This window comes from Sphingomonas sp. Leaf231, from assembly GCF_001421995.1.
Taxonomy (GTDB): domain Bacteria; phylum Pseudomonadota; class Alphaproteobacteria; order Sphingomonadales; family Sphingomonadaceae; genus Sphingomonas.
Map to the genome: position 1 here is coordinate 57,672 of NZ_LMLS01000006.1, position 57,671 is coordinate 115,342.

The 57,671-nt window shown below is 68.9% G+C and carries 37 protein-coding genes (2 of these 37 cut by a window edge); 24 read left to right on the forward strand and 13 right to left on the reverse strand.

Translation table 11 applies throughout. The annotated features are described in order from the left end of the window. From ASE95_RS16625 to ASE95_RS16635, 3 genes are all read left to right on the forward strand, one after another. Positions 1-1,314, forward strand: the 3' portion of a protein-coding gene (locus ASE95_RS16625; protein ID WP_443025473.1) for a TonB-dependent receptor domain-containing protein. It extends 1,791 nt beyond the left edge of the window; 1,314 of the gene's 3,105 nt are visible here — the last part of the coding sequence; its start codon lies beyond the left edge, outside the window; the stop codon is at positions 1,312-1,314. 71 nt (positions 1,315-1,385) lie between these two features. Continuing rightward, positions 1,386-1,985 (forward strand): hypothetical protein, encoded by a 600-nt coding sequence (locus ASE95_RS16630; protein WP_056638937.1) that lies wholly within the window; start codon positions 1,386-1,388, stop codon positions 1,983-1,985. An 11-nt stretch (positions 1,986-1,996) separates the two neighbouring features. Beyond that, positions 1,997-2,551 (forward strand): RES family NAD+ phosphorylase, encoded by a 555-nt coding sequence (locus tag ASE95_RS16635; protein WP_056638940.1) that lies wholly within the window; start codon positions 1,997-1,999, stop codon positions 2,549-2,551. A gap of 2 nt (positions 2,552-2,553) precedes the next feature. Here ASE95_RS16635 and ASE95_RS16640 read toward each other — a convergent pair whose 3' ends face one another. Beyond that, positions 2,554-3,774, reverse strand: coding sequence for a histidine-type phosphatase (locus ASE95_RS16640; protein WP_056638943.1), 1,221 nt, complete (start codon positions 3,772-3,774; stop codon positions 2,554-2,556). 447 nt (positions 3,775-4,221) lie between these two features. Beyond that, positions 4,222-7,026, reverse strand: a complete 2,805-nt coding sequence (locus tag ASE95_RS16645; protein WP_056638946.1) for a TonB-dependent receptor — start codon at positions 7,024-7,026, stop codon at positions 4,222-4,224. A gap of 496 nt (positions 7,027-7,522) precedes the next feature. On the opposite strand from ASE95_RS16645, the gene ASE95_RS16650 reads away from it, so the two are divergent. Further along, positions 7,523-8,809 (forward strand): O-antigen ligase family protein, encoded by a 1,287-nt coding sequence (locus ASE95_RS16650; protein WP_162234724.1) that lies wholly within the window; start codon positions 7,523-7,525, stop codon positions 8,807-8,809. A 4-nt stretch (positions 8,810-8,813) separates the two neighbouring features. On the opposite strand, the gene ASE95_RS16655 is transcribed toward ASE95_RS16650, so the two are convergent. The 3 genes from ASE95_RS16655 to ASE95_RS16665 all read right to left on the reverse strand — a co-directional run bounded on the left by ASE95_RS16655 (position 8,814) and on the right by ASE95_RS16665 (position 17,937). Next, on the reverse strand, positions 8,814-10,349 hold the full coding sequence (locus ASE95_RS16655) for an amidase (protein WP_156348105.1): 1,536 nt from the start codon (positions 10,347-10,349) through the stop codon (positions 8,814-8,816). A 111-nt stretch (positions 10,350-10,460) separates the two neighbouring features. Next, positions 10,461-10,877, reverse strand: a complete 417-nt coding sequence (locus tag ASE95_RS16660) for a cupin domain-containing protein (protein WP_022688117.1) — start codon at positions 10,875-10,877, stop codon at positions 10,461-10,463. 106 nt (positions 10,878-10,983) lie between these two features. After that, positions 10,984-17,937 carry an autotransporter outer membrane beta-barrel domain-containing protein gene (locus ASE95_RS16665; protein WP_162234725.1) on the reverse strand — a complete coding sequence of 2,318 codons (6,954 nt, stop codon included), beginning with the start codon at positions 17,935-17,937 and terminating at the stop codon, positions 10,984-10,986. 268 nt (positions 17,938-18,205) lie between these two features. Between ASE95_RS16665 and ASE95_RS16670 the strand changes: the two genes are divergently transcribed. The 3 genes from ASE95_RS16670 (at position 18,206) to repC (ending at position 23,575) form a co-directional block, all read left to right on the forward strand. Beyond that, positions 18,206-20,350 carry a TonB-dependent siderophore receptor gene (locus ASE95_RS16670; protein WP_056638955.1) on the forward strand — a complete coding sequence of 715 codons (2,145 nt, stop codon included), beginning with the start codon at positions 18,206-18,208 and terminating at the stop codon, positions 20,348-20,350. A 462-nt stretch (positions 20,351-20,812) separates the two neighbouring features. Beyond that, positions 20,813-21,727, forward strand: a complete 915-nt coding sequence (locus ASE95_RS16680; RefSeq protein WP_082450233.1) for a replication initiator protein A — start codon at positions 20,813-20,815, stop codon at positions 21,725-21,727. Between the two features lie 591 nt (positions 21,728-22,318). Further along, positions 22,319-23,575 carry a plasmid replication protein RepC gene (gene repC, locus ASE95_RS16685; RefSeq protein ID WP_056638960.1) on the forward strand — a complete coding sequence of 419 codons (1,257 nt, stop codon included), beginning with the start codon at positions 22,319-22,321 and terminating at the stop codon, positions 23,573-23,575. 211 nt (positions 23,576-23,786) lie between these two features. On the opposite strand, the gene ASE95_RS16690 is transcribed toward repC, so the two are convergent. Beyond that, positions 23,787-24,272 (reverse strand): hypothetical protein, encoded by a 486-nt coding sequence (locus tag ASE95_RS16690; RefSeq protein WP_056638963.1) that lies wholly within the window; start codon positions 24,270-24,272, stop codon positions 23,787-23,789. Between ASE95_RS16690 and ASE95_RS16695 the strand changes: the two genes are divergently transcribed. From ASE95_RS16695 to ASE95_RS16715, 5 genes are all read left to right on the forward strand, one after another. Then, a complete protein-coding gene (locus ASE95_RS16695; RefSeq protein ID WP_156348106.1) occupies positions 24,271-26,232 on the forward strand; it encodes an energy transducer TonB in 1,962 nt (653 codons plus the stop codon). The genes ASE95_RS16690 and ASE95_RS16695 overlap by 2 nt on opposite strands. Before the next feature lie 109 nt (positions 26,233-26,341). Next, entirely contained in the window at positions 26,342-27,928 is a 1,587-nt protein-coding gene (locus ASE95_RS16700) for a cryptochrome/photolyase family protein (RefSeq protein WP_056638969.1), read from the forward strand. A gap of 157 nt (positions 27,929-28,085) precedes the next feature. Next, positions 28,086-28,664, forward strand: a complete 579-nt coding sequence (locus tag ASE95_RS16705) for a hypothetical protein (RefSeq protein WP_056638972.1) — start codon at positions 28,086-28,088, stop codon at positions 28,662-28,664. A gap of 56 nt (positions 28,665-28,720) precedes the next feature. Then, complete coding sequence (locus tag ASE95_RS18530) at positions 28,721-31,111, forward strand: M10 family metallopeptidase C-terminal domain-containing protein (protein ID WP_056638975.1); 2,391 nt, start codon at positions 28,721-28,723, stop codon at positions 31,109-31,111. A 386-nt stretch (positions 31,112-31,497) separates the two neighbouring features. Beyond that, the gene (locus ASE95_RS16715; protein ID WP_235528388.1) at positions 31,498-34,566 is read left to right on the forward strand and encodes a TonB-dependent receptor domain-containing protein; all 3,069 of its coding nucleotides are present in this window, start codon (positions 31,498-31,500) and stop codon (positions 34,564-34,566) included. Between the two features lie 43 nt (positions 34,567-34,609). On the opposite strand, the gene ASE95_RS16720 is transcribed toward ASE95_RS16715, so the two are convergent. After that, positions 34,610-35,176 (reverse strand): septal ring lytic transglycosylase RlpA family protein, encoded by a 567-nt coding sequence (locus ASE95_RS16720; RefSeq protein WP_156348115.1) that lies wholly within the window; start codon positions 35,174-35,176, stop codon positions 34,610-34,612. Positions 35,177-35,327: 151 nt separating this feature from the next. Between ASE95_RS16720 and ASE95_RS16725 the strand changes: the two genes are divergently transcribed. The 7 genes from ASE95_RS16725 to ASE95_RS16755 all read left to right on the forward strand — a co-directional run bounded on the left by ASE95_RS16725 (position 35,328) and on the right by ASE95_RS16755 (position 41,529). After that, positions 35,328-36,842, forward strand: a complete 1,515-nt coding sequence (locus tag ASE95_RS16725) for an HWE histidine kinase domain-containing protein (RefSeq protein ID WP_082450234.1) — start codon at positions 35,328-35,330, stop codon at positions 36,840-36,842. 85 nt (positions 36,843-36,927) lie between these two features. Further along, positions 36,928-37,281, forward strand: a complete 354-nt coding sequence (locus ASE95_RS16730; RefSeq protein WP_056638981.1) for a response regulator — start codon at positions 36,928-36,930, stop codon at positions 37,279-37,281. A 14-nt stretch (positions 37,282-37,295) separates the two neighbouring features. Continuing rightward, a complete protein-coding gene (locus ASE95_RS16735) occupies positions 37,296-38,216 on the forward strand; it encodes a DNA/RNA non-specific endonuclease (protein WP_082450235.1) in 921 nt (306 codons plus the stop codon). 112 nt (positions 38,217-38,328) lie between these two features. After that, positions 38,329-39,336, forward strand: coding sequence for a hypothetical protein (locus ASE95_RS16740; RefSeq protein WP_056638984.1), 1,008 nt, complete (start codon positions 38,329-38,331; stop codon positions 39,334-39,336). Next, complete coding sequence (locus ASE95_RS16745) at positions 39,333-40,112, forward strand: hypothetical protein (protein ID WP_056638987.1); 780 nt, start codon at positions 39,333-39,335, stop codon at positions 40,110-40,112. The genes ASE95_RS16740 and ASE95_RS16745 overlap by 4 nt, the downstream gene beginning before the upstream one ends. Before the next feature lie 14 nt (positions 40,113-40,126). Then, positions 40,127-41,212 carry a M4 family metallopeptidase gene (locus tag ASE95_RS16750; RefSeq protein WP_056639152.1) on the forward strand — a complete coding sequence of 362 codons (1,086 nt, stop codon included), beginning with the start codon at positions 40,127-40,129 and terminating at the stop codon, positions 41,210-41,212. Next, positions 41,209-41,529 (forward strand): protealysin inhibitor emfourin, encoded by a 321-nt coding sequence (locus tag ASE95_RS16755; RefSeq protein WP_056638990.1) that lies wholly within the window; start codon positions 41,209-41,211, stop codon positions 41,527-41,529. The genes ASE95_RS16750 and ASE95_RS16755 overlap by 4 nt, the downstream gene beginning before the upstream one ends. Positions 41,530-41,653: 124 nt before the next feature. Here the strand turns inward: ASE95_RS16755 and ASE95_RS18400 are convergent, their stop codons facing one another. Continuing rightward, positions 41,654-41,914, reverse strand: a complete 261-nt coding sequence (locus ASE95_RS18400; RefSeq protein ID WP_235528389.1) for a hypothetical protein — start codon at positions 41,912-41,914, stop codon at positions 41,654-41,656. Here ASE95_RS18400 and ASE95_RS16760 point away from each other — a divergent pair. Further along, positions 41,902-43,410, forward strand: a complete 1,509-nt coding sequence (locus ASE95_RS16760; RefSeq protein ID WP_056638993.1) for a vWA domain-containing protein — start codon at positions 41,902-41,904, stop codon at positions 43,408-43,410. The two genes, ASE95_RS18400 and ASE95_RS16760, sit on opposite strands and share 13 nt — an antisense overlap. Positions 43,411-43,531: 121 nt before the next feature. Here ASE95_RS16760 and ASE95_RS16765 read toward each other — a convergent pair whose 3' ends face one another. Together ASE95_RS16765 and ASE95_RS16770 are read right to left on the reverse strand one after the other, a co-directional pair. Next, positions 43,532-46,504: a TonB-dependent receptor domain-containing protein gene (locus tag ASE95_RS16765; protein ID WP_056638997.1), complete on the reverse strand. Its 2,973-nt coding sequence runs from the start codon at positions 46,502-46,504 to the stop codon at positions 43,532-43,534. 226 nt (positions 46,505-46,730) lie between these two features. Continuing rightward, a complete protein-coding gene (locus ASE95_RS16770) occupies positions 46,731-47,234 on the reverse strand; it encodes a hypothetical protein (protein ID WP_056639000.1) in 504 nt (167 codons plus the stop codon). Between the two features lie 204 nt (positions 47,235-47,438). On the opposite strand from ASE95_RS16770, the gene ASE95_RS16775 reads away from it, so the two are divergent. From ASE95_RS16775 to ASE95_RS16785, 3 genes are all read left to right on the forward strand, one after another. After that, on the forward strand, positions 47,439-50,624 hold the full coding sequence (locus ASE95_RS16775; protein ID WP_056639003.1) for a TonB-dependent receptor domain-containing protein: 3,186 nt from the start codon (positions 47,439-47,441) through the stop codon (positions 50,622-50,624). Between the two features lie 89 nt (positions 50,625-50,713). Beyond that, entirely contained in the window at positions 50,714-52,207 is a 1,494-nt protein-coding gene (locus ASE95_RS16780) for a putative 2OG-Fe(II) oxygenase (protein ID WP_082450238.1), read from the forward strand. Positions 52,208-52,217: 10 nt separating this feature from the next. Continuing rightward, a complete protein-coding gene (locus tag ASE95_RS16785; RefSeq protein WP_056639009.1) occupies positions 52,218-54,083 on the forward strand; it encodes a tetratricopeptide repeat-containing sulfotransferase family protein in 1,866 nt (621 codons plus the stop codon). Between the two features lie 3 nt (positions 54,084-54,086). On the opposite strand, the gene ASE95_RS16790 is transcribed toward ASE95_RS16785, so the two are convergent. Continuing rightward, positions 54,087-54,332: a hypothetical protein gene (locus ASE95_RS16790; protein WP_156348107.1), complete on the reverse strand. Its 246-nt coding sequence runs from the start codon at positions 54,330-54,332 to the stop codon at positions 54,087-54,089. Between the two features lie 61 nt (positions 54,333-54,393). Next, positions 54,394-54,648, reverse strand: coding sequence for a hypothetical protein (locus tag ASE95_RS17875; protein WP_156348108.1), 255 nt, complete (start codon positions 54,646-54,648; stop codon positions 54,394-54,396). 100 nt (positions 54,649-54,748) lie between these two features. On the opposite strand from ASE95_RS17875, the gene ASE95_RS16795 reads away from it, so the two are divergent. Continuing rightward, complete coding sequence (locus tag ASE95_RS16795) at positions 54,749-57,151, forward strand: TonB-dependent receptor domain-containing protein (protein WP_056639015.1); 2,403 nt, start codon at positions 54,749-54,751, stop codon at positions 57,149-57,151. Positions 57,152-57,270: 119 nt separating this feature from the next. On the opposite strand, the gene ASE95_RS16800 is transcribed toward ASE95_RS16795, so the two are convergent. After that, positions 57,271-57,671 carry the 3' end of a TonB-dependent receptor plug domain-containing protein gene (locus ASE95_RS16800; RefSeq protein WP_235528390.1) on the reverse strand. 2,755 nt of this gene lie beyond the right edge of the window, so 401 of the gene's 3,156 nt are visible here — the last part of the coding sequence; the start codon falls outside the window, past its right edge; the stop codon is at positions 57,271-57,273.

A 57,671-nucleotide genomic window follows, 5' to 3' on the forward strand; every position in this document is an offset into this window, starting at 1 on the left:
CTGGCGCAATTGCCGGGTGGTCCGCTCCAGCTCGGGCTGGGGCTCGCCTATCGCTACGAATCGATCAACGCGCCCAGCGCCAACCCCGATTTCAACGGGCCGACCGATCGTTACTTCGTGCTCAACGGCTTCGGCGTGAACGGCAATCGCTCGGTCTATTCGGCGTTCGGCGAGCTGAACGCGCCGGTCTTTGACCAGCTCGTGCTCAACGCCTCGGGCCGCTACGACAAATATTCGAGCGGGCAGCAGGCGTTCTCGCCGAAGTTCGGCGCGAAGTTCACGCCGTTCCGGCAGTTCGCGGTGCGCGGCACCTATTCGCGCGGCTTCCGCATCCCCAGCTTCGGCGAGGCCAATTCGTTGCCGACCAGCGGGTTCGTCAACGCCGCGCCGGCCACCTATTCGGACGGCTTCCTCGCGCAATACGGCTGTACGCAGGAGACGTTCACGTCGTGCCCGGCCTATATCCGCAACTCGTCCTACGGGCAGACGACGCGTGCCACCCCGAACCTCGATCCCGAGAAGTCGCGCAGCTTCACCGCCGGCGTCATCTTCGAGCCGACGCGCGCCTTCACCTTCACGGTCGACTATTTCAACATCAAGAAGACCAACGCGATCGCCGCGGCGGACAACCAGGCCGCGATCGACGCCTATAATGCCGGCGATGCGATCCCGGCGGGCTTCGCGGTGATCCCGGATGCGATCGACCCCAGCTTCGCCGGCGCGCGCCCGCGCATCGCGTTCGTCGAGGCCAGCTACGTCAACGCCAACACGATCCGTTCGCAGGGCATCGATTTCAGCGCGACCGGCACCTTCGACGTCGCCGAGAACGTCAGCTTCACCTCCTCGGCGCAGGCCAGCCTGATCCTGGAGCTGTCGACCGAATTCGCTGACGGATCGAAGCAGGAATATCAGGGCACGATCGGCAATTATAACCTGACCGCCGGGTCGGGCACGCCGCGCTGGCGTGGTACGTGGCAGAACACCCTGAACCTGCGCGACCTCTCGCTGACCGCGACCGCGCAATATTTCGACGGCTACAATCTTTCGGCGGAAGACCAGGGCGGCGTGCGCGGCGATTGCAAGATGAACCCCGGCTACGTGCCGTGCGACGTCGACAGCTACATCACGCTCGACCTGACCGGCAGCGTGAAGGTCACCGATCGCGCCAGCTTCTACGTCAACGTCCTGAACCTGTTCGACAGCATGCCGCCGATCGACCCGGTGACGTACGGCGCCAACCTGTACAACCCGGTGCAGGGCGGCAGCGGCATCTACGGCCGCATGTTCCGCGCCGGCTTCAAGCTGGGGCTGTAAGACCCTGGGCGCCCTCCGCATCTTGTCCTTCCTGTCCGTGTAATCTATATCGCGGACAGGAAGGACAGTTCATGACCGCGCTCGCCCGGCATATCGCCACCCCCGACACGCTGCGCCGCCGTGCGATGCAGGCGTTGACCGAGGCGGTGGCGCGCGCGCTGGACAGCGCCAGCGAGGAGACGCTGGCCGCGATCGTCGGGGCGCAGGACGCGCGCGAGGCGCTGGCGATCGCGCCGCGCGATCTCGCGCCGGTGCCGCCCGAGCGGCTGGCGGCCGAGCGGGCGGCGCGGGCGCGGACCGCGGGGTTCCGGGCCGAACTGGCCGAGCGCGCGGGCGGCATGTACGGGCGCGCGGAAGTCGCCGAACTGCTGGGGGTGACCGCGGCGGCGATCGACAAGCAGCGGCAACGGCGGCAGATTCTGGGTGTGCCGTACGGCAATGAGATCCGCTATCCCGCGGCGCAGTTCCGCGACGGGGCGGCGGTGCCGGGGCTGAAGCCGATCCTTGACGCGCTGGACGACATGAACCCGTGGGGGCAGCTGCAATTGCTCGCCGCGCCGCTCGACGGGTTCGGGGACGCGCCGGCCTCGGTGTTCGAGCTGCTGGGGCGGGGTGTGGACGCCGACACGCGCGCGCGGCTGGCGGCGCTGGCGGCGGGCTGGGCGGCCTGACGCGCGCACCGATGTTGCGGCTGCGACGCTTGCGCGAGGGGACGGTGTTTCACCGCATCCACCGCGCATCGCTGTCGCCGTCGTTCTTCGGGCCGACCGGCGCGGTGCCGCTGCAGCGCTACGACGATCCGGCGGGCGGGTATAAGTTGTTGTATCTGGCGCTCGATCTGGAAACCGCCTTCGGCGAGACGCTGGTGCGGGTGCCGACCGTCACCGACGTGCTGGCCAGCGACGTCGCGGTGCGCGTGCGCAGCGAGCTGGTCGCGACGCGCGCGCTGCGCGTCTATCCGCTGGTCGATGCCGGCGTGTCGGCGCACGGGCTGTCGTTCACCGAATTGCACGGCAGCGATTACCGGCGGACACAGGCGATCGGCGCGGAGATCCATGCGGCGACCGGCGCGGACGGCATCCTCTATACCTCGCGGTTCAACGACCGGCGGTGCGTCGCGCTGTTCGACCGGGCGCGCGACGCGGTCGCGGTGGGTGCGACCGAAGGCGCGGCGCTGCTGCCCGAGGAAGCGCTGGCGCTAGCGGCGCGGTTCGGGAAAAACTACGTCGATCCCTGACGTTAGTGTCGCGGTACCGACGACTGCGACACTGGCGCGAGGTGCGACGACAGCAGCGCCGCGAAGCGATCGAGCGGGCAGAGCCGGGTGCAGCCGGGGACCGTCATCGGCGTGGTCGTCACGCGGCTCCCCAGCTGTCCCAGTTCGGCCGGGGTCTGCGTGCGATAGGACAGCCGCACCGTGCGCGCGTCCGTCCGCCCGTTACGCAGCAATTCCAGTACCAGCGTCCCTGCCGGGGCGGTGTCGTTGCGCGCATAGCCCGGCGAGACGAGGTCGACGCGCAGCGCGGCCGCCAGCGCGGTGACGTTGGTATCATGTCCGACAAGCAGGTCGAACGCGGGGCCGTTCGCATCGGTCAGCGCGGCGATCACGCGGCGGCCCAGCGGCCCGGCCTGATGCGCGGCCATATAGGGCGAGCGGGTGAAGACGTCGAACAGCGCGGCGTGCAGCACGCCCAGCCGTTCGAGCGTCGCCGGCGTCACGCGGCCCCAGCCGACCACCGGCATTCCTTCCGCCTTTTCAAGCAACAGCACCTGCGCGATTCCGGAACTGCGACGGATCGGGCCGGTCAGCTCCACGCCGTGGCCGTCGTCGCTGACCCGCAATCCGGCGGGTGCGCCGGGGCTGCACATCGGCTGCGCGCACCCCAGCACGCGGTCGAGCAGGCGCAATTCGGCGCGGTGTTCGCGTACCAGCCGATCCATCCCCCCCGTGAAGGTTTCGATCGCCGAGATAGCCGCGGCTGGCGAGAAACCGGTGGTGCGCGCGCGCAGCGCCTCGAACAGGGGATCGACTTCGCCCGGCGCGCGGCGGCCGACCGCGATGTCGCAGCCGGGCGCGAAGCCGGCGACGAAGCCGGTGCCGCTGTCGATCGTCCGCTGGCTGACGTTGGTCCAGACGCGGACGCGGTCGGGGCAGCCGGTCGCCGGCACGACGCTGCGCGCGGCCAGCCATGCGCGGTCGGCGCGCCCGCGCACCGCCATCGCGCGCATGCCGTGCGGGGTCATCTGTTCGGCGGCGACCGGCCATGCCGGCCACGGCGCGGCAGTCAGCGTGCCGGCGGGCACCTCGCCGTCGATCGGCGCGCGCACGCCGTGGCGCATGACCATCACCACGCGTTCGACCCTGAGAGCGGGTGTGGGTGCGCGGCGCGGCGCGGCGAACGCGGGGGTGGCGATCGTAGCGGCCGTTGCGATGGCCAGCAGCGTGCGTCGAAGCGTCATGGCATTATCCTTGGTGGGGGCGCGTCGGTGCGGGCGCGGCGAAGCGATCGAGGGCGTTCCGGTCCGGCACTGGATCGCTTCGCTGCGCCCGCAATGACGGTTGCTCCGCGGTTCGCGCCGGGGCTGTACTCCGGAAGGACAAGCCGGCGGCTTCGATCCTGCCGCTTGCTTGCCGCAGCGGAGAAGCGGGACCGCGGGGTCAGGCCCGGGTGAGGGGACCGGGTGTATCGCATCGGGTCGATCCGGATGTTCGTCGTTGCTTCGCTGCGCTCGCGATGACGGATCGACCCGCTGTCATGCCAGTCCGGGGACGCGGCCGTCCGGATCGCAGAAGCGTCACCCCGGGTCGTACCCGGGGTGACGATCTCGGGCGCGATCACGATCACGATCACGGGCGCGGGCGCAGGCACGGGGCCGCCGACCGGTGATCGCGTTCGCAGCAGCCCCTTACCGCGTCATCGTCAGGCTGAGCTGGAAGACGCGGCCGGTTTTCAGATAGCCGCCGCTGCGATCGGGCGCGATGTAGCGTTCCGACGGGCCGACCGTCGTCCAGTTGCTCGCCTGATCGAGCAGGTTGCGCGCCGATACGCCGATTTCCAGATGATCGGTCGCGGCGAAGGCGAGGCCGAAGTTCAGTTCCTTCAGCGGCTGGACGTAGATGTCGGGCTGGCTGTCCTGCACGCTGGCCAGCACGCTGCCGGTGTAATTGTACCACAGGTTCGCGCGCATCGGTCCGGCGGCGTAGAACAATTCGGCATTGTAGATCAGGTTCGGCGCCTGCGGCAGCCGCGAGGTGCGCAGGTCGTCGGCCGCGATCTGGTACGTCGCCTCGGTCTTCTGCCACGTCACGTTGCCGCCGATGCCGACCCCGCTGAGCAGCGAGGAGGACACCATGTCGCCCAGCGTGAAGCGTCCCGACGCCTCGATCCCGGTCGCCTTGCCGCCGCGCCCGTTGGCGGGGCGGACCAGCACGATCGTCTGGTTGCCGACCTGTTGCGGCGTCTGCGCGATCGAGCGCGTGCCGGTGGGCACCAGGATGTTCGACAGATCCTTGTGGTACAAGGCCACCTGCGCATAGCGCCCGGTGCCGCCGTAATATTCGACGCCGAGATCGTAGCTCCATGCCTCCACGGGTTTCAGATCCGGGTTCGGTTCGGTGATCGTCACCTGTGCGCCGTCGTTCTCGCCGCTGCGCCGCGTCGGGCCGGCCAGCTGGTCGAACGCAGGGCGCGCGTAGCTGGAGCGGATCGCGCCGCGCACCACGAAGCGCGCGTCGGGCCGCCACGCCGCCAGCAGGCTGGGATCGAGGTGATCGTATTGCCGCCCGGCATTCACGAAGCGGGCGTCGCCGGCCTGCCCCTGCCAGAAGCGCGCGCGGTAGCGATTGTCCTCGTACCGGATGCCGGGCACCAGTTCGAACGCCCCCGCCGTCAGCGTCGCGGTGGCGTAGATCGCCTTGCGCTGTTCGTCGCCGGTCAGCAGCCCTTCGTTGATCCGCGCCTGCGGCACCGCGCCTTGCTGCACCAGCAACCGCGCCTGGCTGTCGAGTTGCGCGCGCGACAGCACCTTGAGCGGGCGCATCGGATAATAATCGAGGAAGTCCTTCAGCACGTAGCCGAGATATTCGTTGATCGTCGGCCCGGTGACGGTGCCGGCCTGAAGCGGCGTGCGGAACCGGTAGCGGGTGTTGTCGGGCGCGAGCGAGCGGCCGGTGCGATCGGCATCCTCGTACAGCCCGCCGATCTCGATCCGGCGCAGCAAGCCATCGCCGTCATGACCGATGCTGGCGCGCAGCGTCTTCTTCTTTTCCGTCAGGTAATCGTAGCCCTGCTGGACGTAGAGCTGCGTCGGGCGATCGAGCGAGGCGACATAGGCGCTGGCCCCCTGCGAGAGCACCGGGCGCGGCGACACCGGATTGGACAGGTCGACGCTCCACGCCTCGGTCGCGGTGCCGCTTTGCGCGGCGTTGCCATAGGAGACGCCGCGGAACGCCGCCTCGATCCGGCTGGGCTGGTCGAAACGGCCATCGGCATATGCGCCCTCCAGCGCGGCGGTGAAGCCGTTCCAGTGCGCCTTCGCGCCGAGCTGGCCCGAGAACAATTCCTGCTCGACATCCTCGGTGCGGAAATAGCTGGCCGGGTTGACGCCGACGGGCGTGTAGACGCCCGCCGCATTATAGCCGCGGTTGCCGGCGCGGTCCGGATTGGGGCTGGTCTGGCCGGCGGTCAGCTCGTTGCGCAGCCCGGTCTGGTTCATGGTGTTGGTGTTGAGATACGTGGCGTAGTTGACGCGCGCGTACAGATCGACGGGATCGGTGCGCAGGTCGAGCGACCCGCTGGCACCGTAACGCTTGATGCGATTGTTGTAGAAATTCCACTGCACGCCGTCCGCCGACAGCGCGTCGCCATTGGCGCGCGGCGTACCGACGCCGAATTGCGTCGTCTTGTAATCGTTCTGCACCGCGGTCGATTCCGCGGCGTTGGCGCGTTCCTCGTAATAACCGGCGATATAGAAGCCGAACTGCTGTTCCGCGCCGAAACGGCGCGCCGCGTCGATGCCGATCGCACCGCCCCATGCCTCCTGCTCGCGGTCCAGCGCCAGCCCGGCACCCTGCGCCAGCACGCGCCCGCGGGTGAAGTTGGTGCTGAAGTCGAACGCGGTCGGGGTGCGCAGGTCGATGATGCCCGCGATCGCATCCGCGTCGCGCGCCGCGCCCGGCGTCTTGTCGACCACCAGCCCGCCGATCGCGAACGGCGAGAACAGGTTGAGCGAGATCGCGCGGCCGCTGCCCGCGGTCTGCGGCAGGCGCACGCCGTCGAGCGTATAGGCGTTGAACCCGGTATCGAAGCCGCGGATCGTCGCGAATTGCGCCTCGCCGGTCGCGCTCTGGTTGCGGCCCTGATCGCGGGCCACCGACACGCCGGGCAGGCGGCGGGCGAGATCGGTGACGTTGGTCTGCGAATTGATCGCCACGTCGCCGGTGGTGATGATGTCGACCACGCCGGGGGCGTTGCGTTCCTCGGCCAGCGCGCTGCGATCGCGTCGGCCGTTGACGACGATGTCGCCGGTCAGCGCCTCGCTGGTGGTGAGGCCGCTGGTATCGACGGGGGGTGCGTCGACCGCGCGGTCCTGCGCGGTGGCCGGCAGGGCGGCGAGCGTCAGGGCGAGCGCCGAGCCGGCGCACAGGTGACGGATGCGCGACGCGTCGCGGCGACACCGCCGGATGCCCGGCAGCGGATGAAGCGAGAACATATTTCCCCCGGATTTCCATTATGCGCGGTCGAATGCCGCGCCGCCCCCCTAGGGTGGTCAGACGACGTTTTTATGACACCAATCTATAACATTGATTTGTATGGGTCGCTGCGATGCGGCGTGTCGCCCCGCCGCCCCGCCGCCCCGCCGCCCCGGGCATCGGCCGTGCACGGCATTGCTGCGGTCGCCGCTCATGGCCTGCGCCGCATCGACCAGATCACATTCGCCAGCGCCGTCAGGATCGCGGCGACCGCCAGCAGCATGGGCGTGTCGATCATCATGATTCGCCCTCCTTTCCTGCCGCCATACCAGCAGGTTAGGTGCGTGTAGGACAGAACAAAAACGGAACTCGGGTGTGGTGGGGAGGCGAGAGGTTTTCGCTGCACGGGCAGGCGATGGTCTTTGCGGGTGGCTGCGATTAACCATTCCCCAAGCAGCACGCCTTACGATGCGCGGCGACGCGGCCCGAGGGGGGTGGCGCAAAGACGGCGGGTGCATGAACCACGCGGCAACGATCAGGGCGTCCGTAAAACGCTGGGGCCTTTACGACTGGTTGGGGGTGGGGCTGGGCATCGCCATGCCGGTTATCGCTGCGTTGCTATACCCGACCTACATGCACCGTGTCGCCCCGGGCTGGGCGGAATGGACGCGCCTGCTGGAGCTGCCGTTCGTCGCCTGCGAACTGATCGTCATCCAGGTCGCGGTTCGTGCAGGATATCGCGACGCAGCGATCTGGCGGCTGCTGCCCCGTGACGTGATCGCCGCCTTTGCGCTGCTCTGCGTCGGCTTGACGATCGGCAGCGCATTCATCTCCCGAAATCCCTTCGACTCGGTCCTGCTTTCGCTCACCACGCTCATCCACTTGCGGTTCTGCGCGACGATCTACTTCTTCGCGCGAACCCGACCGAAGGGCGAGATCCGCACGCTGTTCCCGTGGCTGACGCTCGGGCTGGTCGCGCTGGCGATGCTGACGATCTGGCGGTTCCAGCTGCCCCCGCCCGCGGCGAGCGTGCCGGGCGGGGTGATCGAATGGGGTTCGGCGTTACCCGGCTTCATCAACGTGCGCCATTTCGGCTCGTGGACCGGTGCGATCGCGGCCGGGCTGATGCTGGCGCTGCTGTACGGCGAAGAGGGAGAAGGGCAGGGGCGCATGCTGACCAGCCTGTCGTACCTGCTGGCGGCGGGGCTGACCTGCTGGTCCGGAACGCGCGCCGCGATCCTGGCGATGGCGGTCGTGGCGCTGGTGGCGCTGGTCAGCCTTAGACGCTGGCCGGAGCGGGCGCGGCTGGTGCATGTCGCCGGGCTGAGTGCGCTGGCTCTGGGATTGGCGCTGCTGCTGCTTCCCGACGATCCCGTCTTCTATCTATATGCGAGCGGCGACGCGCAGGATGCCAACGCCGCGACCGGCGGACGGCTGGCATTGTGGCACGCCACCTTCGCGCGCTGGCAGGATGCGCCGCTGTTCGGCTGGGGCTCGGGGTCGACCTTCTGGGAAGTCTTTGTCGGCTGGACGCACACCCAGCCGCATAACGTGGTGCTGCAATTTCTGATTTCGTGGGGTGTGGTCGGCGCGGCGGGCGGACTGTGGCTACTCGGACGGGCGATCGTCGCGACGCATCGCACCGGGATGGGCGATGCCGCGCTGCGCCCGCTGACGGGGATGCTGTATTCGTTGCTGTTCATGAGCCTGCTGGAAGGCATGCTCCACTACCCACGCTTCATCATGATGATCGCGGTCGGCTTCGCGGTGTTGTTCGCCGCGCGGGAGCAGCGGTCGGTGTAGGGCGTTAACGTTCCGTGCGCCCCTCCGTCCGCGGCAGGTAACGCGGCGCGACGCGGGCGTGGGCGCGCTGTTCGTAGGCGTAGCCGGCGCCTAGCACCGTCGCGTCGGCGCCCTTCGTCGCGATGAACGACAGGCCGACCGGCAACCCGCGCACCAGCCCCATCGGCACGGTCAGGTGCGGATAGCCGGCGACCGCGGGGAGCGTGGCGGCGGAGGGGCCGTCATATTGGTCGCCGTACACCGGATCGCTCAGCCACGCCGCGCCGTAGGTGGGCGCCACCAGCAACCGCGCGCCGGCCTTCGCCAGCATCGCGTCGATGCCCTGCCGGCCGGCCAGCCGCAGCGACGTCGCGCGCGCCGCCTTGTACGCCGGGTCGTCGAGCCCCCTGGTCTTCACCGCCGCCTCGAAGAATTCCTGCGCGAAGTACGGCATCTCCTCGGCCGCGTGCGCGCGGTTGAACGCGATCACCTCCGCCAGCGTGCGCGTGGTCACCGCGGGCGGGGTGGTGGCGAGATAGGCGTCGAGGTCCGCCTTCAGTTCGGTTTCCAGCACCAGCTGCTCGGCCGCGCCGAGCCCGTCGAGGTCGGGCATCACCACCGCGACCGGTACCGCGCCCGCCGCGCGCAGCACGTCGATCGCCGCGTCGAAGCGTGCGGCGAGATCGGGGCGCAGGTCCTTCGGGCGGATCACCCCGACGCGCACGCCGGACAGCGCGCCGGCGGACAGCCCGGCCGCGAAAGCGTGCGTGCCGCCGGTCGTCGCATCGAGCAGCAGCGCGGCGTCGCGCACGCTGCGCGCCATCGGGCCGGGCGTGTCCTGGCTGTGGCTGATCGGCACGATCCGCGCGCCGTCGATCAGCCCGAGCGTCGGCTTCAGCCCGACCAGCCCGTTCACCGACGACGGGCACACCACCGATCCGTCGGTCTCGGTGCCGACCGCCGCGGCTGCGAAGCTGGCCGCGACCGCTGCGCCCGATCCCGACGACGAACCGCAGGCGGTGCGATCGAGCGCATAGGGGTTGCGCACCAGTCCGCCGGTCGCGCTCCACCCGCTCATCGAGTGCGTCGAGCGGATGTTGGCCCATTCGGAGAGGTTGGTCTTGCCGAGGATCACCGCGCCGGCGCGCCGTAGTGCGGCGACCAGCGGGGCGTCGCGCGCGGTGACGTTGCCGGCGAGCGCGAGGCTGCCGGCGGTGGTCGCGGTGCGATCGGCGGTCTCGATATTGTCCTTGATGAGCAATGGCACGCCATGGAGCGGACCACGGACGCGGCCGGCCTTGCGCTCGGTATCCAGCGCCTTGGCCTGCGCCAGCGCATCGGGGTTGAGCGCGATCACGCTGGCGAGCGCCGGGCCCTTGCGGTCCATCGCCGCGATCCGCGCGAGATAGGCGCGGGTGAGCGCGACGCTGCTCGCCCTGTGCGCGGTCATCTGCGCCTGGAGTGCGTCGATCGACGCTTCCTCGACGGTGACGCGGCCGGCGGATGCGGCGGAGGGGATCGCCACGGCGAGCAGCACGGCGGACAGGATCGGATGGCGCATCATTTCCCCTCTGGCATTCAGCGAGTTACGATGCCGCGTCCGATCCGCGCTGCGCAAGCGGCATCGTGCGCCGCCGTGTCGCGCCGTGCCGTGTCGTGTCGTGCCCGTGCGTCAGCCGCCGATGACGTCCTTCACCTTGTCGGCGGCCTTGGCGAGCAGGCCCTTCTCGGCTTCCTCGGCCTCGGCCTTGGTCTTGAACGCGGCGCCTTCGGGCTCGGCGGGCGGGGCGTAGACCGAGAACAGCTTCAGGTCGCCGGTGCCCTTGTTGACGATATTGTGCTCGGCGCCCTTCGGGACGACGACCAGATGGTTGGGGCCGGCGGTGGTGTTGTGGCCGTCGATCGTCACCTTCGCCTCGCCCGCGACGATGAAGGTGGTCTGGTCGGCGCGGTGCGTCTCCAGCCCGATCTCCTCACCGGCGGGGATGCTCATCAGCACGATCTGCACCTTGGCGTCGCGGTACACTTCCTTCTGCCACAGCGCGTTCTTGCCCGCGAGTTCGACCATGTCCTTGTTGAAGATCGCCATGTCCGATCGTCCTTTTTCCGAATGATGTCGGGGGACGAACGGCGATGGGCGCGAAGGGATGCATCGCAAAAGCCGCGGGGAGCGAACGCCGCCCCCCGCAGGCCCGTCAGAAGCGCAGCCGCACGCCGGCGGTGATCGTCTCCTGATGGTCGTCGCGCCCGGTCTGCGCCGAGGCCGAGGCGAACAGGTCGAGCCCGCTCGGCAGGCGATAGGCGACACCGCCGGCCGCGGTGCCGACCAGTTCGCTGCGCTGCGCACCGACCGCGGTCAGCCCGAGGCCGCCCCCGGCATAGCCCGCGAGCGCGTCGGCACGCTGGCCCTCGATCTGGTAGCGCGCGCCCAGCGTCACCGACGGGCGGAAAGCCGCGTCCGAGGCATCGCTGCGCGCGAACGTCAGCCCGGCGTCGGCGAAGCCCGCGACGTGGCGGTCCTGCGCGATCGTCAGCGCGAACGGGCTGCCGCCGCGTTCCGTCATGCCTGCGCGCGCGGTGCGGATGTACGTCACCCCCACGCGTGGGCGCAGCGACCAGCCCTGACCCGTCTCGATCCCGTAGGACGCCGCGACATCGCTGACCCAGCTGTGCAGGTCGTAGCGCCCGGTCGCCGCCGCGACCCTGCCGGGCAGCGCGCGGTCGGTGCGCGCCTTGCCGCCGTCATAGAGCAGCGAGGCGCTGAAGCCCCAGCCGCTGTCGGCGCCGTAGCGGCCGTGCACGCCCGCCACCACGCCGTCGGCGCGGGTGCGTGCGCCCAGCGCGCCGATCTGCTGCCGTCCGTTGAGGTAGCCGCCGAACGCGCCGACCATCCAGCCGCGGTCGCCGTAACCGACGCCGCCGAGGAAGCCGTAGCTCTGCGCGCGCGCGGCGTTGCTGCCCTGCGCCGCATCGCCCTGCAACGTGTGCCACTGGCCGATCGTCTGCGCGAAGGTGAACGCGCCGGCATCGTCGCGATCGGTCGCGAACGCATTGCCGCGCGCGACCTGCGCCAGCGACAGCGCATGGTCGATGCCGAGCTGCGTCGCCGAGGCATAGGCCTCCGGCGTCAGCTGCGCGAAGCCGCGCGCGTTCGAGGCGCCCGACGCCTCGACCAATGCCGGCAGACTGTCGAACAACGTGCTGGTCGCCGGCTGCACCGCCAGCGTCGCATTCGCATAGGCGATGCTGCGCGCCACCTGCGGCGCGAGCCGTGCATCGGTCAGGAACTGGCCGAGCAGCTGGATGCGATCGGCGCGCTGGACGACGACGCCGAACAGCGACGCCGGCTTGGTCACGGTCGTGAACCCGCCGGTGATCCCGCCGCTGGCGGTGATCAGGTCGTAGCTGGTGCCGGCGCGCAGCGTGCCGACCGGCACGATCTCCAGCGTGGTGCCGGTTCCGATCGACAGCGCACCGTTGACGACGAGCTTGTCCGACACGGTCGGGGTCAATTCGAACAGCGCGCGCGATCCGTTGGCGAGCGTGACGTTGCCGTTGACGGTCATCGTCCCCGGCGACGCGCCCGGGCTGAGGATCCCGGCGACGACGACGTTGCCGTTGACGGTTCCCGCCGATCCGAACGTCGCGCCCGTGCCGACGTCGAAGCGACCGGCGGTGAGCGTCGAATTGGCGAGTCCGACCAGCCGCCCGCCGTTGAGGTCCACCGCGCCCAGCGCGGCATTGCCCGCGACGGTCGCATAACCGGCGCTCATCCCGAACGCCTCGACGTTCGCGACGTCGGTGAAGGCGACCGGCGCGCTCGCGCTGCCGCCCGACACCGCGACCGTGTCGGTCCCGGCGCCGCCATCGACCGCGCCGGCGAAGCCGCCCGCGATCGCCAGCCGCTCGTTCCCGCCGGCCATGCGCAACGTCGGCGTCGTCAGCGCTGCCCCGCTCGCGATCGTCAGGTCGGTGCCCGACAGCACCTGTCGGTAGCTCTGCGCACCCGTCAGCGTCAGCGTGCCCGTGCCGGCACTCGCCAGCGTCTCGAACCCGGTCAGCGATGCGGCGTCGAGCGTGCGGGCGCCAGCGAGCGTCACGTTTGCGACATCGTCGCCCGCTCCGCCCGCGACGGTGCCGGCGAGCGTGCCGCCGGGCGCGAGGCTGAAGTCGTCGTTGCCCGTGCCGAGATCGATCGTCCCCGCGATCGTCCCGCCGTTCGCCAGCACCAGCGCCTGCGCGCCGTCGCCAAGCGTCGCGGTTTCGCCGGCGGCCCCCAGCGTGCCGGAGACGGTCAGCGCGTTGCCGGCCAGCGCCAGCGTCTCGAACCCGGACGCGATGCCCGCCAGCGTGACCGGCGCAGCGGCGGCGAAGCGCAGCGTGTCGTTCCCCGCGCCACCCGCGTACGTGCCCGTCGCATCGGCCGTGCCAAGCGCGAGCGTATCGTCGCCCGCACCCAGCGACACCTGCGCCACGTCGCCGTCGACGCCCAGCGTCTCGGCCGCGTCCGTGCCGGTTACCGCACCGACGGTATTGCCGTTCAGCGTCAGCGCAAGGCCGGTGCCGGCGAGCGCGACATTGTCGAAGCTTTGGTCGAGCGTCAGCCCCAGCGTGCCGTTGCCGGTGACCGCCAGTTGCTCGAACCCGTTACGCGCGCCGATCCCGCTGCGGTCGCCCGACAGCGCGACGCGGTACGTGTCGACGCCCGTGCCGCCATCGAGCGTCCCGAGCACGCTGCTGCCGGCGCGCTCGACATAGGTGTCGTTGCCCGCGCCCAGTGCGACCGCGCCGGCGATCGTGCCGGCATTGTCGACGGTCTCCGCCGCATCGCTGCCGGTGATCGTGGCCACGCCGGTGCTGCTCAGCGTCTCGCCCGCGCCGATCGTGGCGGTGCCGCCCGCGACGCCGATCGTGTCGGACTGGAACGCGCCGACATAGTCGACCGCGCCCGCGCCGATCTGGCTGAAGCGTTCGAAGTTGACGAACTGGCTGGCGCGGACCGTGCCGCCCGCGCTGGCGTCGACGATCAGGCCGTCGATGCCGTTGCCCGCATCGACGGTGCCGGTCAGCGTCGCCGAGGCGCGGTGGAGGAACGTGTCGTCGCCGTTGCCCAGGAACACGTCGCCGGTGAGCGTGCCGTAATTCTCGACGCGGTCGTCGCCCGCGCCGGTCGCGATCGAGCCGATGATCGTGCCAGTGTTGACGATGCGGTCGTTGGTGGTGTTGTAGCCCGCATCGATCGCGCCAGCGAGGTATGCGCCATTCGCAAGCGCGCTACCTGCGCCGCCACGGATCATGCCGGCGTTGGTGAGGACCAGTGCGGCGTTCTCTACACTGATGGCGGTCGACGATGCGCCGGTCGCCTCGATCGTACCGGCTGCGGAGTTGGTGACGGTCGCGATCGTATTCGCTGCGCCTGACAGCACCAGCGCACTCGCGAGCCGGTTGTCGAGATAGATCTCTCCGGTGAACGGATTGGTGTAGCTGGTCGACGTACCGCCGCCATTGGAGCGGATCGTGCCGGAATTGTCGACACTCAGCTGTCGTGTGCCGAGTGACGTGCCATCCTGGGTGCGTATACCCAGATACGTCGCTGTCGCACCGAGGTCACTCGCCACGATGGTGCCGGCATTGTCCAGCACCAGCGAGATGTTCGCCCCGCGCTGATCGCTTGCGTAGGCCGTCACCGCATTGTGGCCGCCCTTCGCAGTGATCGTGCCGCGGTTGGTCAGCGATACGCCCAGCGGCGCTACGGCTGCATCGACCGGAAGATCGCCCCATTGTTCCGCACTGGCGTATAAGGCTGCGATGTCGCCGCTGTTGAGCGTCGTGACGGTGCCGCCATTGGACGTCAGCGTTACCGCTGCCCTGTCGACGTTGGTGGCAATACGACCATCGTTCGTAAACGTGAGGTCGCCGGTGTTGGAAACGCTGACTCCCCCCGGCGCGGTGTCGTTCGACGCGATCGTTCCACTGTTGACGAAGCGGCGAACGCTTCCCTGGAAGCCACCAATATCCGCCTGATTGGTGAAGGAGGCGAGGATCGGGGTGTTCGCGTTCCCATTACCGTCATTGTTGGATACCGTGCCGACGATCGTGGCGGTGTTGATGATGGCACCATCGCCCGACAAGCGCAGGTCGGAGGCGATTTGCGCAACGGCGGCGAGCGTCATCACCGTATTCGTACCGATCGCCCGGACGCCTTCGACCTCGAAGCCGGTCGCCAGCGAATTGCCCAATGTCACCGTGCCGCTGGTGGTGCGTGCGTGGACATAGGTGTCCCTTCCCTCACCGCCGTCGATCGTGCCGCTCACGCCGGTCACGCCGTCATAGGCGACCAGCGTGTCGTCGCCGTCGCCGAACAGCAGGTCGCCCATGATCGTGCCGCCCTGCGCGGTGTAGGTGGCGCCGTTGAACGACCGACTGCCCCAGCTATAGCCCAGGTCTACATTTCCGGTGATCGTGCCGGCGTTGTCGAGCGTCCCGCCGCTGACGCGGATCGCAGTGACGTTGCCGGCGATCGTCGCACCGGCGCGATTGATGATCGTCGCCTCGCCATAATTCTCGACGCCGATCGTCGTGCCACCAGTGCTGGCGATGCGGCCGCCGTTGTCGATCCGCATGCCATAGCCGGCCGTCACCGCATCGCCGCCGACGTCGATCGTTCCGACATTGGTGAGTTGCAGCGCGTTGTTCCAGGCATAGAGGCCGCGGCTGGCTGCGCCCCCTGCGATCTGCCCGATCGTCCCGCTGTTGGTGACGCGAAGCGCCCCGATCCCGGTTGCGCCGTCCAGGGTGATCGTGCCGTCGTTGACGACCGTCCCGCCCGAAATGGCGTAAGGTCGGTTGAAGGTATTGCCGGTCAGGTTGCGCACCGTGATCGTGCCGGCATTGGTGAAGCTGGTGGTATCGTCCGCCAATACCGCGTTAAACGCGGTGTTCGTGCCGGTGTAATCCAGGGTTAGCGTCCCCCGGCTGGTGATCGCCAGCGTGTTCGCCGGAGTCGACGAATTGTCACCGGGATTTTGCGTCAGGCTGCCGACCTGGATCGCAGCGCGCTTCGTCGCCGCGATGTTGCCACTCACATCGACGCTGCCAATGCCGGCGAACGAAAGCGGCGTGTTGACGCCGGTCAGCGTCAGCCCGACGTCATCGTACAGATCATATCCGACCGACGTGAACCCGGCTGGTGCGGTGGCTGCCAGGCTGGTCGCCGCACGGACGCGATAGACCAGCGCCGCATCGGTGGCGTTCACCGCGCCGGATATGCCCGCAAAGGCGCCCGGTCCGGCGTTGGCCATTTCGGTGACCAGCGTGTTGCCGCTGCCCAGCGTCAAATCGCCGTTCAGCACGCCGCCCGGCAGCGCGAAATAGCGATTGTTCGAATAGCCGGAATTGCCCGCCCCCTCGAAGCGGACGTCGCCGTCGATCGTCCCGGCGTTCATGACGGCCGCATTGGTGACGGAAAAGAACCGCTGCGCCTGCGGCGCGATGCCGCCGCTGACCCGCGCGCCGGCGCGGTTGTCGAGAATACCGCCCGAGCCCAGGATCACGCCCGCATAGGCGCCGATGATCGTGCCGGTGTTCGTCAGGTTTCCGTACAGCTGGACGCCGGCACTCACGCCGGTGATGGTGCCGTTGTTGACGACGTTGCCACTATTGGAACCAAGGCTTGCACCGATCCCCGCGGTCGAGGTGATCGCGCTGTCGTTGGTGAAGCGACTGCCTGAGAAATTTACCGCGGTGCCGGCCGCGGTAATCATGCCGATGTTGTCGAACGTGCCGGTGTTCTGCGACACGCCATTGACCGCCGACGTGACGATGCCAGAATTGCTGAACGCGCGCGCCCAACTCAACGTCACCGCGAAAGCGGTACTGTCGCCGCCTGTCGCGTCGATCGTCCGGGCGTTGACGAACGAGACCGAACCGTCGCCATCGAACGTGTCGGACACGATCGGCGCGCTGCCGCGCAACGTGCCGTCATTGACGACGGTGCCGCCACCCGCGATCTGTACCAAGCCTGAGATGCCGCCGAACGCACTGTCCAGCGTGACCGTACCGCCGGTCGTGGTGATCAGGCCCAGTCGCTCGAAACCGGTCGGCAGTGCCACGGCGGCCAGCGTCGCGTCGCCGGCGATGCGCGTGCGCAGCGTGTCGACGCCGGCGCCGCCGTCGATCGCGCCGGTTACCCCGGTGACCAGCCGGCCGGCGTCAAAGCGCGCGAGGAGCGTGTCGTCGCCCGCGCCCAGCGTGAGGTCGCCGACGATCGTGCCCGCCAGCGTGTCGATCGTGCTGCCCGGCAGGCTGGTGCCACCACGCGCCGTAACGGCCCCGGTGATCGTGCCGCTGTTGGTCAGCGCCAGCGTGCCCAGGGCATCGATCGCGCCGCCGCCCGCTGCGGTGATCCGCCCGGTGTTGGTGACAAGCGCGCGCTGTGCCGTCGTGGCGAATGCGGCGCCGCCGCTGGCGGTGACGCTACCGGCATTGGTCAGTTGCCCGATCGGTCCACGGATGCCGACGATCGTGCCTGACGCCAGATTGGAGATCGAGACGGAGTCGAAGTTGTTATCGGCGACGATCGCCGGACCGGCGGTGCCGGTCATCGTGCCGGCGTTGAACAGGTTGGCGCTGACCGATCCCGTCGAATTCGCAGTATCGCGTCGCAGCAACAATGCCTGGGTACCGGTAACGCTGGCCCCGGCCGCCACCTCGATCGTGGCGCCGGAGGACGGATAGATCCACTGGAAGGTGCCCGGCCGGCAGAACGGATCCGGCACCGATGCGCCTGCATAGGGGTCGTCGGGGCAGCGCTCATAGCGAGCGGGGGCGGAGGTGACGAAGATGCCAGTTTTACCGGCGCCATCGACCATCCCCTCGACCGAGATTCTGGCTGACGTGCTGGTGCTGGTGATCGCCGCCGCGGTCGTGCCCGCGTTGACGGTCGCACCGCTCGCAACAATGACGCGCGTGTTGCTGGAGTTCAGAAACAGGCCGTCGGCATCGGTGCCGGTGCAGGTGATGGTGCCATTGGCAACGGTCGGATCCGACGAACACTGCGCCTGTGCCGATGACGCCACCCCCATGGCGACGATGCTCGTTCCGAGCGCAAGCGACCACCGGCGCAACCGCACCGAACGCTGAACTGCCATTTCGTCATCTTCCCCCGTGCGGCACCCCCTGCCGCATGTCGTTGTCTATTGGGGAGCGGACCGCACGTCCAGCGTGCCGACATGGATCTGCGGGTTGCGTTGTGCCGTATCGAGCATCGCTGTGTCGTCGCGCCGGCCCGCCCGATTCGCAGCGAGCCGGACGGCGTTCCGGTGCTTCCCTTCGCCTATGTAGCAGGCAAGCGGACAGGAATTAAACCACAGTTGCTAATGATCGCCATTCGCAATAACCGGCGCGGCGGGGGTATCTATGCGACACATCATTTATCTGGCGGCATCGGCGGCGTGCGCGACGACGGCACAGGCGCAGGAGGGGGCACCCGCGGTCACGCCGCGCGCGGAGCGTGGCGGCGTGGCGCTGGAGGACATCGTCGTCACCGCCGACCGCTCCGACAGTTTCGGCGCGGATCTCGTACAGGTCGGTACGTTCCGCAACGCGCGCGTCATCGACGTGCCGTTGACGGTCAACGTCGTGCCGCAGGAATTGCTGCGCGCGCAGGCGGCATCGGGCCTGTTCGATGCGCTGCGCAACACCGCCGGGGTCAGCCGCGCGCAATTGAACGGGTCGACCTACGACAATGTCGTGGTGCGCGGCATCCTGGTGGAGACCCGGACCAGCTTCCGGCTCAACGGATCGCTACCGACCATCAACCTCGTCGATCTGCCGCTGGAGAACAAGGACCGGGTCGAGGTGCTGAAGGGCGTCGGCGCGCTCTACTACGGCTATGCGCCGCCGTCCGGCATCGTCAATCTGGTCACGAAGCGGCCCACGTCGGACGTCACGACCTTCACCGGCAGCGTCACCGATCATGGTGCGGTCTATGCGGCGGCGGATGTCTCGCGCCGGGTCACGGACCGGTTCGGTATCCGCTTCAACGGCGCGGCCGGCATTCTGGACACCGGCGTCGATCGGGTGAACGGCGACCGCTATGTCGCGGCGGTCGCGGCGGACTGGGCGATCGGCGATGCGATCACCGCGCGGCTCGACGTCGAACATGTCGCCAAGGACATCACCGAAACCGCCGCGATCGCGGTGCCGGTCGCCGGGTCGGCGCTGGTGCCGCCGGCGGCGCCGGGACGGGTGACGCTGCCGCCGATCCCCGATCCGGCCCGCAACCTCGGCGGGCGGAACCTGCGCTATACCGCGCAGGCCACCGACATCCTCGGCCGGGTCGACGTGCGGCTGTCGTCGCAATTCGCGTTGACGGTCGAGGGCGGACAGGCCGTCACCGTTCGCGACCGCGAGTTCAGCCAGATCGAGAATGTCGATTTCCGGCCCGGGTCGGCCGGTTACGGCCGTGGCACGCTGCGCATCGGACGGGTCGTCGGGCAGCATTTCCGCAACCGGATCGCGCGCGCCGAACTGGCCGGGGCGTTCGCGACGGGACCGTTCACGCACCATCTGATCGTCGGCGCGAACAGCCAGTGGCGGTCGCAGAACGGGCGCAACGCGACCGGGGTGACCGCCGCGCAGGACTATTTCGATCCGATCGATATCGCCGTCCCCGATGCCACGACCTTCACCACCGCGCCGCTGCGGGTCCGCGACGTCGGGGCCTATGTCACCGACCGGGTGGAGATCGGCCCGGTCCAGCTGCTGGGCGGCGTGCGGTATAGCGATTATCGCAGCCGCGCGCAGTCGGCCACGGGGGTTCGCAGCGGCTTTTCGCTGGCGCGCTGGACGCCATCGGCCGGGGTGATCGTAAAGCCGGTGCGGTCGATCAGCCTGTACGCGACGTATCTGGAAGGGTTGGAGGAGGGGGGCACCGCGCCGCTTTCCGCCGTGAACGCGACCGAGGCGTTGCCCCCGGCCGTGTCGCGCCAATATGAAGGCGGCATCAAGGGCGAGGTGCTGACCGGCGTCACGTTCCAGCTGGCAGGTTTCCAGATCACGCGGCCGTTCGCCTTCCTCGATCCGCGCGACAACCGCTTCAAGCTGGCGGGACGGTCACGTTATCGCGGGCTCGAAGGATCGCTCACCGGGGAGGTGACGCCCGCGCTCTCGCTCTACGCATCGGGGCAGTATCTCGACGCGGAGGTGCTGAACGCCACGCCCGCCACCCTGATCGGCCTGCGGCCCGAGAATACGCCGAAGTGGACCGGCAGCATGTTCGCCGAATATCGACCGCCGGCGTTGCGCGGCTTCGCGCTGGGCGGCGGCGCGTTCCATGTCGGCCGGCGCGCGGTGAATGCGCTGAACCAGGGCTTCGTCGACGGCTACACGACCTTCTCCGCCTCGATCCGCTACACCGTCGATGCCATCGGCAAGGGCGTGACGTTCCAGCTCAACGCCGATAATCTGACCAACGAGCGTTACTGGAGTGCGGCGGGCAACAATTTGCTGGGGGTGGGCCTGCCACGCCAGGTCAAGCTGACGACCCGCCTGTCGTTGTGACCGGACAGGTCGGGTCGTGGCGGGTCGCCGGTTCCATCGGGGAGCGCGGCGTGAAGGCCGGGATGGCGGCCATGCGCAAGACCATCACGCCGACCGGGCGATGGAATACGTGGATCGCCGCCCGGATCGATGCGGGCCGCCACACCGATGACAGCGAGGCGATCCGCGACCGTGTCCGCGCGAACAGGCGCGCGGTTCGGGGGAAACAACGCAAAGCCGCCCGGCAAGGTCGAAGACCGGCTAGAGCCGGGGGCGAGGCCGCGTGACCGGCGACACGACCCCCGGAGCATAGCCGACAAGAAGCAGGCGCGGATGTTTGACCGGCGTGGTGCCGGCCGGTACATCTGCGTGGATGCGCAAGGCACTGCCCGGGATGTCCATCACCGCCGCGTCGCGACGCGGCATCGGCGCCGCGCCGGGGTTTTCCGCCCGAAAGCACGAACGCCCGAGCGGCGCGCGCGCATGACCAAGGTCATCCCGCCGCAGGGCGACCTGTTCCGGCTCGACAGCCCGTTGCTCGGCGACATCCAGGGCGAGCGCACCGTCGCCGAATTCCCGTTCTTCGCGCTGACCAAACGCGCGCAGATGGAGCCGATGACCTTCGAGAGCGAGGCGGCGCGGATCGAGATCAACCCCAGCAAGACCGGGGTCGCGACGATCTACGACAAGGAAATCCTGCTCTATATCGCCAGCATCATGGTCGGGCGGTTGGAGGCGGGCGAGACGATCGACCGCACGCTCAGCTTCACCGCCAACGACCTGTTCCGGATGACCGGCACCAACGCCTCGGCGCGCTCCTACACGTCGCTCAAGGCGTCGCTGTCGCGGCTGCAGGGCACGCAGATCATCACCAATATCGAAACCGGCGGCGAGGGATCGGACAGCGCCTTTTCCTGGCTGCTGAAGGCCGACATCAAATATACCAAGCTTCCCAATGGCGAGCGGCGGGTGAAGCACGTCGAGGTGATGCTGTGCGACTGGTTGCACCGCGCGATCCTCACCGATCGGCGTATCGCGGCCTATCACGACGACTTCTTCAAGCTCGGCCCGATCGAGCGGCGGCTGTACGAACTTGCCAAGTTCAATTGCGTCGACGGCGCGCGGTTCGAGATCGACGCGGTCGAACTGGCCGGGCGGGTCGGGTGCTCGCTGGAGCCGCGCTCGGTCGAGAACTTCCGCCGCACGCTGCGCGAGGTGGTGCGCAACCAGTCGATCCCCGAATATCTGCTGTCGCTGGTCGACCGCAAGGAGCCCGGCCCCAATGGCGGGCGGCCGCGGCTGACGACGATGGTGACGATCACCCACGACGAAACGCTGCGCTTCGTCGGCCCGCCCACGCCGGACCGTCCCGCCCCGGGCACATCCGACGAGGGGTAAGTGGCCGGGCAGGGGGTTTTCCGCCCGAAAGCACGAACCGCCCCGAACGGTTTCCCGCGCGTAAGCACGAGCAGCGCGTCATCCCCCGATCGGCGATGCCCGGCGGGGAGAGCGCGTCGTTGCGGGCGTGTTTCGGGGGAGAATGGCGGGTGACTCGGGCGGGGTAGCGTGACGGATGGCCCCCCGCCGGGGTTTTCCGCCCGAAAGCACGAACGATACGCGGCGAACCGGCCGACCCGTTGTGGCGATCAGCGCGGGTTCTCCGCCCGAAAGCACGAACATTGGCGAGGTTTCCCGCCCGAAAGCACGAACATTCGCGCTTTCCTACATCCGGGTCGTCCGACACATAGGTCGAGATGAGGTGGGTGCGCTGTCGCACCGCCCAAAAGGAAGTGGCTGTGAGCACATAAACGAATGCCCGGCACGAAGCCGGGCACCCGAGAGATTGTTAGGTGGCAGCGTCGCCAAACGCTGACAGGTCACAGAGACGACTTCCCATCTAGCAATTTCTGAACCTCGGTTCAAGGGAGCGCGCTTCGCGCCACGCTCTGGTTTTGCCTGCTGACGGCCCCTTGGCAAAGGGGACGAACGATGACCTGTACCCAGACGGCCTTCACCGGGGCGACCGGTGCCCGGCCGATCACCGCCTGGTCGCGCCGGATCGTGCGCGATCTCGACGCGCGCGCGCCGGAGGCCGGCGATGTGGAGCGCAACCGGCTCTACCCGGTGCTGGAGGGCGCGAAAGCGGCGCTGAAGCTGGGCACGCCCGCGCTGGAAACGCTCAAGCATCTGATCGGCTTCACCCGGCCCGACGACTGGAAGCTCGGCCGCACCCCGCTGGCATGGCCCAGCAACTATACGCTCGCCGAACTGGCGGGGGTTACCGAAAGCGCGATCAAGGCGCGGTTGCGCCAGCTGCGTGCGTTGGGGCTGGTCGCCGCGCACGACAGCGCGCACGGCCGCCGCACCGGGCGGCGCGACGCGGGCGGCGCGATCACCTCCGCCTACGGGCTCGACCTGTCGCCGCTGCGCATTCGCTTCGCGGAGCTGTGCGCGCTGGCCGAAGCGCAGACCGCGCAGTCGCGGCTGTTCAGGGAAGGGCGGCAGGCGATCGCGCGCGTGCGGCGGCTGGTCGGTCAGGTGTTGGCGCAGGCCGCCGACCTGCGGCTGACCGGTGCGCACTGGATGGCGTTGCAGGACGAGGTCGAACGGATCGCGGGCGGGGCGGCAGCGGCGCGTGGCGCACGCGACAGCGACGCATATCGGGCTGCGCTCGATCTTCTGCCTGCCCTCGAACGACAGGTCGGCGAGACGATCGACGCGTTCATGTTTTCAGAGAACAATAACCCGTCGGGGTTAAAAACCGCACCTGACATACATATACAAACCAACCCCCATCCTAATGATCCTGTAAAAGCTGTTCGGGATTGTAGTTCCGATCCGGCGGCGGAGGATCGGACGCCAACGGCAGTTGCTGCCTCGCCGTCGCGCAGCGTGTTCAAGGCACGGCCGACGGATCTGCTGGCGATGTTCCCGTCCGCGGCGATGTATGTGACCGCGCGCAGCCCGGGATGGCCCGACATTCACACCGCCGCAGCGCGGCTCCGCCACGACCTCGGCATCCGCACCGGCGTGTGGGTCGATGCGCTCGACCGGCTCGGCCGCGACGATGCGGCGATCACCATGCTCATCACGGCGGAGCGGCAGGCGAGGGGCGACATCCGCCAGAGCGCCGGCGCCTATTTCACCGGCATGATCGTGAAGGCGCAGCGCGACGAACTGGACCTCGGCCGCAGCCTGTGGGGATTCCGGACCGAGATGATGGCGGATCAACCGGCGGGCGGATGAAGACGAAGGGCGTGGCTGTCACAAGCCATATGGGCAAGTTCGTCCTGGGGAACGCCACGACCACGCACGTCGTCCGAGCAGCGATACGGGTCCGAGCAGCGATACGGCGATCGCAAGCTTCGCTCGCGACGCCCGGTGCTACGTGGCCCGGCGCGGGCTCAGCTCGGCAAGATCGTGGGCACGCGTGGCTGTACGCCGTCGCCGCGCCCGCTCAGCATGCCGCCACCAGCCGCGCCGCGCGTGGCGCGTCCAGGCCACCGCCATGCGTCGCGCAGACGCGGCCGCGCGCGTCGGTGGCGATGCTGAACGGCAGCCCGGGGGTGCGCCCCATCGCATCGGCGCGATAACGGCGCGCCTCGCCGTCCGGCGGCGTCCAGCGATACGCCTCGGGCACGCGCTGCCACATCGCGCGGGCGCCGGCCCCGTCCGCGACCATGAACACGCGCACCGCATGCGGGCGCGCCGCCGCGGCGATCGCGTCCAGCCGCGCCAGTTCCGCATGGCACGGCGCACACCACGGCGCGACCAGCAGCAGCACGGTATCGGGCGGATAATGCGGTGCCGGGTCCGCAGCGCGGGCGGGCGCGGCGATCGTCATCGCGGCGATCATCAGCCCGATCACCTTCAATGGGTCGCCTGCCCCCTCGACAGCGCGGGCGCGCCGTGATGTGTTCGCCGCGATCGAGGGAGGGTTCATGTTCGTATCAATGCTCGCGCTGGCGATGGCCGGTCAAGCGGCACCGGCGGCACCGGCGGCCTCGCAAAACGCGCAGGCGCGGTTCGACGCCGCCAGCAAGGCCGCGTCGGACGGCCAGTGCGCGGAGGCGGTGCGCGGGTTCGCGACGCTGGCGGGCAGCCGCAACGCGCTGCTCGCCGCGGCGGTCGACGTGCGCAACGGACGCTGCCTGATCGAGCTGGGACGCGCGGCGGAGGGCAAGGCGGCGATCGAGCGCGGATTGCCGGTGCTGGTGGCGAAGGGCGAGGCGTTCGCGGGCGACGTCTACGAGGCGCAGATGGCACTGGGACGGCTGGCGCAGCGCGAGTTCGCCTATGACGATGCCGTGCGCGCCTACGCGGCTGCGGCGGCGCAGGTGCGGGGCGCCGACCGCATCCCGGCGCTGCTGCGGCTGGCGCAGGCGGCCCTGTTCGACCGCGACGGTCGCGCGCTGGCGGCGACCGACGAGGCGCTGCGGCTGGCCGCCGCGACCCCCGACATCGGCAAGAAGAACCTTGCCGCGGTGCAGACGATCCGCGCACGCGTCCTGCTGAACGAAGGCCGCACGAAAGAGGCCTATGCGATGCTGAAGGACAGCCTGGCCAAGCAGGGCGGGCTGACCAACCGGGTCGGCGCATCGGACATCGCGACCCGTTCCGACCTCGCCATCGCGGCGCTGAAGAGCAACGATCGCGCCGGCGCGCGCATGTATCTGGCCTATACCGGGGCCGGGCGGGTGCAGAACACGCCGTTCACCACCTCCGCATCGATGGCGCCGCCGACCTGCGGGGACGGCGGGCTGACCCCGGAGGACGAGGCGATCGTCGAATTCTCGCTGGAGGAGGACGGCCATGTCGCGGGCGTGGCCCCGGTCTATGCGACCGGCGGGCGCGACAAGGCGGTGGCGTTCGCGCGCGCCGTCACCGGGTGGTCGTGGCGTGCGGAGGATGCCAAGAAGATCCCGGCGCTGTTCCGTCACACCACCCGCGTCGAGCTGCGCTGCGTCAAGGCCGACCGCGCACCCGCTTTGACCGCGCCGCTGAACGAGGCGACCGAGGCATGGCTGGCGCAAAAGGGCGCGGGGGAGCCGGCGTGGGCGGGAATGTCCGCCGCCTCCGCGCTGCCGCTGCAACGCGCCGCGCTGGCGGAGGCGACCGCGCGTGGCGACCGTCCGCGTCAGGCGCAGGCGGCGATGGCGCTGGCGGGCAGCCCGGTCGTCGCGCAGGCCGAGAAGCCCCTGCTGCATGCCACCGCGCAGGCGGCAGTGGATGCGGCGCGTGCACCGGTGCCGGTACGCGGGCTGGTCGCGATCCTGTCCGCCGACGCATCGTATGACGAGGTGGAGCGGGAACGCAGCGGCCTGCGCGCGTTGCTGGCGCGGCCCGACATGGCGGGCGATCCGCTGACCGCCGCCACGCTGCGGCTGCTGATCGCGCAGCCGCGGGGGCGCAAGGGCCCGCCCGAGGATGCCGGCGCGCTGTTGCGGCAGGTGAGCGGGGACGCCACGCTGCCCGCGCAGCATCCGCTCCGCGTCGCTGCGTTGCTGGCGGAGGCCAACGTGCTGGCGGCCAAGGGTGACCTGAACGGCGCGCGCACGGTGTTCGATCGCACCGGGCTGACGTCCGAACAATGCGCGACGATCGGGCTGACCCCGGCGATGCGCAGGACGGGAGCGGGATCGAACGACTTTCCGATGGAGGCGGTCCGGCTGGGTTTCGAAGGCTGGGTGCGCACCGCGTTCGACATCGCGGCGGACGGCCGGACGGTCGCGCCGCGCGTGGTGATCGCCTATCCGCCGTTCATCTTCGACGAGGCGGCCAACGGCATCGCGCGCGACGCCCGTTACACCAGCACTTTCCGCCCCGCAGGCGCGCTGGCCTGTTCGGGCGAGCAGCAATCGGTGCGCTTCCTGCTGCCGGGCAGTCAGCCGCCGAAGCCGTAACGCCGCGCGGGGGCGACGCCGCCCATGGCAATGGCGTCGCCAGGAGCGGTATCGATCGTGGCGGCATTCATCGTGGCGGCGCGCGGCCGTGTCGTGCGTTTCCCCGCGCATGACCATGCTGATCCCGCTGCTGGGCGACCAGTTGACCCACACGCTCGCATCCTTACGCGACGTCGACCGTGCGCAGGCGGTGGTGCTGATGACGGAGCTGTGGGACGAGGCGACCTACGTGCGCCACCACAAGAAGAAGATCGCGCTGATCTTCGCCGCGATGCGCCATTTCGCCGATGAATTGCGCGGCGACGGCTGGACGGTCGATTACGTGACGCTCGACGCGCCCGGCAACACGCACGGCTTCACCGGGGAGGTCGTGCGTGCCGCGCAGCGCCACGGCGCGACCGCGATCCGCACCGTCGCGGGGGGCGAATATCGCGTGCGGCAGGCGCAGGACGACTGGGCATTGCGCACCGGGCTGCCGGTCGACATCCTGGAGGACGACCGGTTCGTCTGCCCGCTGCCCGATTTCTACGCATGGGCGCAGTCGCGGCGCGAACAGCGGATGGAGTATTTCTACCGCGACATGCGCCGCCGCACCGGGTTGCTGATGACCGCGGAGGACAAGCCGGTCGGCGGGCAGTGGAATTACGATCACGACAACCGCGAGACACCGCCGCGCGGCGTGAATTACCCCGCGCCCGAACGGTTCGCGCCCGACGCGGTCACGCAGGAGGTGCTGGCGCTGGTCGGCGCGCGCTTCGCCACGCATTTCGGCGACCTCGCGCCGTTCGCGCTGCCGGTGACGCGGGCGCAGGCGCTGGTCGCGCTCGACCATTTCATCGCCGCGGCGCTGCCCGATTTCGGACGCTACCAGGACGCGATGGTCGCCGGGCAGGATTATCTGTTCCACAGCAGCCTGTCGCTGTGCCTGAACCTCGGGCTGCTCGGGCCGCTGGAGGTGTGCGAGGCGGCGGTCGCGGCCTACGATCGCGGCGACGCCGCGCTGAACGCGGTCGAGGGGTTCGTGCGGCAGATCATCGGCTGGCGCGAATATATGCGCGGCATGTACTGGTGGGACATGCCCAAGTTCGCGGAGCGCAACGCGCTGGCCGCGACGCGACCGCTGCCCGATTTCTACTGGACCGGCGACACCGACATGCGATGCCTGTCCGAAAGCGTCGACCAGACGCGGCGCGAGGCCTATGCCCATCATATCCAGCGCTTGATGGTGCTCGGCAATTTCGCGCTGCTCGCCGGGGTCGCGCCGCGCGCGATCTCCGACTGGTTCCTGGTCGTCTATTTCGACGCCTACGAATGGGTCGAGATGCCCAATGTGATCGGGATGAGCCAATTCGCCGACGGCGGCGTCATCGCGTCCAAACCCTATGTATCGAGCGGCGCGTACATCGACCGCATGTCCGATTATTGCGGGCGTTGCCGGTACGACGTGAAGAAGAAGACCGGTGCGGACGCGTGCCCGTTCAACGCCCTCTACTGGGATTTCCTGGCGCGCCACGAGAAACGGTTCGCGGGCAATGCGCGGATGCGCAACATGTACGGGACGTGGCGGCGCTTCTCCCCCGAGCGGCAGGCCGAATATCGCGACAGCGCCGCGGCGTTCCTCGCCACGCTGGACCCGGCAGCAGAGGGATGGGCGATGGCGACAGCCTCTGCGCAGGACCCGGCAACCCACGGATGAACGACGGCAAGTATCTGATATGTCTGCCGTTATAATATTACTGCGCCCGTCACGCCGGACCCGTAATGAACTTTCGGTGACGGAATGGTTAAAATACGATTGACGCTGCCCTGGCGACAAGACAGTCTCCGTCGAAACTTCCTGGGGGATAACGGAAGTGTCGACGGGATATGGAACGGGAGCACGGATCGCGGCGGCATCGTCGTCGCTGGTGCTGCTTGCCGCGTCCGCCCCGCCGCTCGCCGCGTCGCCCGCCGCCATGCCCGGTCCTGCCTCCGCTTCGCCATCCGACCTCGCCATTGATCCGCCGGCCGGCCCGGCGCTGATCTGGGGCGACGTCGCTTCGGTCGGCGTCACCTGCCTCGTCCATACCGCGCGCGGGATCGACAGCGGGGCGCTCCACGATCGCCTTTGCGCGGCCGTCCGCACGCACGCGGCACGCAACGCCCCGGTGCCGGTCGTCGCCGCCGCGCTGGGCGGGGAAGCGCTGGCCGCAGGGCGCGTCACGTTGCTGGTGCAGGCCACGGTCGCGGCGGTGCGCGGCGCGGATGTCGTCGCGCTGACCATCCGCCCGTTCCGCAACGCCGCCGATGCCGGGCAATTGTTCGGCGCGGCACCGCGCGTGGTGGCCGCGGACGATCCCGCCGCGCTGGACAAGGCGGTCGCCGCGCTGCTCGCCGAAACCTTGCCGTGGCAGGCCGATGCGGTGGCGCGACGCTCGCCGCTCCGGCCGTGACGCGGCGCACATCAACATAAAACCAGGCACGACCATCAACACAGGGGATTGAGCATATGGCGATCGGGAACACGGCCGAGATCGAGCAATTGATCGGGCATGCGGAACACCAGACCAACCTGTTGAAGGACATGGTGTGCAACTGCCCGGCGTGCACCGGCGGCGTGCAGAAGGACGTCGGGATGATCGATCCGGTCTCCGGGCTGAAGCTGAGCGTGCAGCAGGGCTCGGTCGATTATCTGGCCGGCACCACCGCCGCGAACGGCAAGGCGATCTGGTCGCCCGATCAAATCGCATCCTACCTCAACCGTTCGGGCGCCAGCTGGATCGGCGGAGCCGATCCGGCGCGGCAGGGCGACAGCAACCTGCGCGAGGTCACCTTCGGTTTCCACTTCTCGCAGGAGCAGCTGGGCGCGAGCGGCTATCTCTATCGGGATGGCACGACGACCGTCGCTCTCGCCGAATATTCCAACTTCGCCGCCTTCAACGCGGAACAGCGTGACGCGACGCGGCTGGCGATGAGCTTCTGGGACGATGTCGTCGACATCTCGTTCCGTGAAGTCAACGCCTATCAGGCCGACATCAACTTCGGCAACCTGGCGAGCGCACCGAACACGCAGGCCTATGCACGGCTGCCGTTCGGTACGGTGTCGGACGATCCCGTGGTCAACGGCGATGCCGGGCGGATCGTCGGCGACGTGTGGGTGTCCGCCAGCCAGGCGAGCAACTTCCAGCTGACGCCGGGCGGCTACGGCCTGAACACGCTGACGCACGAGATCGGTCACGCGATCGGCCTGTCGCATCCCGGCAATTACAACTTCGGCCCCGGCTTCGCGGTGAGCTACGCCAACGGCGCCGAATATTACCAGGATTCGCGCAACTACACGATCATGTCGTACTGGAATCCCAGCGACATCGGTGCGGGCGACATCGACTGGAACACGATGGCGCGCGCATATGGCGGCACCCCGATGATCCACGACATCCTGGCGGTGCAGAAGATGTACGGCGTGGATACCACCACCCGCACCGGCGACACGGTCTACGGCTTCAATTCGACCGCCGGCAAGAACGTGTTCGACTTCGCGGTCAACAAGGCGCCGATCGTCACGATCTGGGATGCCGGCGGCAACGACACGCTCGATGCCTCGGGCTTCCGCACCGATCAGGAAATCAACCTGAACCCGGGTTCGCTCAGCAGCATCGGCGGCGTGTCGCTGGCCGAGGCGCGCGAGCGGCTGAGCTTCGACCAGGTCAACGCCAATCGCGCCGCAATGGGTTACGCCGCGATCACCCGCGCCAGCTATGACTCGCTCTACGGGCAGCTGCTGGCCGGCGCGCGCAACAACCGCCTGACCGACAATGTCGGCATCGCCTACGGCGCGACCATCGAGAATGCGGTCGGCGGCAGCGGCAACGACCTGATCATCGGCAATGCCGTCGCCAACCGGCTGAACGGCGGCGCGGGTGCCGACATCGTCAGCTATCGTGACTCCGCGGCGGCCGTGTCGGTGTCGCTGCTGACCGGCCGTGGCAGCGAGGGCGATGCGCGCGGCGACATCTACACCGGCTTCGAGGGTATCGAGGGCGGTGCGGGCGCCGACACGCTGGTCGGCGACAATGCCGCCAACGTGCTGATCGGCGGCGCGGGCGCCGACATGCTGACCGGCAACGGCGGGCTCGACACCGCCAGCTACCGGTTCGCGACCGCCGGCGTCACCGTTTCGCTGCTGTCGGGCCGCGGCACGGCCGGCGATGCGGCGGGCGATCGCCTGACCAGCATCGAGGCGCTGGAAGGCGGGCGCGGCAACGACATGCTGTACGGTTCGAACGCCAACGACACGCTGACCGGCAACGCCGGCGACGACCGGCTCGAAGCCTATGCCGGCGACGACGCGCTGGACGGCGGCGCGGGCAACGACGTGCTGTACGGACAGGCCGGCGACGACTGGCTCGACGGCGGGATCGGCAACGACCAGCTGTACGGCGGCGCGGGCAGCGACCAGTTGTACGGCGGTGACGGTGACGACATCCTGGACGGCGTGTTCGACAATGACGTGCTGTTCGGCGGTGCCGGTAACGACACGCTGTACGGCGGCGCGGGCGACGATGTGATCTACGGCGGCGCGGGCAACAACATCCTGTTCGGTGGTGCGGGGGCCGATACCTTCCGCTTCACCGACCTGGGCACGCGCGACACGACCCGCGATTTCACGCGCGGCGTCGACACGATCGACCTCAGCCTGCTCGATGCCAAGACCGGCGGCGCGATCGACGCGTTCAAGTGGGTCGGCGCGGCCGAGTTCAGCAAGGCGGCGGGCGAGTTGCGCGCCTTCACGCTGGATGGCCTGAACTATCTGGAAGGCGACGTGAACGGCGACGGGGTCGCCGATTTCTCGATCCAGACCAACGTCAGGATCCTGCAGAGCGACGTCTTCTTCGGTTGATGCGTACGAAGGCCGCGGGCAGTGACGCCCGCGGTCCGGCGGTTCCGGACGGCGCGGGGAGGCATTCCTCCCCGCGCCGTTTCTTGTGGATTTGCCCTGCGTACCGACGCCCGCAAAGGATTACGCCCGCCCGGCCCATGTTGCCGGGTTTCATGCGTAGCAAAATGCTATCGCAATCGGCAGACAACGGGTGCGATGGCTCCGTTCGTTTTTTTTGCGCCGCACCGCGATTACGACAAATTGGTATTGTTTTAATATTGCAATGGTGACACCTTTTGTCGGCTGGCACCGGGGAGATCAGCAGAATATCGTGCGTACGATCTGGTCGGAAAAGCCAGGCGACGTGCATTTCCCCGGCGCTTCAGGGAGCGAGCAAGGGGAAAGATATGACGATGTTGAAGGGTTTGCTGGCCAGCGGTTGCTGCGTGGCTGCATTGATCGCCATGCCGTCGCTGGCGTCGGCGCAAGTTGATACCACGCCATCCACCGCGATCGGCGATCCGGTCGCTTCCGCCAAGCTCGCCGCCGATCCGACGCGGGACAGCGGCAACGACAACGGGCAGGACGTGGTCGTCACCGGCACGCGCATCACGCGTCCGAACACGCGGTCGGCCGCGCCGATCGTCACCACCACCGCCTTCGACATCGCCGCGCAGGGCGCGACGACGATCGAGGAAGTGGTCAATCGCCTGCCGCAGGTGCAGGTCAATTCCGAACAGAATTTCAGCGATTCCGAAGGGCGCCAGCGCGTCAAGCTGCGCAGCCTCGGCTATGAGCGCACGCTGATGTTGATCGACGGGCTGCGCATCGGCCTGCCCAATACCGTCGACGTCGGCATCATCCCCAACGCGCTGGTCGAGCGGATCGACGTGCTGACCGGCGGCGCTTCGTCGGTCTACGGCTCGGACGCAGTGTCGGGCGTCGTCAATTTCATCCTGAAGAAGAATTTCGAGGGCATCCGCATCGATGCCAATTACAATTTCTTCAATCACGACAATGGCAGCAACGCGGTGACCGAGGCCGCGCGCCGCGCGGGCTTCAGTTCGTCGCAGGGGCTGACCAATGACGGCGGGCGCAGTGACGTCAGCCTGGCGGTGGGCACCAACCTGTTCGACGGGCGCGTCAATTTCAGCACCTTCATCAACTATCGCCAGGCTGATCTGGTGCGGCTCGGCGATCGCTCGACCGCAACCTGCGAAGTGACGCAGCCAGCCAACAACGCCGCGCTGGGCTGCAATCGGGCCAGCTTCACGCCGGCCGGCACGATCATCCCGCAGTCCGGCCCGCGCGCCGGGCAGCAGCTGGTCAACAACCCGAACGGCAACGGCACCTTCATTCCGATCAACAGCGGACCGGCGGGTACGTCGGCCAACCCGTATGACGACCATGCCTTCCAACGCCCGTTCGAGCGCGTCAATGTCGGCGGCTTCCTGACCGCCGACTTGGGCGCTGGGATCGAGCTCTACAGCAACGCCCTGTTCTATCGCGATAAATCCTACAACACGATCCTTAACCGCACTTTGAACTTCGGCGCATATGGCACCGATCCGTACCGGGTGAACTGCGACAATCCGTTCCTGTCGGGAGCGCAGCGCACCGACCTGTGCGGCGTCAATGCCGGGATCGCGGGCCAGTCCGCGCCGATCGATCTGCGCTATCGCTTCGACGGGCTGCCGTTGGTGGAACAGAAGTTCACCAACGAGGGCTATCGCATCGTCGCTGGCCTGCGCGGACGCGCGTTGAACGACGTGTGGACCTATGACGTCGCCGGAATGATCTCGCGTGCGCGGCTGGACACGATCGACGTGCCGATCGCGCAATTCGCCAACGTCAACCGTTCGCTCGACGTCGTTAGCGTCGGCGGGGTGCCGACCTGCCGCTCGGTGGTCGACGGCTCCGATCCGCGCTGCGTGCCCTTCAACGCCTTCGCGCCGTTCAACAAGGATCAGGCGCTCAACCAATATCTGTACGGCGGCGCGTCGGGCGGGATCAGCACGCGCATCCCGCGGCTGATGCAGTTCCTGGCGACGACCAGCGGTGACCTCGGCAAATACGGCATCACCTCGCCGCTCGCCGAACAGGGCGTCGCGATCGCGCTGGGTGCCGAATATCGCTCGGAGATGGAGCGGACGATCGTCAATGAGGTCTTCATCGCGAACAATGGCGGCCAGAACCAGCGCGTTACGCAGAATATTCTGGAGGCGAACGCCGAAATCCAGGCACCGTTGATCGAGGACCAACCTTGGACGCGACTGTTGCAGGTCAACGGCGGCTATCGCGTGTCGAAGTACAACCGCCTCGACGACAAGTTCACCACCTGGAAGATCGAAGGGCTGTGGTCGCCCATCAAGGACATCACCTTCCGCGCATCCTACAACAAGGCTCAGGCGGCACCGGGCGTCGGGGCGGCGGCCGGTGCGTCGAACATCTTCTGGAATCAGGGGTTCTACGCCGATCCGTGCGCAACGCGCGTCAATTCCGCCAATCCGAACGGTCCGCGCCTGGCGCCGATCGCCACGCAGGCGCAATGCGCCAACACCGGGTTGGCCGCCAATCTGTACGGCAGCCCGACGCTGGTCTGCCCCGACGAGCGCTGCACGGTGCGCGAGGGCGGGTTCAACCTGACACCGGAGACCGCCTATACCAAGACGTTCGGTGTCGTGCTGCGTCCGCGCTTCCTGCCGGGGCTGACGGTGTCGGTCGACCGCTGGCTGATCGATCTGGAGGACCAGCTGGTGTTCCTGCAGCCGCAGGACATCATCAACGAGTGCCTGACCACGGGGCTGGAGTATTTCTGCCGCGGCATCATCCGCAACCCCGGCACTGGCACGCTGTCCAGCTCGCCGGCGACCAGCCCGTCAACCGGCTGGGTCGCGCGCGGTTCCTCGAACGGCTATAAGGAGCAATCATACGGCTGGGATTTCCAGGGTCAGTACAATGTCGGACTGGGTCAGGCCGGATTGCTGGACGTCAACTTCAACGGCACGCTGATGACGCGTAACGGCGGACAGGCGTCGCCCGCGGCGATCAAGCGCAACTGCACCGGTTATTTCGGCAGCGGTTGCGGCGAAAGCTTGCCGCGCTGGGCCCACCAGATGCGCGTGACGTGGTTCGCGCCCGACCGCGTCGCCAACGTCTCGGTCAACTGGCGTCACCGTGGCGGCATGCCGACCACCTTCTATGCACCAGCCGGCACCGGCATTCCGGTGCAGGATGCCAGCGCGCGCCGTGACGATTATTCGAAGATCGACGCGTACAACTGGATCGACGTCGCAATCGGCTTCAACATCAACAAGCAGATGACGTTCCGGATCGCCGCGAACAACCTGTTCGACCGTAATCCTCCGATCGTTCCGGACAGCCGTTCGCGGATCGGGCTGCTGCGTGGCAACACGATCATGGGCTACGACCTGCTCGGCCGGCAGATCGTGGCGGGTGTCTCGCTGAACCTGTAATCCTGTCGTCGGCACGTCGATCCGTCGACGTGTCGACATGACCCTACATCCCCGACGCGGCCAGCTGCGATCGCCAGAAGGCGAGTGTGCCGGGGTCCACGTCGGGGCGCGGGGCGGCGGGCTTGCCGTGGCGCAGGCGGTCGCGGTCGCGATCGTCGGGCTCCACCACGCGCACCCGCACCGCCGCATGTCCGGCATCGCGCATGCCCAGCGCCTGCGCCGCGCCCTTCGACAGGTCGATGATCCGCCCGCGCGCGAACGGGCCGCGATCGTTGACGCGCACCACGATCACGCGGCCGGTGTCCAGCGACGTGACCTCGACATAGCTGGGCAGCGGCAGCGTGGCGTGCGCGGCGGTGATCCAGCCGGGGCGGAACTTCTCCCCGCGCGCTGTGCGATCGCCGCTTTCGGCGCCATACCAGCTCGCCCGGCCCAGCATGTCGTAATCGGGGGCGCGCGCCGGCGTATAGGTTTGCCCACGCACCACGTACGGGCGTCCGATCGTCACCGGCGTGTCGGCGACCGCGCGATACCGCCCGCCGCATCCTGCCAGCAGCAGCAGCAGCAGCGCCGCGAGTGCGAAGGCGGGGGAGGGGAGCTGCAGGGACATCGGGCGCATGCCCCGTCCGCTACCCCCCGGTGCGCACCGGAGCAAATCGGGAGCGGAAATGGCGGCGGTCGATCGCCCGGAAGTGCGCACGGTGCGCGAAATGCCCGGAAATGATTGTGCAGGCGACATGATTGCCCTAGGTTAGGGTTCCGTGGACCGTCAGCCGCTTGCCCCCGTTCCGGTCCGCCCGGCCGTCGTCTCGCCCGAAGTCGCGGCCGCCGTGGCCGCGTTCGCGCAGCGCATCGCGACGGGTGACCCGTTCCAGGCGGTGGTCGCGCATTCCAACGTGGCGATGGTGGTGAGCGATCCGACGCTGCCCGACAATCCGCTGGTCTATGTCAACGACGCCTTCACCGCGCTGACCGGCTTCGCCGCGGAGGAAGTGGTCGGCCGCAATTGCCGCTTCATGCAGGGGCCGTTGACCGAGGCGGGCGACGTCGCGCGGTTGCGCGATGCGGTGGCGCGGCGCGAACGGATCGAGATCGACCTGCTGAACCACCGCCGCGACGGTACGCCGTTCTGGAACCGGCTGATGGTGGCGCCGGTGTTCGACGCCGGGGGCACGCTGCGCCATTTCGTCGCGTCGCAGCTGGACGTCACGACCGAGCGCTACCGGTTGACGCGGCTGCGCGAGGATCGCGACCAGCTGACCGCAGAGGTCGGGCGGCGCGAAACCGCGCTGGCCGAGCGCGAGGCGCGGCTGGCGATGGCGCTGCGGGCCGGCGGACTGGGTGCCTGGACGATCGACCTGCCCGACTGGCGGCTGACCGCGTCGACCGCGTGCCTCGCCAATTTCGGCCGCCCGGCGGATGCGCCGTTCACGTTCGAGATGTTCCGTGCCGCGCTGCACCCCGACGACGCCCGCCGGGTCGAGGCGGCGATGGCCGATGCGATCGCGCACGATGCGGCGTGCGACCTGGAATATCGCGTGCTGACCGACAGCGGCGAGCAACGCTGGGTACATTTCCACGGGGGAGTGCAGCGCCGCGCCGACGGCACGCCCCTGGCGCTGTCGGGCTTTTCCAGCGACATCACCGCGCGTAAGTTCGCCGAGGAACATCGCGCGATGCTGGCGCGCGAGCTGACCCACCGGGTCAAGAACACGCTGGCCACGGTCGGTGCGGTGGTCAGCCAGACGCTGCGCGACGCCGTGTCGCTGGAGGAGGGGCGCCACGCCGTCGCGGGACGGATCGCCAGCCTGGGCGCGGCGCACGAATTGCTGGTGCGCGACGAGGTGGACGGCGCGGCGATCGGCGAGATCGTCGCGCGCGTGCTGGCGCCGTTCATCGATGACGGCGGGCAGCGGTTCACGATGGGCGGGCCGGAAATCCGCCTGTCGCCGGACATCACGCTGGCGCTGTCGATGGCCCTCCACGAACTGGCGACCAACGCGATCAAATATGGCGCGCTGTCGGTGCCCGCGGGCACCGTGACGATCGCATGGGCGCTGCGCGACGATGCGGACGAGGCCGGCGACGGGGCGGGCAGCGGGCGGCGCTTCGCGTTTTCGTGGGTGGAGCGCGGCGGTCCGCCGGTGGTGCCGCCGACACGTACCGGGTTCGGCACGCGGATGATCGAACGGGTGCTGTCGCGCCACGTCCGCGGCACCGCGACGATCCATTATCTGCCCGAGGGCGCGCGTTTCGAGATCGAAGCGCCGATCTGACCCGGAACGGCCACGCACCGTCGCGGCGGGGAACCGCACGGTCCGCGATCGCTTATGCCGGCACGCGACGCCCCGGGAAAAGCGCATGTGCCACGTCCTCATCATCGAAAACGACTGGCTGCTGGCGGATCATGTCGCGCAGCTGGTCGAGCGTGCGGGCGCGACCTCGATCGATCTGGCAGGGGCGGAGGACGAGGCGGTGGCGATGGCCATCGCGCGCCCGCCGTCGGTGATCGTGTCCGACGTGCTGCTGACGGCGGGCACCGGCCCGGCGGCGGTGGGGCGGATCGCGGCGCGGATCGGCGCGTGTCCGACGATGTTCGTGACCGGCACCCCCGATCTGTGCGCGCCGCGCGGTGCCGGCGCGCTGCTGCTGGTCAAGCCGGTCGACGACGACCGGCTGGTCGCTGCGTTCCGTACGCTGGTGCCGCCGTCCTGAAGGGAGTTTCGCGCGTGATCGACCTGGATTTCCGGCCGCGGCTGATCGACCTGCGCCCGCTTGCCGCCCCGGACCGTGCCGCGGGGCCGGGGTTGCTGGCGACGGCGCGTGTGTCGACGCCCGCATCGCTGGCGGGGCGCGAGGGCTATCGCAGCGATCATCTCGGCGCGTTCGCGGTCGACCTGCCCGTGGCGCCCGCCGGGGTCGCGCTGCCGGTGCCGGGGCGCGACGATGCGCGACTGGATTACGAGCATTTCACGATCGTGATGGCGCAGGGCCGGCGGCTGGCGCTGTTCACCGCGGTGAACCTGGATGGCGGCGCCAGCGTATCGGTGCCCCGCGGCGGCGATCGCTGGTCGTTCGACGGCCGGATCCCGGAAGCGGCGCAGGCCGGCGACGATCTGTATGCCGACAACGATTTCGATCGCGGGCATCTGGTGCGGCGCGAAGACCCGAACTGGGGCGACACCGCGCAGCGCGCCAACCGCGACACGTTCCATTTCACCAATTGCGCGCCGCAGCTTTCGGCGTTCAACCAGCGCACGTGGCTGGAACTGGAGGATTACCTGCTCGCCAACACGCGTCGGGTGAAGGAACGGGCCAGCGTGTTCACCGGCCCGGTCTTCCGCGCCGACGACCCGGTCTATCGCGGCGTCGCGATCCCGCTGGCCTATTGGAAGGTGGTGGCGTTCGTCCATGACGACGGTCGACCCTCGGCCACCGCCTATCTGCTGGATCACGATGTCGATCTCGCCGCGCACAGCCTGTTGTTCGGCGCGTTCCGCACCTATCAGCGCTCGATCCTGTCGATCGCCGCGCTGACCGGGCTCGACTTCGGCGGGCTGGCGCAGTTCGACGGTTTCTCGAACGAGGAACGCGCGATGGGCGTGACCGTAAAGCAGCGCATCACCGGCCCGGACGACATCCGCGTGTGACGCCGGCGGGCGGTGTCGGGCGAACGACGCTCGTGCCGTGCGAAACGCTGTCCTACATCGCGCGACTATGAAAGATTGCTTCCGACTCACCCGGTTACGAAGGAGAGTGCGGATGCGCCGTCCCGTTTTGTCGCTGTTGCTGCCCGCGCTGCTCGGCGGGTGCGCGGGCAATGCGATCCGGCTGGAGGCGGCGGGCGCGGTGCAGCGCGACAGCCGCGCCGCCGTCGATGCCGCCGCGCGCTATTTCGACGCGATCGAACAGCGTCGCCGCGCCGCGGCCGCCGCTCTGGTCGCCAGCGACGCCGGCTGCCTGCCGCTTTCGCCGCTGCGCATCCAGGTGCCGGTCGCGCCCGACGCGCGCGCCGCGCCGCTGTGCCTTGCCGATGGCACACCCGCCGCGGGCCATGCCGCGTTCGCGATCGACCTTGCCGACAGCCCGCGCGCGGTGCTGGCGCCGCGCATAGCGCTGCTCGCCGCGGTCGCCGATTATGCCGATGCGCTCGCGACGATCCTCGATGCGCCCAAAGCCGATGTCGCCGCCGAACTGGCCGCCTTCGCCGATCAGGCGGGGCGGCTGGCGCGGTTCGGCAATTTCGTCGCCGGCACCGATATCCCCGATATCGACGCCGCCGCGGCCAGCGAACAGGGACAAAGCCTGATCGCGCTGATCGCCTTTGCCGACGCGCTCGCGCGGGAGGCGCGCGACACGAAGGCCGTGCGTGCGCTGGTCGCCACGCGCGGCGCGGCGGTCGATCGCGCGCTGTCGGCGCTGGCGGTGCAGGTCGACGCGTGGGGCAGGGGCGCGGCGCGCACCGCCGACGATTTGTACGGCAACGCGCTGTTCCGCAGCTATCTGCGCGGGCGGGCCGATCTGTCCGTGGCGCAGCGCGAGGAACTGGCCGCGCGCGTGTTCGCCGCCCGCGCCGCATCGCGCGATGGTCCGGCGCGTGCGGCGGAGGTCGGGGCGGCGATCACGCTGGCGGCGACCGCGCAGCGTGGGCTGCGCGACGCGCTCGCCGGGCGCTTCACCCCCGAACAACGCCGCGCCGCCGCGCGGCTCAACCTCGACCGGATCACCCGTGCGCTTGGGCTGGTCGCTGCGCTGGGGACGCCGTCATGACCGTTTTCGCGGAGGCCGCAGCGGCGGTGGACATGCTGGTCGAGCAGTTGCAGGCGCTGGTCGAGGATGCGCGCTTCGTGCCGCGCTTCTTCGATACGTTGTTCGGGTTGCGCACCGCGCTGGGCAGCGCGCGCGACCGGTTCGCCGCGACGCCGGGGGAGGGCGACCGCCCCGCCTATGCGACGGTGCGCGATCGCAGCGAACAGGCGGTGGCGATCGGCGGCGCGCTGACCCCCGACGAGGCGGCGGTCGCGCGCTATGCCGCCGCGGTGCAGCGGGCGATCGCCGCGCTCGATGCCCCGTTACCTGGCGCGTTACCTGCCGCGTCCCTCGCCCCGCCACCCGCTGCACGTGTGCGCCCGGCGCTGCGCGGTGCGCTGCGCATCGGGGGCGGCGCGCGCCGCACCGTCGCCGCGCCACGGGCCGAGCCTTATTATGCCAGCCTGACCAAGCTGTTCCCGGTCGAGGCGGTGACGCTGTACCCGCTGGCGATCGGCATTGCGGCGGGCGATGCGACGATCCGCCTGCTGCTGATCGGCGTCATCATGCTGTTCGTCGCCGTGCTGCGCTGGTTCGCCACGCAGGAAGAACGCGGCGGCGCGGCCGACGTGCCCGCGATCGCGGTCGCGCTGGTGTCGTTCGCGCTCTACGCCGCCGCGCTGGGCGGGTTCGGCTATCTGCCCGGCGGCCTGGCGCAGACCGGGCAATTGCTCGCCTTCCTGACCGTGATGTGGGTCGCGCTGGTGCCGTTCGCGCTCCGCCGCGCCCGTTTGTGACAAAGGACATGCCCATGTGCACGCACCCGCACCGCCACACGCTGCATTGCATCCTGCCGCCCTACATCCTGTCGCGCATCGCCGAACACGGGCCGCCCGGACTGCGCGCGGCGGCGATGCGCGGGCTGCTGGTCGATCCGACGATCCGCATGGTGCGCGCCGCGACCGGCGGCCCGGTGATCGGCGCGCTGGCGCGGCTGCGCACCGCGGCGGGCGTCGTGCGCGCGGCCACGCCGCTGCGCACGATCCGCGATGCGCAGGGCGAACCCGAAGCGCCCGGCGCGGTGATCGTCCGGCGCGAGGGCGATGCGCCCACCGGGGACGCGGCGGTGGACGAGGCGTATGACGGGCTGGGCGCGACCTTCGCGTTGTTTCAGGAGGCCTATGGCCGCAACTCGATCGACGATGCCGGGCTGCCGCTGGACGCCACGGTCCATTACGACCGCGACTATGACAACGCCTTTTGGGACGGTACGCAGATGGTGTTCGGCGACGGCGACGGGCAACTTTTCAACCGTTTCACGATCGCGCTCGACGTCATCGGCCACGAACTGGCGCACGGCGTCACCGAAAAGGAGGCGGGGCTGGCCTATTATGGCCAGTCGGGGGCGCTCAACGAAAGCATCTCCGACGTGTTCGGGGCGCTGGTGAAGCAATATCTGTTGCGCCAGACCGCGGAGGAGGCGGACTGGCTGATCGGTGCCGGGCTATTGACCCCGGCGGTGAACGGCGTCGCGTTGCGTTCGATGAAGGCGCCCGGCACCGCCTATGACGATCCGGTGCTGGGCCGCGATCCGCAGCCCGCCGACATGGCCGGCTTCGTGCGCACCAACCAGGACAATGGCGGCGTGCACATCAATTCGGGCATTCCCAACCGTGCCTTCCACCTTGCCGCGACCGCGATCGGCGGCCATGCGTGGGAACGCGCCGGGCAGATCTGGTACGATGCGCTGCTCGATCCCGCGACGCGCGCCAACACCGATTTTGCGGGCTTCGCGCGGATCACGCGCGATGTCGCCGCGCGCCGTTACGGCAGCGGGGCGGCGGAGACGCGCGCGGTCGCCGGGGCGTGGGCGGCCGTCGGGGTGGACATGTCATGAGCGACGACGAGGCGCGGCTGCGGATCGAGGGCGGCTTCGCGCACCTGCCCGGGCTGGCGCGCGACCATGCGGTGGCGCTCGCCGATCTCGCCGCGCCCGACCGTGCCGAGGTGTGTGCGCTGGCCGAACAGGCCGATTTCTTCGGCTGTGCCGCGCCCGATCCCGACGCCGCGCCGCGCCCGGACGCGCGCACCTATACATTGGGGCTGACGCTGGACGGGCGGACCCGCGAGTTGCGCGTCGCCGAGCCGATCCGCGATCCGGCGCTGGCGCGGCTGGTGTCGGCGGTACGGCGGCTGGGCAGGACGGGCGGGTGACGGCGGGCGATGCAGGTCATGCGGGGAAGGGCTGGCAAAACATCATGAGCCGCGCCTAGTCTGTGTCGGTGCACGGCGGAGCACCCGCCGTCGCCCGAGGGGATCGCCATGCTCGTACGCCGCATCACCGCGCTTCTGGCCGCTCCGGCGCTGCTGTCGAATGCGCCACCACCACCTGCGGCGGGCGCGCAGCGGGGCGAGGCATCTCCGGTCCGGTGCAGGGTGACACCGGCGGAGTGGAGGTTCGGCGGGTCGTGGGGAGTGCAGGGTATCGCCCCTTCCGCGCCGCCGGCCCCTGGCGCGCTCCCGGCTCCACCACCACCTCCTCCTCCGCCCCCACCTCCGCCCCCACCTCCGCCACCCCCGCCGCCGATGGTGTCGTCACGGGTCGCGCCGGGTCTGGTGCCGGCCCCGCCCGCCGTCTACGTGCCGACGACCAGCGTGGCGCCGCCCGCTTATGGCACCCCGGGCAATACCGAGCGCTACGACGGTCGCCCGGTCGCCACGATCAGCGATACCGCGACCGCGCCGGTGTCGACCTTCTCGATCGACGTCGATACCGGTTCCTATGCCAACGTCCGCCGTTTTCTCGCCAGCGGCCAGCCCGTGCCGCCCGAGGCGGCGCGCACCGAGGAATTGCTGAACTATTTCCGTTACGACTACCCGCGCCCCGCCGATCGCGACCGGCCGTTCAGCATCACCACCAACGTATCGACCACGCCGTGGAACCCGGCGACGCGGCTGATCCGGATCGGCCTGCGCGGCTATGACGTGTCCACCGCGACGCGCCCGCCCGCCAACCTCGTGTTCCTCGTCGATACGTCCGGATCGATGGGCACGCCCGACAAGCTGCCGCTGGTCAAGGCGGCGTTGCGCGGGCTGGCCGGCCGGTTGCGCCCCGACGACCGCGTCTCGATCGTCGCTTATGCCGGCAGCGCGGGGCTCGTGCTGGAGCCGACCGCGCAAAAGGCCTATGTCGAGGCCGCGCTCGCCTGTCTCGACGCCGGCGGATCGACCGCGGGCGGGCAGGGGATCGAACTGGCCTATGCCACTGCGCGGGCCGCGTTCCGGAAGGGCGCGGTCAACCGCATCATCCTGGCCACCGACGGCGACTTCAACGTCGGCATCAGCGACAACAAGGCGCTGGAGGAACTGGTGAAGCGTCATCGCGACGCCGGCATCACGCTCACCACGCTCGGCTTCGGCCGCGGCAATTACAACGAAGCGATGATGGAGCGTATCGCCGACGTCGGGAATGGCAATTACGCCTATATCGACAGTGCGATGGAGGCGCAGAAGGTGCTGGGCGACGAGATGTCCGCCACGCTCGTCACGATCGCCAGCGACGTGAAGGTGCAGGTCGAGTTCGATCCGGCGCAGGTCGCGCAATACCGGCTGATCGGTTACGAGAACCGCGCGCTGCGCGAGGAGGATTTCACCAACGACGCGGTCGATGCCGGCGACATGGGTGCCGGGCATCAGGTGACCGCGCTGTACGAGGTCGTTCCCGCCGGAGCGCCGGGCTGGACGCCCACGCGGCGTTATCCCGCCAATCGTCCGGCCGCTGCGGCGACGCGCGGCGGCGAGGCGTGCTTCGTCAGGCTGCGCTACAAACTGCCCGGCGGCACCACCTCACGCGAGCTGACCCGCGCGATCCCGGCGGGGGTGCTGGCGGGCGCGAAACCGCCGGTCGGTGACATGGCATTCGCCGCGGCCGTCGCGGCGTACGGACAGAAATTGCGCGGCGATCCCTACCTCGCGCGGTTCCGCTTCGCCGACGTGCGCCAGCTGGCAGGTGCGCCGCGCGATCAGTGGCGGCAGGAATTCGTCCGACTGGCGACGCTGGCCGAAGGACAGGCCGGGGGCGGGGTCGGCGGGTGAGTAGGACCGGGTGAGTAGGGCGGGGCGCTGAACGAGCCGCCGGCATGACGAAAATGGGGGAGTGCGATCAGCCGCACTCCCCCATTTTTTCGTGTTCAAGCGACCCCGAAGGGGGTGCGTCCTAGAACGTCAGGCGCAGACCCGAATAGAACGAGCGTCCGAAGACGTCGTAATAGGCCGGGACCGTGTCCAGCGCCTGCGTGCCGGCCGTGCTGCTCGGGAAGAGCGGCGGCTTGCTGTCGGCGATGTTGTTCACGCCGAAGAAGAACTGGTAGTTCTCCGTCACGTCGAACGACACGCGGGCGTTGTGGTAGAAACGGTCGCCGATGTTGATCGTCGGATCGGCGAACGGGCTGTTCCGCGCCTTGCCGAGGTAGCGCATGTTGTAGGTCAGGGCGACGCCGTCCTCGCTGGTCCAGCTCGCCGTCGTGTTGCCGGTGAACTTGATGAAGCCCTGATCCGAGGTCGAACCGCCGGCGAAGCCCAGCAGGTCGGTGGTCGGCTGCCCCGGCAACGTCGTCTGCTGCGCCTGGTCGTACAGGGTGCCGATGACGTTGAACGATGCACGGCCACCCAGCAACGGCGTGACATAGGCAGCGGTGAAATCGATGCCCTTCAGCTTGAATGCCGCGACGTTGATGAGCTGGTCGTTCACCGCGGTCAGGACGTAATTGGCGCCCGGGACGTTCGGGTTGGTGCTGCGCGTCAGGTCGCCGCAGAACAGCCGCGTCGTCGTGTCATAGCATTGGTTGGCCTTGGTCTGGCGGCCGACGGTGTTGATGATGTTGTCGAGGCTGATTTCGAACCGGTCGACCGTGACGGAGAAGCCCGGCAGGAAGTTCGGCGCGAAGGCGATGCCATAGGTCAGCGTCGTCCCGCGCTCCGGTGCCAGGCCCGGGTTGCCGCCGACGAAACCGGCCACCGATTGCTGGACGTTGATCGGCGGCGCATAGGTCGCCGGTACGCCGTCCGCGGCGCAATTCGTGGCGCGGGTCGCATTGGCGTTGCGGGTCGATGCGGTGCACGGATCGGTCACGGTGCCGAACGTCTGGCTGACGCCCGACAATTCGCCCGGTACCGGCGTGCGCACGGCGCGCGCGCGGTTGACGCGCAGGACGACGCCCGGGATCGGCTCATAGCTGCCGCCATAGCGCCACGTCTGGTAATTGCCGCCGGTGCTCGGATCCGAATAACGGAACGACCCGTCCAGCGTCAGCCTGTGGATCAGCGTCATGTCGCCCAGGATCGGTGCGGAGATCTCGCCGTACGCTTCCTTGGTGCGGACCTTCACGAAAGCGACGTCGCCGATCTGGTTGCCGGTCACCTCGGCATTGTTGATCTGGCTGGCGTAATCGAGGTTGCCCGAGAAGGTGCGGTATTCGGCACCGACCGAGAAGGCCAGGTCGCCGCCCGGCAGGCGGAACAGCGAGCCGGAGACGAAGGCGTTCGCATCGTGCAGCACGCTTTCGCCGGTCTGGCCGGTCGACACGCCCAGCGCGTTACGCTGTGCGGCGGTATACGGCAGGAACGGGTTGATCGGGACGCAGCCGGTCGCGCGGGCACCCGCATCGGCGCATTGCAGCGTGCCGTTCACCTGTTCGGTGCGCAGGCCGTAATACAGCTGGCGCGTGCTGACGAGGCCGCGGGTGGTCGAATCCAGCTTCGTGCTGCCGTAGACGTACGATACCTCGTAATTCCAGTCGCGACCGAAGCCCGCGTTGAAGTCGCCCTTCAACCCGGCCACCGCGCGGATCGTGTCGCGACGGTTCACCGCACCGCGATCGTCGAACGCGGAGAAGCGCTGCTGCCACTGGATCTGCGTCATGCCGCGCGCCAGCGCCGCATTGTACACTGCGGTCGGGATGATCGGATTGGCGACCGACGTCGGCGTGCCGGTGCCGGTGGTCGACTGGATCTGGAGCGGGATGCTGGCCTGCAGCCCGGTCACGCCCGGCCCGCCGCCGAACAGGCTGCCCGCCGTCGGCGACTGGAACGGATGCCCCTCGAACGCAGCGGTGATCTGGCTCTGCCCGTAGTTGAACTCCATGAAGGCGTTCACGCCCTTCACGATCGGATATTCCGCCGCGGCCGCGAACAGGATGCGGCGCGTCGGGATCGCGATGTCGCGCACGCCGTTGCGGTTGAAGCCGTCACGCGTGACCGAGAACGGCGTCAGGTTACCGGCGGCATCGGTGTAGCTGGTGCCGCTGCCGATGCGCGTGGCGTTGAACGCGCCCAGCCCGTTGCCGGCGGTCAGGAAGAAGGTGCCGTTGGCGCCGACCGCCGAATAGGCCGCCGGGCCGCGGATCGCATCGGCGGGCGGCGACCAGAAGAAGTCCTGCGCGCACAATTCGCGCGAGGCGCACTGGACGCGGCCCTGATAGTCGATCTGCGCCGTCAGGTTGATCGAGCCGCCGTTCTCAAACTTCTTGCCGAACATCAGATAGCCGTTCGGGTTCTTGTTATCACCGCGCTCGGTAATGCCGTAGCTGGCGCCGGCCTGGAAACCGTCGATCTGCTTGGTGACGATGTTGATGACCCCGGCCACCGCATCGGCGCCGTAGATCGACGCCGCGCCGCCGGTCAGAATGTCCAGCCGCTCGATATTGGCGGACGGGATCGAGTTGAAGTCGACCGCGGTGCTGGTGGTCGTTCCGCCCGGCACGCGACGCCCGTTGATCAGGGTCAGCGTGCGGCCACCGCCCAGGTTGCGCAGGTTGACCGTGTTGAGGCCCGAGGTGGCGGCGCCGGAGAAGGTCGACTGCGTCCGCGACGATCCGAACGAGGCCGCGAACTGCGGCAGCTGCGTGGCGAGATCAGCGAAGTTGGTGAAGTTGCGATTCTGAAAGGCTTCCTGGCCGACGACCAGCACCGGCGACGAACTGATCAGATCGGGGCGCGAGATGCGCGTCCCGGTGACCACCACGTCGGTTTCCTCGCCGGCGTTCGGCTGGGTCGTGTCGGGTTGCGGGGCGGGTGCCACCGGTGCCTGCGTCGCGGCCTGATCGCCATTCTGTGCCCAGGCCGGTGCCGCAGCCAGTACGGCCCCTGCCGACAGCGCCGTCACCAGAAGGCGCGTCTTCAACGTCTTCATGTAGTTACCCCCAATAGATCGCGACCGCCGTGGCGATCGTTCACTGAAATCTGCGACGGGAAGCATGACGATCCCGGTCAGAACACGGAGGCTAGTTTTATTTCAGTCCATTGATCAATTGGGGTGCGGGCAAAAGTGCAACAAACTTGCAATCTGTGTTAAATGCGCAACATGGTATCAGCGCAACCACATGATGCAGGATAGCTTACGCACTTGGAGCGGGGTGTCACATCCGGCGACGTACCCGCACTGCGGCCTGCCGGCCCACGCCGAGCTTGTATGTCCCCAGCGCGGCGCGCTTCACCGTCACCTTTTCGCCGACGCGTGGCGCGACCGCGAAGCGTTGTCCGTCGGTCTGCTGCCAGCGGGTGCCGTCCGCCAGCACGAAGATCCAGTTGCCGTCGCCGGCCTGCGACGCCTGGCCCAAGGTGCTGGCCACGGCGTCCAGCCGCTTGCCCGCCGGATCCTGCAACGTCGGCAGATCGGCGACCCGGCGGCGTTCGCCGAAGCGGGCGCGGCGATCCTGCTCGACCCGCGCACGATCGACCACCACGACGCTGCGCGTGGCGATCGCGCCGTCGAACGCGCGCGCCGCGCTGTCGAAACAGCGTAGCCGTTCCTTGTCGCCGGCGATCGCACGGCACCGGATCAGCGTATCGACGACGGTCGTGCGCTCGGGAAGCGCCGGATCGGCAGCGCTGGCCGGAGCGGTCAGGATTCCGGCAGTCATGACAAATAGTAAAAAAACTCCACGCCTTGGCGTTCCGGCGCGATCATATTGTGTCGGCAAGTGTAACGTCGATGCAACAGACGGGAAATTTCGTTGCAAAACGGACCATCCCACATTGCCCATCATACCCGTCCTTCGTAGCGTCCGGTCAAGCGCCCACAAAAAGGGCGCGACAGAACACAGCTATTGCAAAAAGGGGGTCTTATGAAGACGATTTCGATCCGGCGTCGACTGCTCGCCGGTACGATCGTTGCGGGCGCGATGCTCGGCGGTCTGCCCGCCATGGCACAGGTCGCCAATGATCCGGCACAGGCCAGCGCCGGCCCGCTCGAGGGTCAGGCACCGGTCGCCAATGCGGACGGCGACAACAGGAGCGCGCAGGCCGGCGACGTCGTCGTCACCGGTTCGCGTATCCGTTCGCCGAACCTGGAGGCGACCAGCCCGGTCACCGTGGTCAACAGCGAAGAGTTCAAGCTGACCGGCACGACCCGCACCGAAGACCTCATCAACTCGCTGCCGCAGGCGTTCGCCGGGCAGAGCGGCAACATCTCGAACGGTTCGAGCGGCATCGCCACCATCAACCTGCGCGGCCTAGGCGCCGAGCGCAACCTGGTGCTGGTCAACGGCCGCCGCGTCGTCCCGGGCGATCCCAGCTCGGCCGCGGTCGACATCAACGTCATCCCGGCGGCGATCATCAAGCGCGTCGACGTGCTGACCGGCGGCGCATCGTCGGTGTACGGTGCGGACGCGGTGACCGGCGTCGTCAACTTCGTGATGGACACCGATTTCGAGGGCTTCCGCCTCGACGGCCAATATTCGATGTTCAACCACAACAACCGTGGTGGCGGGGGCATCCGCGACGCGCTGAACAGCAACTCGCCTTATGGCGCACCGGCCGGCTATCCGCGTGGCATGTCCACCGACGGCGGCACGGTCGACGTCACCGCGGCGTTCGGCACCAGCTTCGATGACGGTCGCGGTCACATCACTGCATATGGCGGCTACCGCAAGATCAACGCCGTCTCGCAGGCGAACCGCGACTATTCGTCGTGCTCGCTCAGTGCGAACACCGCGTCCGCCTTCCAGACCAGCGGTCGTCCGTTCGCCTGCGCCGGCTCGGCAACCTCGCCGCAGGGCACGTTCCGCGCCTTCACGGGGACGGGTGACGATTTCGCGACCCAAGCCTTCCAGCCGGGTCAGGGCCAGACATTCGCGCGCGGTAGCACGCCGTTCAACTTCAACCCGCTGAACTATTACCAGCGCCCGGACGAGCGCTACACCGCCGGCTTCTTCGCCAATTACGAAGTGTCGGACGCAGTCAAGCCATATGCCGAGTTCATGTTCATGGACGATCGCACCGTTGCGCAGATCGCGCCGTCGGGCAATTTCGGCAATACGACGTCTATCAACTGCAACAACCCGTTGCTGTCCGCGCAGCAGCTATCGATCGTCTGCGCTCCCAACAACCTGCTCGTCGCCAGCAATCCGGCAAATCTGTTGAGCGGCCAGCAGGTCGTCGGTCAGGCCATCTTTGACCCGACCACGTTCAGCGACACGACCGCTGCGACGTTCTTTGATCCCGTCAGCGGGCAGGCTTACAACCGTGGCTACCTCCAGGCCTTCCGCCGCAATGTCGAGGGTGGCGCACGTCGTGACGACCTGCAGCACACCAGCTTCCGCGGTGTGATCGGCTCGCGCGGCGATCTCGGCAGCGCCTGGTCGTACGACGCTTATTATCAGTACGGTCGCACCAACTTCGCCGAGACCTACACCAACGACTTCTCGATCACGCGCCTTGGCCGTGCACTAGACGTCGTCAGCAACCCGAATGGCGGCGCGCCCGTTTGCCGCTCGGTTCTGACCGGTCAGGATCCGAACTGCGTTCCCTATAACATTTTCTCGCTGAACAGCGTGACGCCGGAATCGGTCGCATACCTCTCGACTCCGGGCTTCCAGCGCGGCGTCGTCAGCGAGCAGGTGGCCTCGGCCAGCTTCTCTGGCCAGCTTGGTGAGTATGGCATCAAGAGCCCGTGGGCCACTGAGGGCCTCGGCCTCGCGATCGGCGCCGAGTATCGCAAGGAATCGCTGGACTTCAAATCGGACCTCGCGTTCCAGACCGGCGATCTGTCGGGCCAGGGTGCGGCGACGCTGCCGGTGCAGGGTTCGTTCGACGTCAAGGAAGTGTTCGGCGAATTGCGCGTGCCGATCGTGTTCGACAGCTTCATCTACAATCTGTCGGTCACCGGCGGCTATCGCTACTCGTCGTACAGCACCTCGGTGGGAGGCAAGTTCTCGACCGATACCTACAAGATCGAGGGCGAGTTCGCGCCGATCCGCGATATCCGTTTCCGCGGTGGCTACAACCGTGCCGTCCGCGCGCCGACCGTGCAGGATCTGTTCGCCCCGCAGCGCGTCGCGCTGAGCGGCAACGGCGATCCGTGCGCGGGCCGCGTGTTGACCGCGGCGGATCAGGGCTGTCTGTTGCAGGGCTTGCGCGCCGGGCAGACCGTCGCCGAGAACCCGTCGAGCCAGTATAACGGCCTGATCGGCGGCAACCCGAACCTGCTGCCCGAAGTCGCCGACACCTACACGGCGGGCGTCGTGCTCCAGCCGTCGTTCCTGCCGCGCTTCGCGCTGACCGTCGATTTCTTCGACATCAACATCAAGCGCGCGGTCACCTCGATCGGTGTCGACACGATCCTCAACGCCTGCAACACCACGCTGAACCCGCAGTTCTGCGGGCTGGTCAATCGTGATGCGGCGGGTTCGCTGTGGTTGACGCCGCAGGGCTTCGTCACCAACACCACGCAGAACATCGGTGGTCTGGCGACGCGCGGTATCGACGTCAGCGGCAGCTACTCCTACCCGATCGGCGACCTGGGTTCGTTGGGCTTCAACTTCAACGGCACCTGGCTCGACCGGCTGGTCACCGACACCGGCATCAGCGGCAAGTACGACTGTGTCGGCCTGTTCGGCACCACCTGCCTGCAGCCGACTCCGGAATGGCGGCACAACGCCCGTGTGAGCTTCAACGCACCGTCGGGCGTGGGTGTGTCGGTGCGGTGGCGCTACTTCGGCAACGTGAAGGTCGATGCGACCAACACCAACCCGAACCTTAACAACCCGGGTGCCAGCGGCCCGGCACCGGGTGGCGTCGCCCGTCCGGGTCTCGCCGAACTGGGCGTGCAGAGCTACTTCGACCTGGCGATGACGTTCCGGGTCAGCGACGCGTACACGTTCCGTCTCGGCGCGAACAACCTGCTCGACCGCGAACCGCCGCTGACCGGTTCGCAGGCATGCCCGGGCGTGGTCTGTAACGGCAACACCTTCCCGGGCGTGTACGACGCGCTCGGCCGCTACATCTACGCCGGCGTCACGCTCGACCTGTAATCGGGCCGCATCGCCGACCAATGAAGGGCGGGTCTTCGGACCCGCCCTTTTTTGCTTGAGCCAGGCCGGTCGTCGTTCGACACGGGGGTATGGCTTCCCGACCACCCCGATCGCCCGCCGACGCGCTCGCGCCGGTCGTGGCGCGTGCGACCACCACATGGCGCGAGCCGGAGGCGATCGTCGCGGTATCCGCCGCGCTCACGCACGCGCCCTTCGACGCGCGCCTGTGGCAATTGCTTGCCGTGGCGCAACGGGCGGCACAGGATGGTGCCGCCGCACTCGCCGCCGCGCGCCGCGCCGCGGCGCTGGCCCCCGCCGACCCGCTGATCGCGCATACCCTTGCCCGCATCGCCTATGAGGCGGGCGAGCCTGCGGTCGCCGCCTTCGACCGCGCACTGGCGCTCGCCCCGCTCGACGCGGCGGTGATGCTCGGCCGCGTCGCGGCGTTGCTGGCGACCGGCGAGGGGGCGCGCGCGACCGCGTTCCTTGTCGACGTGCTGCGCCAGCATCCCGGTTGGTACGACGGCCATGCCACGCTGGCCCGGCTGCGCTGGCAGGCCGGTGACCGCGACGGCTACACGCACAGCTACGAGACGGCGCTCGCCACCCGGCCCGCCGACGGGCTGCTGTGGCGCGATTACGCCGCCACGACCGCGCGCGCCGGGCAGACCGGGGCGGCGCGCCGCATCGTGCACCGCGCCCGCGCCGCGGTGGGGCAAAGCCGCACGCTCGACCTGATCGAGGCCGGCGCCTGTTCCGAGGAGGGCGATGTCGCCGCGGCCGACCGGCTGTTCGCCGCGCATTCGCCGCTCGCCGATGCGGAGGCGCTGCCCGGTCATGTCCGCCACCTGTTGCGCGCCGGGCGTCCCGACGCCGCGCGCGCCGCGCTCGACGGCCGGCTGGGGCGCGACACGCACGACCTGTGGCCGCTCGCCGCGCTGGCGTGGCGACTGACCGGTGATCCGCGCGGCGACTGGCTGGAGCGCGGCGGCGATCTGGTCCGCGTCTTCGACCTCGCCGGCGAACTCGGCCCGATCGACGCACTCGCGGCGACGCTGCGCACGTTGCACCGCACGATCGCCGCGCCGCTCGACCAGTCGTTGCGCGGCGGCACGCAGACCGACGGGCCGCTGTTCGCGCGGCTCGATCCCGCGATCGCGCGGTTGCGCGATGCGGTGCGCGGCGCGGTCGCGCGCTACGTCGCCGGTCTGCCGCCGCCCGATGCCGCGCATCCGTTGCTGGGCTTGCCGCGCGACCGGCTGCGCTTCGCGGGATCGTGGTCGGTTCGGCTCACCGATCGCGGCCATCACGTCGACCATGTCCATCCGGCGGGCTGGATCAGCTCGGCCTGCTACGTCGCGCTGCCCGACGCCGTGGCGGGAGAGGAGCAGGCGCGCGCCGGCTGGCTCAGCCTCGGGGATGCGCCGACGCTCGACGGCGGCGCGCTGCCGCCGTGGCGACAGGTCGAACCGCGCCCCGGCCGGCTGGTGCTGTTCCCCTCGTACATGTGGCATCGCACGCATGCCTTTGCGGCGGGGGAGCGGTTGACCGTCGCCTTCGACATCGCGCGGCCGCCGGTCTAGGATCGCGCGCATGACCGATGTTCCGGAGGTGATCGCCGCGGCGACCGCACGTGCCCGCGCGCAGGATTTCGGCGGCGCGCTGACGCTGGTCGAACAGGCGTTGCAGCATCGTCCCGACGAGCAGGCGCTGCTGGAATTCGGCGGGCTGCTGGCGGTGCGCGGCGGTGCGCCCGATCGTGCGGCGGCGCTGTTCGCGCGGTTGCTGGAACGGGACGGCGGCAACATGCCCGCGCGCGTCAACCTGGCCACCGCGCTGATGGCGACGGGCCGCGCGGACGAGGCATTGCGCATCGCGGCGGGGCATGACCATCCGCGGCTCCGGCACATCGCCGCCTATGCGCGGGTCGGCGCGGGGCAGGGCGATGCCGCGGATTACGCGGCGCTGGTCGCCGCCGATCCGCGCGACCACCGCGCCTGGAACAACCTCGGCACCGCGCGGCTGGGCGCGGGCGACATCACCGGCGCGGTCGAGGCGTTCGACCATGCGGTGCGGCTCGCCCCCGACGATGTCCGCCTCCACGTCAACCTGTCGCAGGCGTTGCAGCGCGCGGGGCGGTTCGGCACCCGTCAGCAGGTGATGCGCGACGCCGCGGCGCGGGCGCCGGACGATGCCGGGGTGCAGCTCGAACTCGGCCTCGCCGAGGCGTCGTGCGAAGCGCCGGTCGAGGCGGAGCGGGCGTTTCGCCGCGCGATCGCGCTCACGCCGGGCTATACCGCCGCGTTCGTCGAGTTGGGGCTGCTGCTGGAAAGCCTCAGCCGCATCGACGATCTGGAGGCGGTGGTCGACGAACTGGCGACGCGCGCGCGCGATGCGATCGAGATTGATCTGCTGCGCGCTTGGGTGGCGCGGCGGCGCGGGCACGTCGAAGCGGCGCTGGCGCTGGCCGAGCGTGTGCCGGGTGCGATCCATCCGCTGCGTCGCCACCAGCTGCTCGGCGACCTGTACGACCGGCAGGGGCAGGCCGACGCCGCCTTCGCGGCGTTCGCGGCGATGAACGACGCGGCGTGCGCGCTTTATCCCGCGCCGTCCGGTCCCGGTTATCGCGACCGGCTGGAGGCGATCGCGGCGCGCCTGACGCCGGCGCAGGTCGCGGCCTGGCATCCGCTCGCTCCCGACCGGCGGCGCGCCGCGCCGGTGTTCATCGTCGGCTTCCCGCGTTCGGGGACGACGTTGCTCGACACCCTGTTGATGAACGTGCCGGGCGTCCATGTGCTGGAGGAGCAGCCGTTCCTGGCGCTGGCGACGCAGTCGCTCGGCCTCGACGAGGAAGGCCTCGCCACGCTCGACGATGCCGGTGCCGCGGCGATCCGTGCCGACTATTTCCGGCAGGTCGATGCAGCGGTGCCGGCGGACGCCGCATTGGTGGTCGACAAGCATCCGCTCCACATGACGCGCGTCGCGACGATCCACCGGCTGTTCCCCGATGCGCGGATCGTGCTGGTCGAACGCCATCCGTGCGACGCGGTGCTGAGCTGCTTCATGGCCAATTTCAGCCTCAACACCGCGATGCGCAGCTTCACGACGCTGGAGGAGGCGGCGCGCGTCTATGACGCGGCGTTCACGATCTGGGATCGCGCGACCGCGCTGCTGCCCGCGATGGCGGTGCACCGCGTCCGCTACGAACGGATGGTCGCCGATCTCGAACGGGAGATGCGCGCGTTGCTCGGCTTCCTCGATCTCGCCTGGCAGCCGCATTATGCCGACCACCGCGCCAGCGCACGGCGCCGCGGCCCGGTGAAGACCGCCAGCTACGCCCAGATCACCGAACCGCTCTATGCGCGCGCGGTCGCGCGGTGGGAACGGTACCGGCCCCACCTCGCGCCGGTCATGCCGATCCTGGCGCCGTGGATCGCGGCGCTGGGCTATGTCGACTGACGGTCAGTTGTTCTTGTAGCGATTGGCCTGGATACGCTCGATATCCTGCTTGTTCGCAGCCTTTTCCGCGTCCCATTCGCGCGCGGACATGCACCGCTTCGTACGCGCGAGCCGACTGCCGGTATTCTGTTCGGAGCGGCAGACGACCTTGTCGGGATCGGTATTGGCAGCGGCCTTGCGATCCCGTGCGACCGCTGCCGTCGCCAGCACCATGGCCAGCGCTCCCACCCCAAGACTGACAAAGCGCATCGAAATCTCCCCACCTCGCGATCGTCGCAAGGCGTGAGTGTCGTGCGCTTCGCAAGGAGCGTCAATCCCGAACGATGCCCATGCCGCCGTGCCGGCAGCCGCGATCCGCGCGGGGGAGCGCTGGCGCGGATCGTTTCATTGCCGTGCAGAAACGACATCGATACATACCGGCGTGGTGGAAGCCGATTTTACCGTGGCGCAGCCAATCCGGCATAGCCAGCAGTAAAGAACTGGATAGCAACAGCTTTCGTCTGACGGCGATGAATTCGGCGGGTAGATAATCCGAGAAAAGAAAACATCGCGCACGATAATTCATCGGCGATTAATCGCCGGTCCCATCAAAAGGCCAGGATAGTCTTTCGTGTCCGCCGCGACGATCTCATCGCTCCGGCTCAATTATCCTTAAAGGCCGCCTGATGCTGGATACGATCGGAAGGATGGTCATCACGACGGCCGCGTGCGGTGTCGCCGCCGTGCTGGCATGTACCGGCGCGCCGGTCGCCGCACAGGCGCCAGCCCCCGCACCCGCACCCGCACCCGCACTCGTCCCCACCGAAGCACCATCCGGGGAAGGACAGGTCACCGGGACGGAGCCGGAGGTCGTCGTGGCGGGACGACGGCCACCGGGGTCCGCGATCGGCCAGGTCGATCCGATCGCGGTGCTCGGTCAGCAGGCGATCCGCGCATTCGGCGCGCCGAGCCTGTCGGAGCTGCTGCGGCGGCTGAAGCCGCTCACCACCAGCAACGGCGGCGCGGATCCGGCGTTCCTGCTCAACGGCCGTCGCCTGAGCAGCCTCGCGCTGATCCAGTCGCTGCCACCGGAGGCGATGGAGCGCGTGGAGGTCCTGCCGGAGCAGGAGGCGGCGCGCTTCGGCTATCCGCCGACCGTGCGCGTCATCAACTTCATCACGGTAAAGCGGTTTCGCTCGATGGTGGTGCAGGGACAGGCGGGCACCACCACGCAGGGCGGGGGCGCGTCGCAATCTGCCGAAGTCACCACGGCGCGCATCGCTGGATCGCGCCGCACGACGCTCGAGCTCTCGCACTTCCGCCAGCGTCCCTTACGTCAGGACCAGCGCGGGATCGCCGTCGACCTCGTTCCGATATCGTCCGACCGTCCCGGCGCGACCGCGGACGTCGGCGCGGGCCGCTACCTGCAACCGTTGAGCGACACGATCAAGATCGACGGAACCCTGGCGCAGCCGGTCGCACCCGGGATCGACGGCACGCTCAACCTCGCGATGGAGGCGACGCGCAACCTGCGTCGCAACGGCCTTGCACCGCTGCCCGGCGGGGGCGAACCCCTTTACCTCGCCGGCACCAGCTTGCGACAGCGCGACACGGCGCTCACCTTGCGCGGCAATGCGGAACTGCACGGCAGTGCGGGACGATGGACATGGGACGCGACCGCCGGATATGCGCGGCTGCGCGGCGTCGTCACCTCCGAGCAGGCGGTGGCTCTGGCGCAGGCGGGCAGGCGCGATGTGCTGGCGACATACGGGCGCTCGCTGACGAACACGGCAACCACGAAATTGACGGCCACCGGGCCGCTGCTGCGGCTTCCGGCCGGCGATCTGCTCATCACCACCGATGCCGATTATGCCCGCTCCACGAGCATGGGAAGCATCGCGGCGGATGCCCTGCTGCCCGCACCCTTTCCGGTGCCCGTGCTTCGGCGGACCACCACCGCGGCGACGGTCAGTGCGGTCGTTCCCGTGGCGGCGGCCAGCCAGGGCGTTCTGCCGGTGCTCGGGCGGCTCAGCCTCAACGGGATGGCCGGGGTCAGCCGGGCTTCCGGTTTCGACCGCCTCGCCAACATCGCATATGGCGTGAACTGGCAGCCGGTGCGGCCGCTGGAGTTCAGCGCATCGATCAACCAGACGCAGGCCGCCCCGGCGCTCGCGTCGCTGACCGGTGCGGTCGTGTCCGTTCCCAACCTGCCGGTCTTCGATTTCGCCACGGGGACGAGCGTCACGGTCGTGGCGCTTTATGGCGGCAACGCCGCCTTGCCGCCGGAGCGGCGTCGCACCACGACGCTCGGCATCGCCTTGCGTCCGTTCCCCAAGCGGCAATTCCACATACGCGCGGAATATGTCACCGCCCGTGCCGACAACCTGACGGTCACGCCCGTCAGCGGATCGCGCGCCTTCGAAGCGGTCTTCCCGGGGCGCTTCGTCCGCAATGCCGCCGGGCGTCTGACGCAGATCGACCTTCGCCCGCTGGCGAATGCGCGTGAGGACGAACGGCGTCTTCGCATATCCATCGATTCATGGACGGAACTCGGCCCCGCGCCGCCGCCCCCCGCCGGCGAACCCGATCCCGCCGCACCGCCACCCCCGCCGCCGAAGCCGCGACCGAGCATCTATGCGATGGCAAGCGCGACCTTCCGGCTGTCCAACCAGCTGACGCTCGTGCCCGGACAGCCGAGGCTCGACTTGCTCGACGGCGCCACGCTCGATGGCAATGGCGGGCGCCCGCGCTGGGAGGTGGATGGCACGGTCGGTTTCAATCGCGGTGCGGTGGCCACCGGCGTCTATGCCCGGCTGCAAGGGGGCACGCGGGTGCGCAGCGATCTGGCGGCCGCCGACCTGCGCTTCTCGGGGCGCACCTGGCTGCACCTGTTCGCCTCGCTCGACGCCGAGAAGACGGTCGGCCGCCGGTGGGCGCGCCAGTTGTCGATGAACCTCACGGTCGAAAACCTGCTCAACGATCGCATCGACGTGACGGATCGGACGGGCACGACGCCGCAACGCTACCAGCCCGGCTTCATGGACCCAATCGGCCGCTCGATCAGGATAGGTGTCCGCAAATTGTTCTAGGGCCGGTCGACTTTCAGCCGTCCCCTGCAAGCGCCGTTGCTTTCGCGAACGTCAGCGACGCAAAAAAAGGCTCCCGGACAGGTGCCCGGGAGCCAAGGGGAAGGCCGAGGGGAGGTGGCCTACAGGCTGAGGCGGATACCGGCGCGGAAGGTGCGGCCGAGCACGTCGTAGAGCACCGGATTGAAGCCGTAGGTGACCCCGTTCTGGGGTGACGGCTCGGGCGCCTTGTTGAACAGGTTGTCGATCTTGAAATACGCGGAGATATTGCTGTTCACGTTATACGAACCGCCAAGATCGACGTAGAGCGCGCCCGGCATCGAATTGTCGGCGATCGTCGACGTGTTGCCCGTGGGATCAGGCGCCGGGCAACTTCCCGGACTGCACTGGATATATTCGTTGGAATAGACCCCGTCGGAGAACCAGCGCTCCGCCACCGAAAGCGAGAAATCGTCCGTGTCCCAGCTCTGGATCGCGAAGACCTTCCAGTCGGGTACGTTGCCGCGATTGTTGCCGGCCTGTT

Bases quoted from the DNA above. Each gene is read 5' to 3' on its own strand.
- ASE95_RS16755 (WP_056638990.1), top strand. From the start codon at position 41,209: ATGAGCGACGACGAGGCGCGGCTGCGGATCGAGGGCGGCTTCGCGCAC.
- ASE95_RS16785 (WP_056639009.1), top strand. From the start codon at position 52,218: ATGACCGATGTTCCGGAGGTGATCGCCGCGGCGACCGCACGTGCCCGC.
- ASE95_RS16720 (WP_156348115.1), bottom strand. From the start codon at position 35,176: ATGTCCCTGCAGCTCCCCTCCCCCGCCTTCGCACTCGCGGCGCTGCTG.
- ASE95_RS16670 (WP_056638955.1), top strand. From the start codon at position 18,206: ATGCGACACATCATTTATCTGGCGGCATCGGCGGCGTGCGCGACGACG.
- ASE95_RS16740 (WP_056638984.1), top strand. From the start codon at position 38,329: ATGCGCCGTCCCGTTTTGTCGCTGTTGCTGCCCGCGCTGCTCGGCGGG.
- ASE95_RS16680 (WP_082450233.1), top strand. From the start codon at position 20,813: ATGACCAAGGTCATCCCGCCGCAGGGCGACCTGTTCCGGCTCGACAGC.
- ASE95_RS16790 (WP_156348107.1), bottom strand. From the start codon at position 54,332: ATGCGCTTTGTCAGTCTTGGGGTGGGAGCGCTGGCCATGGTGCTGGCG.
- ASE95_RS16630 (WP_056638937.1), top strand. From the start codon at position 1,386: ATGACCGCGCTCGCCCGGCATATCGCCACCCCCGACACGCTGCGCCGC.
- ASE95_RS16665 (WP_162234725.1), bottom strand. From the start codon at position 17,937: ATGGCAGTTCAGCGTTCGGTGCGGTTGCGCCGGTGGTCGCTTGCGCTC.
- ASE95_RS16690 (WP_056638963.1), bottom strand. From the start codon at position 24,272: ATGAACCCTCCCTCGATCGCGGCGAACACATCACGGCGCGCCCGCGCT.
- ASE95_RS16695 (WP_156348106.1), top strand. From the start codon at position 24,271: ATGTTCGTATCAATGCTCGCGCTGGCGATGGCCGGTCAAGCGGCACCG.
- ASE95_RS16730 (WP_056638981.1), top strand. From the start codon at position 36,928: ATGTGCCACGTCCTCATCATCGAAAACGACTGGCTGCTGGCGGATCAT.
- ASE95_RS16750 (WP_056639152.1), top strand. From the start codon at position 40,127: ATGTGCACGCACCCGCACCGCCACACGCTGCATTGCATCCTGCCGCCC.
- ASE95_RS16770 (WP_056639000.1), bottom strand. From the start codon at position 47,234: ATGACTGCCGGAATCCTGACCGCTCCGGCCAGCGCTGCCGATCCGGCG.
- ASE95_RS16715 (WP_235528388.1), top strand. From the start codon at position 31,498: ATGACGATGTTGAAGGGTTTGCTGGCCAGCGGTTGCTGCGTGGCTGCA.
- ASE95_RS17875 (WP_156348108.1), bottom strand. From the start codon at position 54,648: ATGAATTATCGTGCGCGATGTTTTCTTTTCTCGGATTATCTACCCGCC.
- ASE95_RS16765 (WP_056638997.1), bottom strand. From the start codon at position 46,504: ATGAAGACGTTGAAGACGCGCCTTCTGGTGACGGCGCTGTCGGCAGGG.
- ASE95_RS18530 (WP_056638975.1), top strand. From the start codon at position 28,721: ATGGCGATCGGGAACACGGCCGAGATCGAGCAATTGATCGGGCATGCG.
- ASE95_RS16635 (WP_056638940.1), top strand. From the start codon at position 1,997: ATGTTGCGGCTGCGACGCTTGCGCGAGGGGACGGTGTTTCACCGCATC.
- ASE95_RS16780 (WP_082450238.1), top strand. From the start codon at position 50,714: ATGGCTTCCCGACCACCCCGATCGCCCGCCGACGCGCTCGCGCCGGTC.
- ASE95_RS16660 (WP_022688117.1), bottom strand. From the start codon at position 10,877: ATGGCGATCTTCAACAAGGACATGGTCGAACTCGCGGGCAAGAACGCG.
- ASE95_RS16645 (WP_056638946.1), bottom strand. From the start codon at position 7,026: ATGTTCTCGCTTCATCCGCTGCCGGGCATCCGGCGGTGTCGCCGCGAC.
- ASE95_RS16650 (WP_162234724.1), top strand. From the start codon at position 7,523: ATGAACCACGCGGCAACGATCAGGGCGTCCGTAAAACGCTGGGGCCTT.
- ASE95_RS16700 (WP_056638969.1), top strand. From the start codon at position 26,342: ATGACCATGCTGATCCCGCTGCTGGGCGACCAGTTGACCCACACGCTC.
- ASE95_RS16760 (WP_056638993.1), top strand. From the start codon at position 41,902: ATGGTGTCGTCACGGGTCGCGCCGGGTCTGGTGCCGGCCCCGCCCGCC.
- ASE95_RS16745 (WP_056638987.1), top strand. From the start codon at position 39,333: ATGACCGTTTTCGCGGAGGCCGCAGCGGCGGTGGACATGCTGGTCGAG.
- ASE95_RS16775 (WP_056639003.1), top strand. From the start codon at position 47,439: ATGAAGACGATTTCGATCCGGCGTCGACTGCTCGCCGGTACGATCGTT.
- ASE95_RS16655 (WP_156348105.1), bottom strand. From the start codon at position 10,349: ATGCGCCATCCGATCCTGTCCGCCGTGCTGCTCGCCGTGGCGATCCCC.
- ASE95_RS16640 (WP_056638943.1), bottom strand. From the start codon at position 3,774: ATGACGCTTCGACGCACGCTGCTGGCCATCGCAACGGCCGCTACGATC.
- ASE95_RS16795 (WP_056639015.1), top strand. From the start codon at position 54,749: ATGCTGGATACGATCGGAAGGATGGTCATCACGACGGCCGCGTGCGGT.
- repC (WP_056638960.1), top strand. From the start codon at position 22,319: ATGACCTGTACCCAGACGGCCTTCACCGGGGCGACCGGTGCCCGGCCG.